Below are 56,886 nucleotides of genomic sequence, written 5' to 3'. Positions count from 1 at the left end.
GGTTGACCAGGAAGTGGCGTTCCCTGTCCGGAAACCTTGATAGGAAGCTCCATTGTAGAGATAGACAATATAATCGGTCGCTCCGGGGACACTTGGCCATGAAACATCCAGGTACCCTGTATCTGTCCCGTCATTGTTGTTGGTCGCCTTTACCGTCGGTGCTGCCGGTGTCGGGTAACTGTACGTGACAGACAGATACGGTTTGTTTGTACTGTTTTCAGACGCATAGAATCGTTTCCAGTAAGTCTGCCCGTTTCCGTTCGTATGCAGCTTGAAGCCGTAATTGGCTTTTGTGCCCGTCGCCCATTGCTGGACCGTGGAAGTTACATTGAAATTGGCCCATTGGCCTTTGTACACATTGGTGCTTGTGATGGCTGTCGAAGCCGGTTTGTTGTTCCATGTCAACGTGGAAGGGGACCACGCAGCACTTACCGCATCAATCCACAAGCCGGTGGCGGTTGTCGGATAATAGGAATGCGACGTGTAGACGCTGAAGGTGGCGGAATCAATCGTTGCCCCTTTCAGGTGCGCTACGTTTTGTTGCAGGTACGAAAACTGCGTTCCGGAAGAAGCATCAAAATAACCGGCACGCAATGAATAATAGCCGCCGTTTGAATCCCAATAGGAATCGTAGTTGGCTGTCGGGTAGGCACTGGAGACGAACGAATCGGCCGAAGTCGGCAAGCTCGTCGTCGGGTCGATGTAGATCGGGTACTCCCGGTCCGGAGAAGAAAGCCATTCCGGATCGGCCGTCAACGTAACCAGATACCCCAGTTCATTCTTTTCCAGTGAAAACGCCAGGTCTTCCGACCGGACCGCTTCTCCCGAAAATTCGTCGACATTGGAGTCTGACATGACCGGGGCCGGGGTAGTAAAGATCTCTTCCTCGTTCTCCGTCCAGGAGATGGAGCCGTCTTCATTCAATTTCCCTTTCAGGCTTGTGTGCACCTGGTAATGGAACGTATGGTAATCGGCCGCTTCCGTCAGGATTAGGTCTTCTTTTAAGGAGGTATCAAACAGAATGCTGCGCAGATCTACTGCCGGAAAGATTTCCCGGTGGAAAATGGTGTTTTCCGTGTAGTCGATGGTGGGGGGCAATGCTTGCACCACTCCGGCTGGACCTTCTGCAGAAAGCAGCTCATATTTCAGTGTATTTCCGTCGTTTTGAATCGTGACGTATGTATCGTCGACCACAGAAGGGAATACCACTTCCAGCTTCGTATTTTCACCGGAAATTTTCTCTTCCTTTGTGTCTTCTTTCAGATCCGTGGAGATGTCCTGCCAGTCGCCCGCCGCATCTTCATTGTGGATGGGTTCCGGGTAGATTTCCTCGGTGAACGTGCCGTCACCGTTGCTGAAAACCTTGGAGTTTTCGGTCCGTTCTTCGACCATTTCCCCTTCCTCCGGATAGACAGGTTCATCCCCATTCGTATAAGTGACTGGGGCCACGTCGGCTTCAGGATCTTCCATTTCGATGGTGTACGGATTGTCGGGACCATTCAGGCCGAGCCGTTCTTCGTACTCGGCCAGTTCGTTTCCTTCTGCCTGCGCCATCTGCTGCCAAGGCAGGCTGGTGAAAATTAAGAGGATACTAAGTAAAATGACCAATAACTTTGTTGCGTTCTTCATATTCCTTCTCCTTTGCTAAGTTAGTTCATTATTGAGCCGTTTCACTTAGTCCTCGCTTCCTCTGTTTATCTTGTTTAATTTTTCTGAAAGTGAAACAATCTTGCTAATAATATGTCAAAAGAGGGGGAGAAAATATAGTAACAAATACTTATTTTCCAATTTAAAGGACTTTTATGAGCATTTTCTCATTCTGTCCTTCCAGTTTCTTTTAAACTTCTTTCGTTGTTCTAGTTTGATTCGATCGAACTCTGACTTTCTAAAAAAACTATGTGCTTAAATAGTTCAGTGTATTAGTAAGAATCGAGAATGCCGCTTGCTCTTTTTGAAATCACTCAGAAAAAATATTCAGTATTAAGAAAGGCGAGAAAAGAAACAGCGGTGCGGTTTCGTAGCTTGTTCAGAGCGAGATTAAAAAACGTTTCTAGCAGGTACTATAGATCTGGTGTTAAATAGATTTTTAGTAAAATAGATATAATGACCTAACAAATAAATACAAATATTGGCTATACATAATGAATTTATGAAGCTATACTAATTTTAGTTTTATATCCAGAAGGAAAGGAGGCGCTACCAAATGAAATGGTTTGTCACAGTACTGAAAAAAGCATTCAACTTTTCCGATCGTTCACGACGGAAAGAATATTGGATGTTCATGTTGATTGCAGCTTTGTTCAGCCTTGTACTAACGATGGTTGATGCATTCGCTGGATTGGAAATAGCTGAAGACGTTGGCATATTAAGCACTTTATTCTCTCTTCTTCTTATCATTCCGAGTCTTTCGGTTACGTTCCGGCGTTTGCATGATACAGGTAAAAGCGGCTGGTGGATACTGATTTCGTTGATTCCGGTCATTGGCTGGATCGTCTTATTGGTCTTTACCGTTCAAGACAGCGAATCGGGCATCAATCGTTTCGGTGCCAATCCGAAGGCGGCAGTGTAGTCAGAGGCAAAGTACGGGGACAGCAATTACCGGTTTCTCTGCATGCAAAACGATATAGTCACAGACGGACGAAGGGGGCAGTTAATCTGTCCTCTTTTTAGCGTTCAAATTTTTTCTGTTCTCCCTTTTAAAAGAAGTTAAACAACCCTCATCAAATGAAGGTTTTTCATTGAATAAAGGGAATGGACTTGTAAAAATTCATGTGAAGGAAAATCAACTGCTCGCCTGTATGTTCGCAGACATACACTTCTGTGAGTGGTTAAAAAATAGATGAAGGTCTTGAAAAAGGAGAAAAGGGAAATTAGTCGAATTAACCAATAAAATCAAGGAACAACTTGCCTGGGAAGCGAATGAATATGGAGGAGGGAGTGGCGTGAAATGTTTTTTGAAATTTTTTAAATCCAAACCGCCTTCTTCTCATAACGCCTATGTCGGGATTCCCGACACAGCCTTTGATGAGGAGTTGAAAAGAGCATTCCAGGAAGTCGAAGCATATGCAGCAGAACTGGCAAAAACGTTGCAAGAGCAATATACGAAGGAATTTGAAAAGAAAAATCGCAAGCACCTGAGAGTGTGTTTGGAGCGCACTATTGACGGGGATGAAGTGGAAGGGATATCAAGCGACCATGTCTTTGAGAAGGAATATTGTTCGTTTATGGCGGTGGAATACGACAACTTCGAGGATGACAATCGATACGAAGACATCGACATGCCGTTGTGGTATTACTTCGGCGGCTATTGGCACGGTACGGGCACACTTTATCAAGCAGCTTACGACAATCTGGAAAAGGAAATGGAAGAAGCCCTTAAAAGGTTATTGAACCGATTCTGAAAGAAGCAAATACATATTTTGAATGTAACAAAAGTGCAGTTAAGTTACATTCAAATCCTCTAAAAAATTGATACAAAATTATAGAATAGAGGTGAGCTATCATCAAGGGAAAATGGGAAAGTAAAGAATATAAAAAGAATCCTATGGCCAACTTTTCTGATTCTATTAATAATACTTTTACTGGAAATTTCAGCAGTTTAGGCAATATTGGTTGTTTCGCTTCCGTTATCTTGATTTTGATATGTATTATTATTCTTTACTTCAACTCCAGATAAGGCTGAAATTAGAAAGAGTTTATATCCGGTGGTGAATGTAACTTATTGTGAATTAAGTTACATTCATGTAGATTCTCCTTGGATTCTCATTAGAGTTGTATTGGAGGTGCATTTGTTTGTCTTTGGAAAGAGAGGCGATGATAGTTTCGTTAAAAAATGTAGTCATTCCTGCATTAAGAGAAAAAGGATTCAAAGGATCATTTCCGCACTTTTATCGAAAAACGGAAGAACGTGCTGATTTATTAATGTTCCAATTTAGTTTGTGGGGAGGCGTCGTATATATCGAAATTTCAAAATGCCCTCCAGAAGGATTCACAAGTATTTCTGGAGAATTTCGTCCACCAAATAAGATGAAAGTTTATAATATTGGAAATCCCTCTTATGGTTGGCATCGTCACCGATTAGGTGGTCATGATAAGGTCATGTTCGAATTCAATGAAGATACCACGAATGAAGTTGCTCTACAGATCAAAGAATCTATGAAAGAGGCAGAAGAGTGGTGGGAGTCTTATCCAAATTGGTGGAAGTAAAATGCAACCTTTTAAGAAGGAAGTGAATGTAACTTAATGGTAATTAAGTTACATTCAGAACCCCTATCCTAAAGAAGTTAGAAGAACTACAAGAGAAAGTGAATTTATTAGAAAAAAGGATACATACGAAAGCTATTCCAACAGGCTTTAAAGTTGGCATTATCGAGGACACAGTTTGAATATCGTATATTAACAGCAGCTAATTGCATTACTTGAGATCAATCTAAATAGAACAAGCAGGAATAAAAAATTCACATTTGAATTCTTGACCTGCTTGTTCTAATTTATTTTTAAGACTATTTAGACAGATTGTTGAAAAGACTAATCCAAAGCGATACTTTCTTGAAATTCTTCACCACGTCCATTTTCCCATTCCACTTCTAAAGTAATGTTCTCTGCAAATTCTTCAATATCGTTTATTGTTCTATCTCGGGAACCCCCGACCGCTGTTATTTTAATATCTTTACCTCTCGAATTACCATAACTTCCTCCTTGTGGATAAGATATGTAATAATTTACTTTATGAGGAATGGTATCGTCTAAGAATTCTAAGTTTCCTTCAATAAATCTCTCATTAGGATCTTCAGTAAATGTAATTTGTAAATCAGCCTCCCAGGAAGAGGAAGTCCCGTGGAGTGAATGGGTTTCATCTGTTAAATTCGCCCTACACCCCGATAGTAATATTCCTATTAATAAAGTCAAAGTTATATACTTGATAGTATCATCCTTTCTAATTTCATTTTATTAGCTCTTACAAATTACACCTTTTATATGCAGTATTCTGAAAACTTATGATATATACCAACTTTAACACCTCTGTCACAAAATGGGAATAATATAAATTACTTCATATTATATACAAGGATTTCGAGTTTTTTTGAATTTTAATGTAGTTTACATATGATCACTTATCGGGAGAAAAGGGGCTCAAGCATGAGTCTCTTCTTTTTTTGTCTATGAAAGTGTACTTTTACGAAAGCTTTATAAACAACTAATTTCTTAATCAATAAAGGAAATATTTAGTAATGTCTCGAATCTATGTAAGTAATATCCCTTGTTTTTGGATAAAAACATGAACTGAACAAAGAATAGGCCGGTTTCAAGGATTGGAGTGAAGCAGATGCAGGAACTGAATGTGGCATTTGATCTTTTCGATAAAGGAGAATTTCAGGAAGCCGAAGAGATCTATCTTTCATGTTTGAGGAGCATACCCGATAAAACCTCAACGTCCTATAAGGCGGCTTTAAATGGACTTGGCTATGTCAAAAGCTTTCAAGGGCAGTTTGGAAAAGCCGCTGCCTACTATCAGGAACTGCTGGAGATCTCTAAGAGAGAATCCAACCTGAAAGAAGAAGCAATGGCTCTGCATCAACTGGGAATGGTCGAGCGAATGGCGGGAAACTATCAACGGGCCACAGACTTTTTTACTGCTGAAGGTGAAATTTGGACTCGTCATTTCCCCGACTTCTATGTTGGCTTTGCTGCTAATTTTTATGAACGGGGTTCCATCGCCATCAAAGAGAAGAAGTACACGGAAGCAACCATCCTATTGAATCAATCGCTGGAATATGCGGTCTTGGCAGAAAGTTTGGTCGCCCAAGGCTGTGCGTATAGAGGGATGGGGGAATTAGGAGTAGCGACATCTAACTTTAATGAAGCAGAAAATGCTTTCCAAAAAGCCCTCTCAGCGTTTAAAGAAGCTGAAGATCGTGTTGCTGTAGAGGAAATTCAACGTTTATTGGAACTTCATGGAGATGCGGTATCGAAAGAGGGGGAAGTATAGAATGATCATTAGAAGCGTTCAGGAAGAAGAGTTCGAGATTATATCGGAGCTGTTAATGAACATGGGAAAAATGGAAACAAAAGGTTTACAAGAACGATTTAAAGAAACTGTGCAGAACCCAAACTATATGTTTATTGGGATATTTCGCGGAGGACAAGCGTTAGGTTATGCGATAGCGCAAGATTATGGCTTCCACCTGCGCCTTGGGAAAAAAACCTGTCGATTGCATGATTTATATATCTTGCCTGAACACAGGAGGGAAGGACTTGCACGTCAGCTGATGGAAGCGACGTTTGATTGGTGCAAATCGGTCAATGCAACGTGGCTCCAATGGAATGCCAGCAAGGAATCGGTTCAATTCTATGAAAGGATTGGATGCAAGAGTTTAGGATACGATGAAGAAATGCCTGAATTTGAGATTGAATTTAATAATACTATATTAGTTAACACATCATGAGGTTATTGTATATGAAGAAAATTTGCATAAAGTTTCTTCTTTAGAAAAATCTATTGTTTTAAAAAGTCTTGAAGTTACCAACATTCCTGTTTATTTGAAAAAATGAAGGAGTGATACAATAAAAAAGTAGTTATGCAAATTTACATGAATGAGGAAAAATGCAATATAAGGAGCTATCGTCATATAATGAGCGTTCAAAAAATCGATTTATTGGTCTTAGATTCCCATCCTCTTTTCCGGGAAGGGCTGAAGCGTATCCTGGAAATGGATCCTTATCTACAAGTCATAGCGGAAGGAGAGACCGGAGAACAACTTATGCCCTTGTACAGGCAGTATCAACCGGATGTCGTGTTGATGGAAATCAATCTACCATCCAAAACCGGTATTGAAGCACTAAGTGAACTCACTCAACATTTCCCACATGCAAAAGTGCTCATTTTTACGGTGGTTGATGACTTCTTCTATGTGTCTCAAGCGATTCAGGCAGGTGCTTCAGGTTACTTATTAAAGGAAATGGATCCGGCAGCCATCGTTCAGGCCATCAAAACGGTCGTCAAAGGTGGCTTTTATTTGCATCCGAAGGTAACAAAGGATTTCATTGGCGCGCTAAATAGGCTGGGGTTGGCAAGCGGTGGACCGTTCCTTCAAACTACAGTCATCCGTCCCTACCACTTGCTTACTGCTAGAGAATGCGGGGTCTTGCAGCTAATGGCCGATGGTCACAGCAATCGTTCCTTAGGCGAAGCTTTGGAAATCAGCGAAAAGACCGTGAAGAATCACGTTTCTTCCATTTTACGAAAGATGGAACTGCAGGACCGGACACAGGCCGTTGTCATTGCGATAAAGAATGGCTGGGTAGCACTTAGTTAATAAATAAGACGAGAGGAAGCCAAGACAGTTTCTTCTCTTTTTCCTTCTGCTTTGGAACAAAAATTTTCTCAAAATCAGAACACTCCTTCAGGTAAGTGGGTATAATAAGAACAATTGTTCTTATTTTTGAGGAGGAATGGATGATGGAAGATAAAAGAAGTAACAGTTCAGAAAATGAGAGAAGGCACACGCAGTGGGAAGGGCTGTTCGTCTCGCAGCATGCGTGGGATTCTGATAATTATGCGAAGAGCGATCCGCAGCCGATGCTCAGTGCCGATGAAAAACAAGCCATATGGGATATGCTGATCGTTGCCCTTCACAGCCAATGTACCGTCTTCATTCAATCCTGGGAAGGCTGTCATTTCAAATTCCATCGGTGCACGATTCGAGAAATAGAAGATACCCAGCGTATTGTCATTTATGAAGATCCATTTGGCGAATGGCAGCTTGCCATTGATACGATTACTTCCATGCAGATGCTGGACTGATTCATCCGGCTGCGGTAGATGCAGAAAATCCATTTCTAGGATTTTGTGTAAGAAAAAATAAGTGAGGCTTTCACTGCTTTAGAAATGATGCTAAAGAATAAGAAAGACCCTTCCCATATAACTGATTGGGAGGTTATAAAATGCAGATAGATTTTTCACAGATTGACACGAGTGTTGTTGACAGAATGGCGTTGTTTATTGGAATATTAGCAGCGGGTTGCCTACTTTTTCCTTTATTCGTAGGGGGACTGCTAAAAATTATCAGAATGCCTTTTTTCATCATAAGAATCGGCGTGGCGGGTACAGGGTTAGGATGGTTTTACTACTGGGCCACACATATTTTGGGTAAATTCTAGAAATGGATAACTGTTTTCTGAAAAGATCGACCTTGGTTTTTGATAGGAGCAGCAATCGTACAAATAAACATCATGCCTGATGCTTACATAGAGTAAGTAAAAGTCGAGAGAGAATAGAGGGGGGATAACCAGGTACTGGTTATCTTTTTCCTTATATCCTATTTGTTCGCAAAATATCAATTTAACGAACATATATTACTCTCTATGATATAATTTAACATATATTACTGTTTACAAGCTTAAACGCAATGATAATACTTAATTAATTCACATTAAAGTAGAGGGTGCTCATGGAAAAATTTTTAAATTATATACCAGTTATTAGTTCTACAGCAATTCTATCATTTCTTTTTTTGCAATTTAAAATAGCTGTTGATTCAATCAACATGAGACCAGTAGAAAGAATTTTCTTTACAAATTCTAAGAAATTTAGAATTTACTTTTCTGCGCTTCTTTCTTCCTCTCTGATAGTAGGTCCTCTTTTATTAATATATATCAATTTTATAGAAAAAGTGCCTTCACTTAATGAAAACACTATAGTTTATTCTATAGCATTTATACTTATGTTTTTTATTATTATAAGTATTATATTTTTCATCCTATTAGCAGTAGTAAGACTCTTAAGTGTGAAACTAGATTTTTACATCTACGATTCTACGAAAAAAGAAAAATGGTATATTGTAAAACCTATATCTAATTCAAAAATATTGCTTTGGAAGGCTGGAGATTTCTATAGGTTTATCGATTCTGAGGGCCTTATGAACGAAGTATTAGTCAAAGAGGTCAACCAAAGTAAACCTATCCTTTTCCAAAATTTCATTTGTAAAAATAAAAAAAATGTTGATATCATACTCTACACTTCTATTGCTATTAGTACCATCATGCTATTTGCCGTCACTAATTTAGATCTCCTATGGCGTGTATTAGTTTTCGGTACTATTGTTATTGAGTATTTAGCAGTCATTTATATTTTAATAGCAAATAATAACGGTAAAATGATAGAAAAAACAAGTAACTCTTAAAATTTGTTCGCTTAAATTACATTTTGCGAACAATAAAAATTCTGAAGAAAAAAGCAGGCTCTAATGGGCTAACTTTTATTAGGAGATCATCAAAATAGTTTGAATTTACATATCAACACTTATCGGAAGTTCCATAGGAAAAGCAGGTACTTTCTATAAAGTATCTGCTCTTTTTAAACAACGTTATTATTTTTTTATATCAATGATATCTGGATTAACATCAGAAATTAAACAACTTAATTTTCAGTTTTGTAAAACACGGTCTTGATATAGAGGACTTCCTGAGTTTGTTTTTAAACGGCTTTATTACTAACAAACAGTTCATTGAATCAGAAATATGCTGCTGCTAAAAATATGAAGTGTAGATTTTCCGGAAAAGGGAATTCCTAAAAAGAAGCTTTTAATTACAATAACGCAATAGGAAGGAATGAAGATAATGGCTCAATCACTGAAAGGGAAGACGGCATTTATTACGGGAGCGGGTAAAGGAATTGGAAAGGCGACGGCAATTGCCCTTGCAGAAGAAGGCGTCAATATCGGAATGATGGCACGAACAGAATCCGATTTGAAGGCGGTTGCGGAAGAATTGAAGATCCGTGGCGTCAAGGCGAGCTATGCGACAGCCGATGTTTCAGACATGGAGCAGGTCAATCAGGCAGTGGATAATTTGACAGGCGAGCTCGGTCCGGCGGATATATTGATCAATAATGCCGGAATCGGCACATTCGGCCCATTTCTCGAAATCGATCCAAGCGAGTGGAAAAAGATGATCGATGTCAATCTGATGGGTATGTATTATGTGACGCGCGCTGTACTGCCGCAATTGATCGAGAAAAACGGCGGGGATATCATTAATATTTCATCAATGTCCGGAGTCAAAGGCACAGAAGGCTCCAGTGCCTATAGTGCTTCGAAGTTTGGCGTGCTCGGCATGACCGAATCGCTTTCCCAGGAAGTCCGTAAACACAATATCCGTGTTTTTGCATTGACACCAAGCCTTGTTATTACTGAATTTTTCGGTGATGGCAATAAACCGGAGAAGAGTGAAGAGAAATTCATGCAGGCAGAAGACCTGGCTGAATATATGGTTGCCCAGCTCAAGCTGCATCCAAGGATTTTTATTCCGAAGTCGAGCTTGTGGGCGACCAATCCATTCTAAAAACAGCTGCGGATAGTATTTTGCTGCTTCCGGATAGTATTATAGATTTGCGGGCAGTATTTTAAAAATGCGGACAGTATTACGTTGATTCCGGAGAGTATATCCATTTATCTGGGAGATCGAGCAGGGAATTCAGAAGGGGAAGTGGTCATTTGGTGAAATGGAAAGAAGAAATGATGATTAAACAACCGATTGAGAAGGTTTGGCAGCTGTTTTTGGACGAAAACGCCAAAATTCTTTATCCTAAACTGGAAGATCACGTGCTGGTGGAGAATGAAAACAATGAAACGGGTGCAAAACATGCGCAAAGTTATATGGAAGGCAAACAGCTGCAGACATATATAGTAGAGACAAAACTCTTTGAAGACACACCTAACAAAAAAGTCCGCCACACCCAATTTGAGATGAACGGGTTATTTGAAATTGATTATATCTTCACATTGGATAAAAAAGGCGAAGATCTAACGCTGTTCACCTATGAGGGGACCCAAAAAGGATTGACAGTTACGGGGAAAGCCATGCTGATGGCCGGCAGCAAAAAAAGACGGAACGAAACAGTCCGTGATTTTATGCAGCGAGTTGAAACCAAAGCGGAAAAAGTTGCAGCTGAATAGGGGATCGCAGAAAGCCTGGACACCAGGCTTTTTTTTATTTTTACTCACGCTATGAATCAGCAGCAGGAAAGCTTCTGTTATTTTTTTGAACAATATGAAAAAAACCCATAATTTACCGGAAACAATAAGTTATAATAAAGAAAAATGAAAATTCTATTAACGAACCGTGAATAGGAAAGAGATAATTTAAGCATCTGGAGGAGTTGAGAGGTATTAAGAAACAAGAGTTATAGGTAAGCTAAACTAGTATATGTAGTAAATTACATAAGGATAACTTAGAAAATATAAAAAACAGTAAACAAGAAGCCGAAAGCACTAAAACTTCCTATAACAACCGTATCAAAGACAGTGGCCGGAATCGATAGTGAATAAACAGGGGATTTTACTAACTATTAATCATAATTAACAAGTTACTGGAAAATAATCAGGAAGCTGTAACTTTTCATTTCAGACAACTAAATAAAAACAAAGTCAGGAGAGATAAGATATGGATTTTCAAATTCGTAATATGAAACCTGAAGACATTAAAGACGTTCAGCACGTTGCTAAAATGAGCTGGAACGATACATATGAAGGGATAATTCCGGCACATATCCAAGAAAACTTTTTAAATTCAGCCTACAGTGACGAAATGATGATGCGGCGCCTGGATGTGTCTTCCTTGTATGTTGCTGAAGCTGAAGCCCAAATTGTGAGCTTCGCCAATTTTTCAACCGTAAAAGAAGAGGGGAAAGTTGAACTGGGTGCTATATATCTGCTTCCTGAGTTTCAGGGGAAGGGAGTGGGCACAGCATTATTGAATGAAGGAATAAAGAACGCACAGAATGCTTCAAAGGTCTTTATAAATGTGGAAAAAGAAAACGAAACGGGAGTTACCTTTTACAAAGCAAAAAATTTCAAAACGCTATCGGAGTTTGAAGACGATCTGGAAGGCCATATAACTATAATGGTTCGGATGGTAAAAGATCTGGTTAATGAAAAGAGGGATTAGGGTTTACTCGATTAGTATATGTAGATAAATACAAAAAGATTTATTATAAATAATAAAAACGTAATAAGAAATCAAAAGACCCAGGAGGCGGAATCATGAGTAACAATTACCCGAAACATATTGTGGCAGTATCCGCGTATGTAACAAACGCAGAGGGAGAGGCATTGCTCATCAAAGCACATTGGCGCAAGGATACATGGGAGCCGCCGGGCGGCCAAGTGGAGCAAGGCGAAGCACTGGATGAGGCAGTGCGCAGGGAAGTACTGGAGGAAACGGGGATAGAGATTGATGTTCACGGTATAACCGGCGTCTATTATAACGCGAGCAGTGAGATATTGTCTGTAGTATTTCGCGCAACGTGCAGCAAACGTGAGATCAAGATGCAACCGGAAGAGATTTTCGATGCGAAATTTGTTTCGTTGACGGAAAAAAATATAGAAGAATACATAACACGCCCGCATATGATCTCCAGAACACTCGATGCCATGCTGGCAGAAGATTTTATCCCTTACGAAACTTGGGAAGTAAGGCCATACAATTTGCTTGGACGTCTGGATAAAACAAAATTTCAGGTGTAACTGGAAGGAGTTGAAAATTTTGGACAGTCGACAAGCAATAAGAATTTATCCAAAACATATTGTTTCAGTTTCTGCCTATATAACGAATAAAAATAACGAAGTATTAATGGTTAAAACTCATTGGCGAAAAGATACATGGGAATTGCCTGGTGGACAGGTGGAGTTGGGAGAAGCGTTGGATAAAGCGGTTTGCAGGGAAGTTTTAGAGGAAACAGGTATTGAGGTAACAGTATTAGGCATCACTGGGGTCTACTATAACAGCTCCAAAGAAGTTCTAACGATTGTATTCAAGGGAATCTCAAACAGTATTGATATCACAAAACAGCCTCAAGAAATCCATAATGCTGAATTTATAGCACTCTCACAGGACAATATAAGTGTTTACATAACCAGACCAAATGGTTTGTCCAGAACACTCGATGCCATGCTGGCAAAAGATTGTGTACCATATGAAACCTGGGAAGCCCGTCCGTATAATCTACTGGGGCGCATGGAAAAGAAAAAACTCTCCGGTAGATGAGAGCCACAAAGGAAGTGTAGTTAATATGCTGGAAGTTTATGAACGTAACAATGTAATTTGTGCTGAAGGTTTGATTGAATCGATTGGACAGAAGGTTTTTCTTTATTTGGTTGATGGCATGCTGATTGATTGTGGTCCTGAAATCTTACAGGAAGAATTGCTGCCTTTTTTCCGCACATACACTTTTAAACAAGTTATTCTCACTCATAATCACGAAGACCACACAGGAAACGCAGCCTGGATCCAAAATAATATGGATAAGCCTATTTATATTCATCCAGCTGGCCTTGCCGTTTGTTTGGTGGACGGTGAATATCCAGCTTATCGGCAATTTACCTGGGGAGGCAGAAAAGCATTTGCACCAGGTGTACTGAAGTCAGAAATTGTTTCTAATACACTTGAATGGAAGACACTATATACACCAGGACATGCAGATGACCATATCGCTCTTTATAATCAGGATAGAAAACTCATGTTTACAGGTGATTTATATGTCTCTTCTAGAACCAAAGTCAGTATGAAAACGGAGTCGATTCCACAAATAATGGCATCGATCGAGTTGGTGCTTCAACACGATTTCGAAGCAATTTACTGCAGCCATGCTGGATATCTTGAAAATGGAAGAGAGTTGCTTGAGAAAAAGCTCAGTTATTTGGCAGGGATCTCCGTCAAAGTACAGGCACTTATGAGCGAAGGGAAGTCTGCCCGTGAAATTGCTGATTTCCTGTTTCCAGGCGACTATCCAATTATACAATTCTCCGAACGGGAATGGGATACGGTGCATATGGTCGCCTCATTCATGAAAAATCCAGCATTCAAATAAATTCCTGTTCTCTTTAGCTATTGTGAAAACCTCCTGATCAGGAGGTTTTTTCTTTCATTAAAATTAAATATCTTTTTTTGGTATACTGAACGAAATGATATTGACGATTTTTTCTGATAATTATCCGAAGGAGTTGCTCCAATGGGATTTTTGAAGTTTTTTCTTGAGTTATTAGTGATTGCTGTCCTTATTTATATTATCAGCGGCCGTTTGATGGGCCCTAAAGTGGATATCCGAAAACGCATACTTTCTGTTTCTTTAGGAATTGTGCTTACCACATTCCTTTACTGGTATTCCTATTTGCGTTTTACAGACTATATGGATTTAGGCGCAATTCAAATTGTTCAAGATGAAACATCCATCCTTTGGATTGGCAGCATGCTGCTGATCTCGATGTTATTGTATTTATTCTTTGAATTATTTGATCCTGTGGAGTTGGGTGAATCGGGAGATCCAAAGACTGGGAAAGCTATCTTTTTTATACGTTGGAGAAATCGGCTGAGAGAGCAGAGGCGTCTCAGCAGAATTCTAGAGATTTCTGTCCGCAACGGATTTTCTCAGGCGCTGGACTTTGCACGCCACCGCGGAGAGAATGACCTTGAACTGGCGCGGGCTTTCCGCGTTACGCTGGAGGAAAGCGGAGGCATATTTATAAAATTCGGCCAGATGCTTTCGACCCACACCGAATTGTTTCCACCTGCATTTATCAGAGAACTGGGTTCATTGCAGCAAAATGTCAAACCCCTGACCAGTGAACAAGTGCAGCGTTTATTAAATGAAAAGCTGCCATACAGAATCCAGGATGTTTTTGCAGAAGTGGACAAGGAACCGATTGCTGCGGGGTCCATCGGGCAAGTTCATAAAGCGCTCTTGAGAAATGGTGATGAAGTGGTCGTGAAACTGCTGCGTCCTGATATTCGAAGCATCATGAGAGATGATTTGAACTTACTGGTGGCGTTTACCGAATGGCTGTCCGTGAAATCTGCTTGGATCAACAGCATCGGCATCCGGGATCTGGCAATCGGTTTTGCCAGCAATATGCGTGAAGAAGTGAACTTCAATATTGAGATACGCAATACAGTTCAGCTCGGTAATATTATTGGAAAAAGCGAATATGACATCAAGGTTCCAAAAGTCTATACGGAATTCAGCAATGACAAAATAATCGTGCTGGAATATCTGGAAGGCAAAAGCATTGCGAAAGGACAGGAATTATTTGACCGATACCAGGTCGATCGCAGTGAATTTGCGCGGACTATTCTTTTCTCTTATCTGGAACAGATGTTTTTCAACGGCATTTTCCATGCAGATCCGCATCCTGGCAATATCTTCATCGATCGTATGGACGGCAGTCCGATCATTCTGGACTTCGGCGCAGTCGGAAGGCTGTCTGATGAACAGCAGAAGGCGCTGAACCTGTTTGTTATCGGTATTCAGCAGAATGATGCAGAAGTTATGGCTGACGCTGTTATGGCGCTTGTACAGGACACCCACAGCATAGACAGAAAGAAATTTGAATACGCCATCGGCCAAAGCCTCATGCGCATCTCTTATATCGATAAGATCCCTACACGGGAACTGATTCATTCCATGTTTGATATCGTTCGGGATTTCGGTTTAAAATTCTATCCGCCTGTGGGTACGGCGTTACGGGCTTTAATCGTTCTCGACAGCACGATCCACACGATGGATCCGAATTTCGATATGTTCAGGGAATCCAAGACATTTGCCAAAAAGTATAAAGCTTCTTATCTGTTTAAACCTTTTACACAGCCTTCAGCAACAAAAGAAAAATTGGAAGAAGAGCTGGCTGTATGGCTTCCGGAGTTAATGAAAGTGCCTAAAAGATTGGACCGGCTTGTCCAGCGTGTGGAGTCTGGCAAAGTGATCTTGCATCACGACGTATTTTCGGACAAACATAATTCCATGTTCGTCACGCAATTATTTTCACGCTTCGTATTGCTGATGACCGGCATCACATTTGGTCTCGTGTCAGCAGCTTTACTGGCAATAGCACAGTTTATTGACACTGCGTATGCGGTATATTTAAATATAGCATCTTATGCAGGCTTGTTTCTAAGTGTAGTATTATTGGTAAGGCTGTCGATACAGGCAATACGTGATATGAAACGTACAAGTGGCCTGTAGGATGTTGCAAGCTCGTGCAGAGACACTGCAGGAGTAAAAGGAGTGATTAGATGGAACGCCCGAGCCCAAGAGAAATTCTCGATCAGAAAATGCGCGAAACCCGTCCGAAGTGGACACGTAATGCTCCAGCAAAACCGCGAAAGTACAAATCCAGTATGAAACGGGTCGATGATTATGTTGTACTCGATTTTGAGACGACCGGCCTGCGTGCCGGAAGTGATAAAATCATTCAAATCGGTGCCGTAAAATACATTAACCATATGCATAAGGACACCATGTATTTAACGATTAATCCTGAACAGCATATCTCGAGCACAATCACACGGATTACTGGCATTACAAATGCTGATGTGCGTGATGCACCGGTTATTGAGGAAGTTGCACATGAATTGATCCAATTCATCGGAGGAATGCCGATCATCGCACATAATGCGCCGTTTGATATGGGATTCCTGTACGCGTTGGAAGAAATAACGCCGATACCGGAGTACACGGTGATCGATACAGTGAAACTGGCGCGTAAAGTGATACCAGAGACACCGAACCATAAGCTGACGACTTTATCAGCATTTCTGGAGCTTGAGCATAATGCCCATGATGCGCTTGGTGACTGTCTGGCAACAGCTGCGATTTATCAGTTTTGTATAGACCGGTTGTAATCCAATAAATAAAGAAGCACGTAAGCCGCTAGTAAATGTGGCTTGCGTGCTTTTAAATTGTTATGAGGCGCAGTAAGATAACATATGTAGCAACTGCAGAGTGAGAAGAGGAGCATCAATGGGTATTAGAGTTAAAAAAATAATTAAGGTTACATAATATAAATTATAGGAAGTTACGTATCAAAACATAAGTATACTTTTGATATTGAGACGAAAGCTGTTTTTTTGATGAAATCACTCGAATTTCAGATTATCACATATAATCACGTTTACAGTTGTTCTAACTGCGTTTCTTTTTAATAACTATCGAAATTGGTGACACCATTTATTTAAGCTCTGATGCTGTCTCAAAATAAAAAAACGAAATCGCCTGTGGAACTGTCAGCAATTTCGTTTTTATTTTTTTACCGGAATCTCTATACCGTATTTAATTTTTATTGTTTGCTGCATTATAATTTCTATCATATCAAGTCTTCCAATTCATCTTTGATCTAATTTTACAGCGTCTCAAAATCAATATCTTCCACGTATGCATCTATTACTGCAGCTTTGTTGCTCACTTTTGCCTTTTCCAGCACATCTTTTAACTCCTGCCGGTTTCTGGCTGTATAGCCTAAACCGCCGCATGCTTCAGCAAACGCCGCAAAATCTATATTCGCCAGCTCAATATTCGTCGGTTTGTTCCCCATTTCTTCCTGTTCGGTTTCTATCAATTGAATTTTCTGGTTGTTCATAATCACAATAATGATTGGCAAATCGTATTTGACCGCTGTTACAAAATCCTGCATACCCATTGAAAAACCGCCATCACCGATTAAAGCAATCACTTGTTTCTCCGGATATGCCAGTTTACCGGCTATAGCACCTGGCAAACCACAACCCATCGTTGCAATCCATGCGGAAACGACCAGTTTTTGATCTGTCAGTTTTAAAAAACGTGCGGACCAGAGCGTCACGCTTCCTACGTCGAGTGATACGACCGCTCCAGGTTCCAAAATGTCCTGCACTTCTGCTATTACTTGCTGCGGCTGCAGCTGTTCAGTTTCCTTCTCCATCCCCTGCTGCAATTGCTGATTCCATTTATCTCGTTTTTCCTGATATTTTTTAAGGAAGTCTTCCTGTTTCGGTTCAATATTCTCTATAAGCCAAGCCATTACAGGGTCGAGTTCACTGGCAATGCCTATAGTTACCGGATAATATTTGCCTATAACAGCCGGATCGATATCTATCTGGATGGCTGGTGCATCATTCGGCAAATAATCCCGATAAGGATAGGCAGTCCCCGCCAATATCAGGAGATCCGCTTCTTTCATCACTTCCTTAGCCGGTTCAGTCCCTAATTGCCCCAGATGGCCCATATGATTGGGATGCTCGTCAGGAATCAATCCTTTTGAAGGAAACGAAGCGATAACCGGTGCTTTGATTTCTTCAGCAAACATCAGAACCTCGGCAACTGATCCTTTTGCCCCTTTGCCAGCTAATATGACCGGTTTTTTTGCTGCTTCAATCAATTCTGCCGCCTTTTTCAGGTCTTCCGCTGCCGCTCTGATTTTCGGTTGTGAATAGGAAGCTGAAGTCATTGGTTTTTCATATTTTATCTTCGTGCTGAACAAATCGTCCGAAACAATCAGCACTGCTGGACCGTTTTCTGCATACGCTGTCCGAATTGCCTGATTCAGCATATCCGGCAGCTGTTCGGCTGTCTGTACACGCCTGTTGTAAACCGCAACCTGTTCAAACATCGATTCCAGTTTCAGTTCCTGGAAATTATCCGTCCCCACCACTTCACTGCTTACCTGTCCGACTATCGCCAGCACCGGCACTTTATCTTTTTTCGCGTCATACAAGCCATTTTGCAGATGAACCGCTCCAGGACCAGCAATAGACATGCAGACGCCGATTTGCCCGGTTAATTTGGAATATGCAGCAGCAGCAAGTGCACCGGTTTCTTCATGACGGATCTGGATAAATCGAATGGCCTCTTCCTTACGCAGTTCTTCCATGAATTCATTGATTGAATCACCCGGCATACCGTATATATGATTGACCTGCCATTGCTTCAATAGATCAATGACGTAAGCTCCTGCTTTTTTTTCGAACATCCCTTCACTCCTTTTGGCTTCTGAATAAAAATAATGGCTATTTACTTCCCTACTAAAATATCCTTCACTTTTTTCAAAGCCTGAACGGCTGCTTTATCGGCAATAGCCATCTTGTCTGTGTCGTATTGTTTGCCAGGCGGAAGTTCGAATTGCAGTGTTTCCGCATAAGGAGCCGGCCGGTTCATGATATACGCCGATATTTCCTTTGCATTGAATTTCCTAGCTTGTTTCACCGTCTTTTTGCCGGTAACAATCTCATGCATCATGTTCAATGCCAGGATGTTCGCTGCTTCCACATCACAGCGGGCCGCCACTTCCCCTTTGGTTCTGTCCACGATGATACTGCCGTCAAAGGCTATAACATCACTGATTTTTTCAGGCGGCACATGGTAATCTATCACCGATTCCAGCATATCTGAATGCGGTTCGGGAAAATCATGTGGAATCTCATCACGGTAAACGACCGTCCGTTTCCATGGGAAGTTATAGTACCAGAACAGGCGGCTTTCTGTTGCTTCATTCGGCGGTCCGTAAAAGCCGATGGTCTGCTCGGCTGCCATACGTGAAGTATCAGGCCACAGCCTGATAATCGCTTCGACCCGCTCCATATCGACACGTTTGACCGAACCTTTATCACCGCCGTGATCTGTGGCATGCAGCCGCTTATTGCTGGCAGCGGCTGTTGCAGCAATTCTCATACGCTTTTCGGGTTTCAATTGTCTGGCAGCTGTTGGAAATCCATTTTGGGTTTTCATTCGATCCACTCCTCCGGTTAAATTGAGCCTCTCTTTGTTCTCCTTCGGTTAAATGCTAAACTGCTATTTCCTGCGTTGTCTGCAATCAAAAAAAGGTTAACCAGTCATGTACGGCTAACCTTAATTCTTTCATTTATTCTTTATTCGGCTTGGCCGGTTCCGATATATCTTCAAGAGCTATTTCCGCATCTTCATCAGATGGATCTTTGACTGCGATATCACCCAGAGAGACGATTCCGACCACTTTATCGTTTTCGACAATCGGCAAACGGCGAATCTGATTTGAAGCCATCAGGCTGGCGGCATCTTCCACATCCATATCCGGTGTACCCGTAATCATATCAGAAGAAAGGATTCGCGATACCGGGGTGTCGAGTGCGAACTGTGCCGCAATTCCTCTAGTGACAATATCCCTGTCTGTAATGATGCCATGCAGTTTATCATCATCGCTGACCGGGATTGAACCTACATCAAGTTCCAGCATTCGGATAGCCACTTCCTGAAGAGTCGCATCAGGTGAACATGTTTCAACATCAGCCGTCATAATTTCTGGGACTTTCATGTTTTTTGCCTCCCTTTCATAACGTATAGTCTTCTTTAACCGCTTTGAAGAAATGAAAACCTTATTTATGTAAATTCGCAGAAAGAGATTAACTTGTATTAGCTTATTATTATTGGATAGTTATCCCCCTTTACAAAGAAACAACATCTGTAACTGCTGTTTACTTTTGATTGAAACTTGTATGTCGATTAGCTAATGTTAAATTTACATACAGGTAGATAAGGAGGAATGAAAATGCCGGATAAAAAACTTCAGCTCCGAACCGAACATCGGAAAGCACGACCTGCTCCAGTGCAGCAAAAACAGATTATACCAACGGGAAAGCTTCTGCTTGTTACAGTAGCTGGATTAACCACAGTGGGCGGTTTTATAGCCGACTGGAACAAGACACATCTGTTCAATCCGAACTGGCCGCCGCACGCAAAATTCCACGATGCGATGTCCATCACAATTGCCACTTTTCTTGGAGGCGCCGGTATGTATTTACTTCTAAGAAAAGGAGAATATCTGCAAAGGGATACACAAATGGCCGCGATGCTTCCTGCTTTCTTTTGGGCTTCTCAGGGAATCAGCTTTGCTTTTCCTGGAGCAAAAGGGCTGGAATCGGAATTTCCCGAACTTGTGCCACGGATCAAAGGCGTGTGGCTGAACGAAAAGTTTGTTGCTATTGCTATGCTTTCTTTGACGGGAATCGGTTATACGCTTGAACGACAGCGACAAAATGACTAAAAAAAAAGCCCATTCACATTTGAATGGGCTTTCCTGTTTAATTAAGACTAATTTCGAATGTCTGCATTTCTGTTTAGAGATTTTACGTTTCATCCTCCGACAGCATTCCTTTATACCTTCTCTTAACATCATCTTCTTTTCCGATAATCATAATTTTATCGCCTTCCTGCAATTCCACTTCAAATAGATCAAAGCGCAGGATTTCATCTCCCCTCCGGATGATGAGCAAAACGATATCGAGGTTCTCTTCGACTAAAGCCCTTCCCGGGGCACCGATGTAGTCGGAATCATGTTTGATTTCAATGATTGCGACCATCTCGTCCTCATCAAGAGCGAGAGCCGTCTTCATGGGCCAGTCTTCCAGGTTGTATTCAGTATCCATTTCATGCTCGAAGCGATTTTCTAAAGTAGTAAAGACCGGTTTATTCTTAAAGATCAATAATATAACGATTAAACCGACTATAACGGCAATTAATAATTCAATCCGAAGATCATTGGAAAGAATTGTGGCAATGGAAGAAATGATTACAGCCAATGAGAAATAACCGAATAAGATCAATCCGCTGCTGATTCTTCTGCGGATCGGATGATCAATGATCAATGCAGATTCCTGTGTTGTAAAGCCAGTACCAGTCAACATGGAGATGACCTGATAGCGTGCAACTTCCCTATTCAGCCCTGTCATCCGGAAAAGCAAAACTCCAATTTCGATGACCAGAGCAATGATTAACGCATAAAGCACAATAAACGAATAATCCCACATAAATATCACCTCGTCTATTCTTAATTTCCTTTCGCAGCTTCTTTCAAACAAGGAGATACTCCTGTAAAAAAATTGAAATATTTATGAAAAGCGATACTTCCCTATTCCCCTTTCGTCTATTCTTATATAAGGAGGCGAACATCGTGAACCAGCAAATTGAAAACTATTACCATGAACACAGTGATCGGGTCTACCGTTATATATTTCTTTTGGTGCGCAATAAGGAAAATGCAGAAGACCTGACACAGGAAACGTTCTATAAAGCACATAAAGGCATGTCTTCATTCAATGGAGAAGCATCCCCTGCGACGTGGCTATTAAAAATTGCACGCAATGTAACGTTTGATTATTTCCGTAAAAAACGGATCATCCAGTTTTTCTCCTGGGGCGATGAACACGATCAGGAGGCTTCCTCAATCGCTCCGGATGCTTCTGCAGAAAAAAAAGAACAAATACTTGAATTGTACGATGCCATCAATCGCCTCAAGAAAGATTACCGGGATGTCATCATCCTCCGGAAAATCCAGGAATTCCCCATCAAAGACACAGCATACATATTGGGATGGACGGAAGCGAAAGTAAAAACGAAATCCGGACGGGCGATGGAAGCGTTGAAACAAGAGTTAGCAGGAAAGGATGGCGTTATTCATGAATCTTTCTAAGAATAAAGATCCACTATTCATAGAACTTGGCAAAATTGAACGATCTGAACAGATGAAATCGGCAACGTTCCAAAAGCTGCAGACACGGATTCAGAAGAAGCGCTCTATTCCTGTAATGCCAGCTGTCATCTCCGTTGCTCTTGCCACAGTCACCTTTTTCCTTGTGTTTTCATTCATGAACGAGAGTCCTGAAACCGCAGGCTCACTAACAGATGCAGAAGCTATTGAAAAGGTGCTGAATATGCAATTAAATAAACCGGAAGATGAATTTTTTGAAGTCGTTTATGCCAAATGGCAGCGGATGGAGGAAGTTTATGCATCAGAAACCGAGTATACCAGCGATCCGATGGAAGGCACTCCGGAATTGATTGCCTATGAAGAATACATTGAGAAGAATTTCAAACCTTATTTCACCACCAACGGCTTTGATAATTTCAAAGTCCAGCCAATGGATTTCCATTATTTCTTCGCTATGGACAATCAGCGGAATTACGAAATGGAATTACTGGATTTGAACATAGAACAAAGCGAAAACACAGCAACCAACTACTCGTTCACTGCAGAAGTTGAATATACAGATCCAGACGGCGAATCGAATGTATATAACCTGACAGGAAGAGCCATTGTCCCTGAGCAAGGCAAAATTGGCCAAATAAATTTCACTGACGCTAATGAATTTCAGCAGAAAATTTCGGATGATGCTACTCCCTGAACTTTAGGCATCTAGCAATTAATCAAATATTTAATATTTTCTTTACTTTACATCAAAAACTGGTTATTGTTTAATTAGAGCTAAAATTTTTAGAAGATGGATGCCCATCACACTTTATGCAACAGCGGCTGCTGGCCGCTCCTATAAATTGAAATGGCTGTGTATCCCGGACACTAGTGCTGCTGATAACGCCGAAAAGGATTTTTATTCTTTTCGGCGTTTTTTAAATGCTGGAAAAGGAGTGAGGAACAATGAAGTACTTTATCGACCATCTGAGAAAAAGTATTCACTCCCAGAAATTTGCGGGAGATTCCTGCGGATTTATCTCCACTCCGGTTAATTACCGGGAATTTACAAACTCCCCTGCCTATGTGAAACGGCTGATTGAAGACGAGAATTATACAAGATGCCCGCATTGCGTTTCCGCTCCGACAAAGCTTGTCAGAAAAACGATCAGTTAGATTAAGGAAGCGGAATCTAATATCTGCTGACCTTGGGTTTCTTTACAAGATTAGCGACTTTCTGTATAGTATAGCTATATAACAAATGAAGCTTTAGCATGCGAACTGCGTGTCTTTCTCACTTCATTCCAGCCACACAAAATATGAATCAGGCAGAGTATTTCAGACAATAGAGCTGATAATAACGCCAAAAAAGAATGATATATTCTTTTTTGGTGTTTTTTTTGTTTGAAAATCTTAATAAGTCCGTCTTATTGCAAGCGGATTTGCCTATTTTTACCCTCTATCTAATGTTAAAGGAGTGTTGCAGATGACTGAGAATCATGCTATTCAGTCACAAATCTCTGCTTATACAGCAAAATTTCTGAAAGACCATTTTGGTGAATCCCCCCGTGATATAGAAGTCAAAATCCATATACCTTTCCTGGTGATCCACTTGCAGGGGTTTTTATTGGCACCTGAAGAGCTGTTGATTAACCGGTGCGAATCAAAGCGTATATTGGAGAGCCGGGATTTGCTGATGAACTCTTTAAAAGAGAAATTTCTTGAGGGTCTAAGCTCTTATGCGGAGTTTCATGGAAGCGACCTCTTTTATGACTGGAATTTAGCGAAACAAAGCGGTTTGCTGCTCGCAGTTGCAGGCAACAGCAAAGACGGAAGGGATTTTTCAATACCTTCAGATATCGATGAAGAACCGATCAAGGAAATTATAGAAATGAACAGCACTTTATCACAAAAGAGACCGGAAGAAACCGATTTGTTTTGGTTGAGCAGCTGCATCCTGCTTATCCGAAGAACCGGAATCCTGGTGGATATCGAGAAGCAATTGATCAAAAACGGTGTGTTGGAAGAATTGCGAATGGCAAAAAGACCATTAGAGTACAGGATTACAAAATTTTTTAATTTGGATTACTTGCTTCCACACCCGGTTGAAGATATTTTTGTCGATTGGGATTTTTGCCAGGATATCAGTTACATGGTGCTGATTATGGAAAGGCCAAAGCCATGAAAATTTAAAAGCACCATTGGTATTATTCACTTCTGATTGTCTGGCAGCTTGTTATACAATCAGCTTGTTGGAAAGGAACTGCATCTCATGCCTAAAGAAAGAAGCATTGAAACAGAAGTAGGCGGCTTTATATCGACTTTACTGCGAAAGCACTTCGGGAAAGGCCCTACTTCTATTTATGTAACGATTAAACGACCATATATTATTATGCACTTCAGGGGTTTCACTACTACGATGGAAAAAATCCTGCTGAAACAGAACGAATGGAAACGTGTATTGGAAACACGCGATTTACTGGTAGATGAACTAAAACCGATCATTAGCCAGCAGCTGAAAGATATCGGGGGATGGACGTTTGAAGAGTTTTATGTGGATTGGAATTTAAATTTGGAAACCGGCACATTCCTCGCCATTACAGATGATAAGCAAGAGCCCAATGATTTTGAATGGCCAACGGACTTCCCAAAAAAAGCTTTTGAAATGAAACTTGAAAACGTAAGTAAATCCCTGCACCGGGACCCGGATCAAACAGCAGCCCATTGGGTCAACGACCGGACATTACTGATCCAGTGGTCAGGAGTCTTAACGGAAATTGAAAAAGCATTAATAAAAGATGGACACAGTGAAATCCTTAAATTCACAAAACGGCCGCTTGAACGGTCAATACTTGAAGAAGCAGGTTTCGAATCTGTATTTGAACGGCGTATCCAGGTAATATTTCTCGATTGGGATTATGATTCAAATATCGGCTATGTTGTTATTGTCCTGGATGCAAAAAAATAAGGTAATACACATTACTCAACTAAAATCCGGTTTGCAGACACTAGCAAACCGGATTTTAAGTGTACGTAAAGATCAATTGACATCCCCTAGATAAACCCTTTCTGTTTTACCGTCAAGCAATTGCTGGACAGGTTCAACAATTGCTTTGGGATAGATTCGGTAATTCGCCAATTCTTCAAGAGGCAGCCACACAATACCTACTTGGTGTGAATCCGGATTGGTCGGCGGCAGAAAGTCAGCTGCTATTGAGTGAGGTTCGCAGCGGAAATAGTATTCGATTTGGTGGACCGCTGAATCGAAGGAGGCGTGTTCATGGTTTTTGCCGATGTATTCACGAATATGGAGCAGTTCTTTTACATCGACATCTGCCCCCGCTTCTTCGAGGCATTCTCTTATCAAGGCTTCTGTTAACGTTTCCCCGTGCTCCTGCCCGCCACCGGGAAATAAATAAAAAAAGCCTTCTCCATCTATATTTTTGGTCAGCAATAACCTGTCATTTTCTATTATGACTGCTTTTGCTGAATTTCTGATATTCATCTTTCATTTCTCCTTTTTCAGCTGCTGCACTATCCACATCGCTGCATCCAGCACGTCTTCTGCAATGTGGTCCGGTTCAATGCCTGGCCAATGATCTTTGAATTTGGTAAGAGATCCTTCGCCTCTCCCCGTTTTTACCAACACCATCCGTGTCCCTGCCCGACTTGCCGCAAGCATATCCGATCCCCCGGTGTCCCCCACTACAAAACTTTTTTCAAGGTCCAGCTGAAGTTCCTGTTTAGCCTGTTCAAGCAAACCAATATTCGGTTTTCGGCAATCACAATCGTCTTTCGGATGGTGAGGACAATAATAAATAGCATCAATATATGCCGAATGGGCAGCCAATTCAGTTTTCATCCGTGTAAATCCTTCGAGCAGCTCTTCTTCTGTAAAATAGCCTCTTCCGATCCGAGACTGGTTAGTAAACAGTACTACTTTCACACCTTCATTATTTAATGCTTTAACAGCTTCAGGCGCAAAATCGAACATCTCAAATTTATCGGGATGAGTGCCATAGCCGTCACCGCCAAGTGTTCCATCACGATCAAGAAATACAGCTTTCATTGTCATCAACTCCGCTACTGAAATATAGTTCAATGATTTTTAACTATTTACAAGGAATCGGCCCAAAACTTCTGCGTACAACTCCGGCTGCTCGTCATGCACCAGATGGGAAGCAAAAGGGACGATGGAAATGTGAACATTTCCTTGCTCCCTTCTGTATTCAATTGCACTAAGGGATTCATTCGTGCTGCTTTCACCGGCAATCACCAGGACAGGAGAAGAAACTTGGCTTAAATCGCCGGTTTCATTAAAAGGATACCAATCTTCAGATTTACCCAAATCGATAAACCTTTTCCAGTCGGGTCCATGAAGATCAGTAAAATAGGAAGCAGCCTCTTCATTGTTCAATAATCCAGCTTGCATTTCGACATCCTGCTGGTGCAGGCTATGCCAATTGTCCGGTTTTTGTTTCGTTACACCTGATATGGTTAAGGTTTTTACTTTGGCCGGAAAACGTTTTGCAAAAACTATGGCAACCAGTGCACCTAATGAAGCCCCGACTATATGTGCTGACTGAAGACCAAGCTTTTCAAAAGTTTCATACAGATCTTGGGCAGAATCCTCAAAGAAATTGCTAATGTCCGCTGCAGTCGATTTTCCATGCCCTCTCAGATCGGGCGATATTACTTGGTAGTGTTCACTGAATACTGCTTGTTGCGCAATAAAATCAGTTGCAGCAGTTTGAAGTCCTGTATGAAGGAAAACAAGTGCCTCGCCGCTCCCTTTTGTTACAGTATGTAAAATCATTTAAGCGTTCTCCTCCATGTCCCATTATTAGCGATTTGAAAGCTGCCGCAATATCGCAAGGGTCACATCTTCTTTGGAACCACTGCCATCGACCATAAAATCCGAATTCGGTTTGATATCCGCCAGCATTTGCAGGTATGCCGCTCTTCCCTCTTTTGCATAAAATTCAATGTCCGAGATTATTTCGGTGCCGGAGCTGCCGGCAAAGTCTCTTGCTATTCGCCTTGAAAGGGCTATGTCCAATGGTGTATCGATGAAAATTGTAAAATCCATATACGGACTGGAATCGTGGTGTAAACGGGCAAAGGGAAAATCCAGGACAATAAAGTCCAGGGGTTCTGCAAGCAGTTTCCTGATGTCCTTGAGCATCGGCTCAAGGTTCCATTCGTTATAATCCGTTCCGCGATGGAGCCATTGCAGTAAATCATCTGGTCCTTGAAAGTCATAATCATCGAAATATAAAGCTTTAGCATTCGGCAATTGGTCTGTTACATTGGCTGCCGCTGTCGTTTTTCCGCCGCCTGACACACTGGCGATCGCTATTATTTTTGGGGAGCTTTTAGTTTTCATTGGCTACCTGCCTCTCCTGCAGTTAAATCTACCTTTTAATCATACCTGAAGATTCGCAATGAAAAAACAAAATGTAGGAATTATCCGAAAATATGATAGAGCAAACAGAATATTAACCAATTAAAAAGAAGATGCCGGGTGGGCATCTTCAAGATGAAAGTAAGCTTTTTGGGTCAATTTTTCTCTTATAAATATTCCTTCTCGATATTGCGCGTGCTGCGGACTGTGTCTATTGGACGCACCATTTTTTCGATCCGCTCACGTTGTGTTTCCAGGAATGGCGGCAAACTGAGTTTTTCGCCTAAAGTTTCATAAGGCTCATCTCCCAAGAATCCAGGGCCGTCAGTTGCCCATTCAAAAAGAATTCCCGGCGCTACTCGTGCATACAGTGACTCGAAGAAGAAACGGTCTACGTAGCCGGAGGTGCCAAAGCCGGCAGCCTGCATATGATCGATCCATTCATTCAGTACCGAAGTATCATGGACGCGGAACGCTGTATGGTGAACAGTACCAAACCCTTGTTGTCCTGCAGGAAGAATTGCATTGTACTCGACGATAACCTGGGCGCCGTTTCCGCCTTCGCCCATTTCAAATAAGTGCAAGGATCCTTCTTTGGCGATTTCACGCATCATCATCACTTTTTCCAGTACTTCTTTCAAGTAATCAAATTGCGCTATCCGGATATGGATCGGCCCTAAACCGGTGATTGCGAATTCCAGGGGCACCGGACCGTTTTGCCACGGCGTACCCGACTCCACTCCTTCGTTCCGTTCATCTGACACAAGCATATATTGCTGATCGTCAAAATCGACAAACGATAGGGTCTTCTTACCGAATAACTCCTTGATGCCTGAATGTTTCACTTCGTACTTGGCAAAACGCTTCACCCAGTAATCCAACGCTGCGTCAGAAGGAACACGGAAAGCAGTCTTGTATATTTCGTTTGTACCGTGCGTTCCTTTTGGAATGCCAGGGAAATCGAAAAATGTCATATCGGTTCCCGCTGAACCTTTGTCATCGGCAAAAAACAGATGATAAGTTTGGATATCGTCCTGATTGACTGTTTTCTTCACGAGCCGCATACCCAATACATAAGTGAAAAACTCATAATTTTTTTCTGCGCTGCTTGTTATTGCCGTAACGTGGTGGATTCCTTTTAATTCATTCATTATAAAATCTCTCCTTCTAATTGGGTTTGTATCTCGAATTACAGACAATATCAAGTTAAAAAAATTTAGCTTTTCAATGCCTGGTAACCCACTTTTTTCAAGTCGCTTATGATTGCCTCTGTTTCATCAGTGTTCAGCTCTTCAAACAAGCGGTTCACCTTTGCCTCATGTTCAGGCCAGATCCGTTCCATTAATGCCTGTCCTTCTTCTGTCAATTCAGCGTACGTGACGCGGCGGTCTTTGGAGCATTCGGATCGCCTTACATATTTTTTTGTTTCCAGTTTATCAATTACATAGGTGATGCTGCTGCTGGCGATCAAGACTTTTTTACCGATGGATTGTATCGGTTGTCTGCCCTGATGATACAGCAATTCGAGAACAGAAAATTCCGTTGGATTCATTCCGTTCGTTGCTGCGTCGCTTTTGATAACTTCCCGTATGGCGTCTGCCGCGCGGATAATAACAGTCACAGCCTTTAAATTACGGTTTGCGACTTCCATGCTCCTCACCTCTTTTATTTATAATTCGTATATCTTTAATTCAAGATAATCATATCATGCTGATTCTAAGACGTCAACCGAACGGCCTGGGTTGACCTCTCTCCTGTGTGGTCATAAGAAAAAAGCAGTTTTGCTTTCACTGACAAAAATTCTTGTGTATAATTTTAAGTAATCAAATAGAAGACAATGTTTTCTAGGGTTCCGCAAGCTTTTGCTTGGACTGGTCCGAGAGAAAACGCACAGCTTGCTGTGACACGGAAGGACAAAAGCCTGGGAGAAACTGTTTAACAGTTGCTCCCGGCTTTTTTATTTTGAGATGGAGGTTTTTATAGTGAATATTGAATGGGTGAAAGTCTATATTGCCGCTTTTTTTGAAGTTTTCTGGGTGATTGGATTAAAGCACGCCGAAGGCTTTTGGCCATGGACGGGTACAGTGATTGCAATCATCATCAGTTTCTATCTGATGATCATGGCCGGACGGAAGCTGCCCGTGGGTACGGTGTACGCTGTTTTTGTTGGAATGGGGACGGCAGGAACAGTGATTGCCGATATCCTCTTATTCGGAGAACCGCTGCAAATGGCTAAACTTCTGCTGATCGGAATTTTACTGGCTGGTGTAGTGGGTCTGAAACTGATTACGGATGACTATCCGGAAAAAGGAGTTGAATCGTAATGGCATGGCTTTCTCTGCTTGCCGCCGGGATATTCGAAATGGCCGGTGTGGCGATGATTAATAAATGGCATAATGATCGAAAGTGGCAATCCTTTTTACTGCTGCTGTTGGGATTCGGTTTAAGTTTCCTATTTTTATCCTTTGCCATGGAAACGCTGCCGATGAGTACGGCGTATGCTGTCTGGACGGGAATCGGTGCATCCGGCGGTGCCATCCTTGGCATGCTTTTCTATAATGAAGCAAAAGATTGGAAACGGATTTTATTTATCGCAATGGTGCTCGGTTCAGCCGTCGGTTTAAAACTCGTTTCATAAACTTAAAATATTTTAAAAGGAAGGTTTCCTGAATATCCAGGGAACCTTCCTTTTATAGTGTTTTAATATTCTCCCGATTGCAATGTTGCATAAAGCTCATCCGGTGTAGCCGCTCCTGCATATTCCAGTGCATTCATACCGTCTGCTCCTGACAGATAAGGATCGGCACCATATTCCATCAGGATCAGCGCTGTTTGAGTGTCTCCGTACATAATGGCATTGGTCAAAGCTGTAGCATAGTCATCAGCCGTATTGACGTCTGCCCCAGCGTCAATGAGATGGGCAACAATATCGGACTGTCCGGAATACACAGCATACATTAAAGCATCTGATCCTTCAGAATCACGAGCGAGGAGATCTTCCCCGTCAGCAAGCGCACGGTCGATGGCAGTGATATCGCCTGCCGAAGCAGCTGACATCAATTCCGTCTGTCCTTCATACGAATAATCTTCACTATAGAAAGAATCTTCTTCTATGGAATAAGGGTCCGGAAATTCGTTGGCGAATTGGGAAAATACCAGCGTGCCGCCTGCCAACAGCAAGATACTGATAAAGTATACAGCCATTCCCGCTCCGCCGATCAGCATCATGCCAAAAACGATCTTGCCATGGTCCGGTGTATAGAGACGTTCCCCACTGCCTTCAAACTGCTGAATTGCCTGTATGCGTTTTGGCAGGCGTGGATGAGAAGAAAGCACTTCACTCAGCCATACAAAACCGTTTGATTCTGTCCGGATCTGTTCTCGGTAGGCATCGTCGTTCACTTCCACATACATTTTTTTGCCGATTCCCAGAAGTGTCAGGGCCCGTTTTGCCGCCGGCGCATTTTGAATAAGATAAGCTGCATGGCGGTCGCAGGTATATTCACATGAACGGCTGTAAGCCTGGCTTAAAAACGGGATAAACCCGGCCGGCATAAGCAGAATGTTTTTCCAGACATGGCGGCGTTTGATGTGTGCCAGCTCATGCGCAATGATAAAATCAAGCTCCTCTTTACCTTGTTCCCGTGCCAATTCAAAAACCTCCGAATACAACACCACCATATCCCTGCCAAAAAAGCGGGTGGCAAAAGCATTCAATGCCCCTTCTGACTGAATGACAAAAACATCGGGAACATTTTTCAAGCCAATTTGTTTAGAGAGTGACTGCACGCTTTCATAGACATCCGGAAATTGTCTTTCGTGTATGCGAACGCCATTGCCGCGGATTGAACCAAGCATCATGGCGTTAGCGAATAGCATTAAAGCAAAAACACCCAATGCAATTGCAATTCCGATAACTGATACAAGAACCAGGATATAGACTGAAATACTGAATACTAAACTGATGATGAAATAAGCTGTCTCTCTGTTTGACTGAATAGCTGTATGATTCATCCCTTTCTCCCCTTCAACATGAAATATCTTACATATAATAGCACAATATGCCTAAAAAGAAACTATAAATTTGATGTATTCAAAAAAGCATCAAAAAAAGCAATATCCCTCCAATATAGTGGAAGAATATTGCTCATGAGTAAAATCGTAACCGCAGGTTTATTTAGTAGTGCAGATCCTCACAGAAGCGGAAGCTGGTGGAATAGATCAATGCTCAACAAACTGTAAATCGGTTTGGTTCACATATAATTCGATTGCTTGTGCCGGTTCCAGTTCTTCTGCCTCTTCGCGGGATAAGGTGCATTCCAACTGCTGGTTCCCTGCTAGTATCTGAGCTATATAAGAACCTTGTTTGAATTTTAATTTGCTGACTTTGCCTTTTAGATGCACTGAATCATTTTGTGGCTTACTGCTCGAAGTTATAGGGCGCAATACTTCCGGCCGCAAAATCAAAAAATGTTTGCCGTCAATTATCGGTTTACCCGTGTGGAATTCTATGCCGCTGTCTTCAGATGCGAAATGACCAGCTCTGATATTGCCCTTGATAATATTTTTCAAGCCCAGAAAAGAAGCGACTTTTGTACTGGCAGGCTGCTCGTATAATTCCGTTGGTGTGCCTACCTGGAGTAACCGGCCATCACTCATGATCCCGATGCGATCGGATATTTCAAAAGCTTCTTCCCGGTCATGGGTAACGAACAGCACTGTCACCTCCAGTTCTCTTTGGATCCCGCTAAGCAGTTCTCTCATGTCTTCCCGAAGGCCCGGATCAAGCGCGCTGAAAGGTTCATCCATCAGCAAAACCCGCGGCTTGGCGACAAGCGCCCTTGCCAGCGCTGCACGCTGTTGCTGGCCGCCGCTCAGTTCCTCGGGGAAACGGCCTTCATATCCTGCAAGTCCTACCATCTCCAGCATCCGGGTCGCTTCGAATTGGCGTTCTTTTTTGGCGACTTTTTGCATTTTCAGTCCGAATGACACATTATCACCGATTGTCATATGGGGAAACAGCAAAGGCTCCTGGAATACCATGGAAAAGCGTCGCGATTCGGGTGGTATCAGTGTAATATCTATGTTCCCGAAGCGAATTTTCCCTGCATCCGGCTGCAATAAACCTGCCGTAAGTTTGAGAAGCGTGGTTTTGCCGCAGCCGGAAGGTCCCAGCAGTGAAACAAACTCACCTTCATGAATAGCAAGATCAATCGGTTCAAGGGCGAAAGACTCTTTTTGGCCAGTTTCAGCTGTCATATACTTTTTCTCGATTTGTTCGATGCGTAAACCGTTCATCTCTTCACTCCCTTAACCTTTAGAACTGACGGATTCTTTGTTTGATAGTATTTCTTTAAGACTGCATCCATTGCCAATAAAGCCAGAATGGCCATACCGGCGAACAGCAGCGAATAGGCCGATGCAACCGCGGGATCACCGCCGCTGATAAACGGAAACAAAAGAATGGGCAAGGTTACGACCTGGCCAGAACCGATGATAAAAGTTATCAGGTATTGGCTTAAGGAAATAAGGATGCTCAAACTTGCGCCAGCAGCGATTCCTGGCAGCAAATGCGGCAAAACAACGTAATAGAAACGAAGAAACGGCCCCGCTCCCAGCATGCGCGCCTGGTTTTCCCAGTCCACCGATAAAGTGTTGTAACTGATCATCACAGCACGCACCATATAAGGAAGTGTCGGTGAGAGATGCGCCAGCACGACGCCAAGAATTGTTTCCGTCAAGCCGAGCCTCAGGAAAGTCAGATGGATTCCCATAACAGCGACAAATGGCGGAATGATGATAGGGGCAAAAAGAATAGCTTCCGCAAACCACTTCCCCTTGAATTGAAAGCGCACCAAAGCGTTGGCTGCCGGCACCGCAAGCAGAACATTGATAACCGTCACAATCACTGCAATCAGTAAACTGGTGCCAATTGATTGCCATGTCCTCGAACTGCCGAAAAGCACATACTCCCAGGCTCGAAAACTGTATGACTCAGGAAATAATACGGGCCATTGCCAACCGGTGGCTACGCTCGACAGCAGTAGAGCGATAAAAGGAATGCCGATGAATAAGAATAATAAAAGAGAGAGAATAATTTTCAGGGGCGAAAACACCTGTTTCATCATTGCCACCCCTTCGTTACATTCCAGCGCTTGCTGAAGTAATAGGCGATCAGGCCGAGAACAATGGTCATCAACGCCAGAATGATATTTACAGCCAAAGCTTCCGGCCGGTCAGCCAATGTTCCGCTTGTATAGAGCTGAAAAGAGTAGACCGGCAGCATACTTGGATAAGTGACGCCAAGCAAAAATGGAATTTCAAAAGCTGAGAATGTAAAGACGAAAACGATGAAGACAGCTATGATCCATGACGGCATCATAATCGGCAAGGCAATTTCGCGTATAAAACTTAAATTCCCTGCACCGTAGACACGGGATACATCCCGCCACGAATCCCGAATCCTCGCCAACACAGGATAAACCATCAGCAAGACAAAAGGGACTTCTTTCCACGTATAAGCAAGTATGATGCCCCAGCCGAATGGGTCGTTGACGAGAACCGGAAAATCAGTGATTTGATCAATTATGCCGACTGTTGCCAGCAATTTGGAGAAGAGGCCGCTTTGCATGAATAACAGTACGATTACATAGCCGGCCACCAGATGCGGTATAGTCAGCGGCAGCTGAAATAACCGCTGCCACAGCCGAGATTCCTTCGCTTTCGTTGATTGGTTCATCATGAATAGCGCTATAGCAAGCATGCCGCCTAATATTCCCGCTAATAAGGAAGAAATTGCTGCAACCCTTAAAGTGAGGCTGAGTGATTCCCAAAAGCTGTCAGAACTTAATAACTCAGTATACGCAGTGAGATGCAATTGTCGTTCTCCGATTGCTGGAAAATATCCTAAGCTTTTCAGCATTCCGTCAAAAAGCCCTCCGAAAAAAAGGAGGACTATCGCGCCGGTGGCTGGCAGCAGCAAAAGATAGGGCTTACTCTTTTGCCACATTTTCCATCCACCCTTTTTCTATGATTTCTATATAATCCGAAGACAGTTCAGGCAAGCGATTGCTTTCCAATTCCTCCAAAGGAAGCGTCGCTCCTCCAAGATCCACCTCGTTCATCGCCTGTTGTTGCTCTGGTGATAATTTTTCCAGGTCCAGCGCTGATAAATCGCCCCAATTTTCCGGTGACAATTTAGCAGTCTGTGCTTCCGGTGACAACATTTCATTGATGGCCACCATGGCTCCTGCTTTATCGGACGAATTGAACGGGATAGAAAGGAAATGCGTATTGGCAAGCGTTCCTGCGTCTAACAGGAAGGTGCGTGTAGACTCGGGAAACCGCCCTTGCAGCACTTCACTGGCGGCAAGAGCCGGGTCGTAGCTCATCGTCATCGCCACTTCCCCGCTCGCATAAAGCTGATCGAGTTTTGACAGGCTTTCCGGGTATGTCTCCCCTTCACGCCATAAATATGGTTCAATGTCATTCAAGTAATCCCACATCGGTTCCAGTCGGGATTCAAGGTCGTCGATTTCAGCAGCCGGTTGTTCGTATTGTTCGTAACCGCCTGTTGTTTCGTAGAGGACGTGTCGGATAAAAGCGCTGCCGGTAAAGTCAGGCAAGGCGGGATACGTAAACTGCCCAGGGTTTTCATGAACCCATTCGGCCAGTTCATCCATGGAGCCTGGAGGATTTTCCACTTTGTTTTCATCCCGGACAAGTACAAATTGCGCTTTGCCCCACGGTGCTTCAAGCCCTTCAACCGGTTCCCCGAAATCATGTGAGATTTCAGGAGCATCCTGATCTATGTACTCATTGAAATTGGGCAATTGACCGGCAAAGTCGCCAAAAAGCAAACCGTTGTCTTTTGCGGCTTTAAAATTTTCGCCATTGATCCAGATGATGTCCATGCTGCCAGCCGTCTTGCCAGCTGATTTTTCATCCAGCAATTGGCTGATAAAATCCTGCGCATCGCTCACCGGGACACGGGTAAGCTCAATATCATGCAGTTCTTTCAAGCGCGGTGCCACCCATTCATCCAGGTAACGGTTGATATTGTCATTGCCGCCCCACATATACATATTCACTTCCTGCCCTTTGGCCGTATCGGTGATTTCCTGCCAGTCGGATGCAAGAAGTTCGCCTGCTCCCTGTGCAGCATCCTTGTCAGATTGCGCGGAACAGGCCGCCAGCATAAAAGCCAGCAGCACAGGCGCGGTTAAAGTTTTGATTTTCATTGTGTTCACTTCCTAAGTCCATTATAAATTTCTTATTCAAGATCTTCTTTCCGCTTGTTTATCCAGCGTTTACGAAAATAGACTGGAAGAATGGTAAGCAGAATAAACACACTGCTGGCCAAAAGGATCATTTTCGGATTGCCGCTGGCGGCACTGCTCCCTAAAAAGTTATAGGCGAAAGTGCCCGGGATGATGCCGATCAGCGTTGCTGATGTGAATGAGCCGAAACGGACCTTGGCAAAAGCAGCCAGGTAGCTGATCAAATCAAAATTGATGATGGGGATCAATCGGAAAATCAAAACATATAAAAAACCGTTTTGTTCCATTTGCTGTTGGATCTTTGCTGCATTGCCGTCCCAATCTTTCTTAATGATTTTTTTCCCGAGCCATCTGGCAACTGCGTATGAAAGTATCGCTCCACTGACAGCACCGATTATAGTGTAAAAAGTACCCAGCCAGACACCAAAAACCAGACCTCCGGCAAGCGATAACAGCGATGCCGGGAAAAAGATCAAAGGCCTGACCGTGTAGAAGATGATGTAGACCACCGGCGCCCATATGCCGTAAGATTCAATCCAAGTGCGCAAGTCGTCTATGCTCACATCAAATACGGCACGTCCGAGCCAGACGGCAAGACCCAATACTGCCAGTACCAGCAGCCATTTTAAGACTAGAAAAATGGTCGCTCTGCTCACTGGCTGCGATTATGTGAAGCAATGCTCAAATATCTTTTCCGCATCTCTTCATAACGCTTAAGGTTAACTCCGGCATCAGACGTACCAACGCGTGAAGCTGAACGAAACTCAATTTGCTGCGCCGCATCGTTAAAATAGAATTCCAGGTCATCCTTGAACTTGAACGTCTTCGATTTAGCAATGGCATGCAGATAATTTTCCTCTTCCTGAACAATCTCAACACCCCGATAACCTTTGAGCATGCCAATCAGGCATTTTTTGGCTTGTTGGCGACTGCCCGTATATGGCATAGCTGGAACGTATTTATCTTTTGATTTGGTCTGAGAGGAAACTGCATTTGGAGTAATCGGAACTTCTTTAAGCCGGCCATTCTCTACTCCAAGTTTAGGTTTGACATTGTTCTTGATGGCCATATTGGCAATTCCGATTCCCGCAGCAGCCGCTGCTCCATATATTCCGATTTTTTCTGCAGGCAATTCACCGGATCTGGCTTTATTGAAAGTTTTGACTACCGGTTGATTCAATAAATTGTCTACATACACCTTCTTGCCGATTTTCACAAGGACTTCGCTGTAGGTCGGATATGGATGGATGACACCGGATAGTTTCCCCATATTTATGTGGAGGGATTTGATGGTCTGAATCTGGCTGATTATTTCTCCGGCACGGTCACCAAGAATGCTCGCTCCCAGGATATAGCCTTTTTTATCAAGAATCATTTTCACGGTACCGATACTGCCTTTTTTTGTATTGGCACGGTCGATATCAGCATATTCATGTTCATAAACGCGGATCTCATCACCGTATTTCTGGCGGGCTTCCTCTTCCGATAAGCCGGATCTGCCAAGTTCCGGATCCGTATAAGTGCACCAAGTTACATGTTCATAATCGATTTTTTTATTGATTGGCAGAATGGCGTTCTGTGTCGCCGTTATGCCCTGGTAGTTTGCCATATGCGACAATTGATAAGGACCGACAACATCACCGATAGCATAAACGCCTTTAGCAGTTGTTTCTAAATGATCATCTACATGAATACTCTTCGAATCATATTTCACGCCTGCTTTTTCAAGGTCATAGCCTTCCACATTCGCTTTGCGTCCGAGAGCAACCAGGAGGGCATCATTGGTAAGTGTCGTCTCTTTGCCATCTTTTTCAATGACCAAATCGATTTTGTCTCCCTGCGGTGCCGCTTTTACCGCAGTGGCAGACGTATGGATCACTACGCCTTCATCGAGCAGACGCTGTTGAATCATGAGAACTTGGTCTTTCTCATCTTTTGGCAGGATCCGCTCGAATTTTTCCACAAGCGTCACTTTTACGCCGAGTCGGTTCAATGCCTGACTCAGCTCAACGCCGATTGCACCGCCGCCGAGGATTGTCATCGTTTTTGGAAAAGATTTCAGGTCGAAAATGGTTTCATTCGTTAAATAAGATGTTTTCTCCAATCCGTCAATCGGAGGAACGAGTGGAGAAGATCCGGTGGAAAGGATGATTTTTTTAGCTTCAATACGTTCGCCTTCAACTTCCACGGCATGCGGTTCTACGAATTTTGCGTAGCCATTGACGAAGTCGATGCCGGACTCCTGTAAAACTTCAGGGGATTCACCCGCATATACTTTTTGGATGACATCCTGAATATCTTTCAGTACAACTGACGTATCGACCTGAAGATTTGGGGTGTATTTTTTTGCATGATGAACTTCTTCAGCAATATTAATCAAAGACTTGCTTGGAATACAGCCTGACCACGTACACTCCCCGCCCGGCAGGCTTTTATCAATTAAAACCACTTTTTTCGAAAATCCGGCGGCTGTAAATGCTGCAGTCAGTCCAGCTGCTCCTGCTCCGATTACGGCAATGTCGTATTTTTTTACCAATTCTACCAATTCCTTTCATCAGTAAGTTGCTTCTAGTTTATACATAAAAATTAAAAAAATTCGCTTATTTACACTTGGGCACAATACCTATAGCTTTAAGGGATTCACTTTTTCAGAGTATAATTGTGGGATTGGCAAACAAAGATATACTATACTGAGGACAACTTGAAAACGAAAAGGTGATTTTATGCTTGATACACATGCGCGAAAACATGTTCAGCCTGTTATCGAAAAGACCGCAGATTTTTTACTGCGACTCGGTTTGACGGCTGATGCCGTAACGAAGATCGCTTTTGTGACCGGCCTTTCTTCCGGTGTTTTCATCTATCTGGATCATCCTTTCTGGGCGATATTCGCTCTTTGGTTTTCCGGCTATCTTGATGTGGTTGACGGAACGATGGCACGGAAAACAAAGCCTTCATCATGGGGCACTTTACTGGACATCAGCTTCGACAGGATGGTTGAAATCAGCGTTATTCTGGGGCTGGCTTTCCGTTTCCCGGAATCGATGTGGGCGCTGCTGCTGTTAAGTGTCTCCATCATAATTGCCATGACCGTATTTCTGACTGTTGGTGCCTTGTCGGATAAACAAGGGATGAAATCTTTCTATTACCAAGCAGGATTGGCTGAAAGAACAGAAGGTTTTATTCTCTTTACCCTAATGATTGCTTTTTCAACATATTTAACTGCCATTACTTTGATTTTTTTGGCGATGCAAGTCATCACTATTTATCAGCGAATGGCTGAAGCCAGAAAGATATTGAAATAACTTGGAGGCGATAGTATGAGGACGCTCATTTTGGTTGGAGGCGGACATGCACACCTGCATTGTCTCTCCCAGATTGCTGCTGATCTGCCTTCAGACTGCCGTGCCGTGTTGATCTCCCCTTCCGAATATCAATATTATTCCGGAATGTTTTCTGGGTTTACAGAGGATAACTATGATCTGGAAGATATCCGGATTGACTTGAAACGGCTCTGTAAAAATATCGGAGCGGACTTTATAACCGGTCAAGTTATTGCGGTGGACGCAAAAAATAGACGGCTTACCTGTGCTGATGGATCTGTTTATGATTATGATTTGCTATCGTTTGATATTGGTTCCACTACAGGAATACCACAAGAAATGAAACCACAGATTTCTTCCATTAAACCGAATTATCTTTTCCCAGAACAGTTAAAACGGATCCGGGAGACTCCGAATCCGGTGGTCGTGGGCGGCGGCGCATCAGGTGTTGAACTGGCATTTTCCATTCATGCCTGGAGGAAACAGCATCAGCTTCCATTAAATTTAACTCTAATAAGTTCATCCCCCCTCCTCTCTGGGTTACATAACAGGATTGCAAACAGCATCGAATCGATCGCCAGCGAAAAAGGGTTGCTTTTTTTCACCGGTGAATCCGTTGAGGAAATTTCAACTGATGCTGTTACCACAAGTTCCGGGCAATCGTTTCCGCAATCCGAAGTGCTCTGGCTCACAGGCCCAAAAAGTTTCAGCCTCTTCCAGGATTCCGGTATCAAGACGGATGGCAGCGGCTTTCTTCTTGTTAATAAGTATTTGCAAAGTGTGATGCATCCTGAAATTTTCGGTGCCGGAGACTGCATTGCAATCGAGCACTACCCATCCATACCCAAAAATGGCGTTTACGCGGTCAGACAAGGACCGGTCCTTTGGGAAAACTTGAGGAACCGATTGGATGCCGGGGAGCTGAAATCTTTTACTCCCCAAAAACGGTATATTTCCATTCTTTCTACAGGCGGTGGAGAAGCTTTTTTGACTTATGGACGGTTTTCGATGCACGGCAAACTCCCTTGGCGGCTCAAACAGTGCATTGACCGGAAATTCATGAAGCAATATAAAAGTATTTATGAATAATTTGGCAAATACCTCATGCTGTTTATGTTAATTTGCATAGAATTAGGGGTATAGAAAGAGCAATACGCGAACATAATGGAGGAGGAAACAGAATGGACTCAACAATATGGTGGTGGATTGCACTTGGTATCCTAGTGCTGGGATTGATTATTGCAATAATCGGCGTGGTATTGTTCATCAAAGGTATGAAAGAACCGATGAAGAAGATTAAAGGATCAGCTGATAATCTGAAAGAACGCGTCGATGGTTTGAATTTGGAAGTTACCACCCTTACCCATACGGCTACTGAACTGCAAGAGGAAATTGCAGTGAAATCCGAAAAAGTTAGCGTCCTGGTGGACGCAGCAAAAGGAACCATGAATTCAGTTGTCGATATGAACGCGGCTGTGCGGGCAATTACCGACAGAATCATTACCCGGTCAGAAAACGATCCGCAGAACAAACGTCAGGTGAAACGCCTAACCAATACAGCTGACAGCATCATCCATTTGCCGCAAAATCTGCAGACCATCAATCCTGATGCAGAAAATGAAAACTACGATACACTGTATTTCGGGAAAGTACGTTAAGACATTAAAGCAAGGCAGCCTTTTACGGCTGCTTTTTTCATGCCGAAATTCAAGGGTAGAATCTCCTGTCCCTCCCTTGCTCTACCGTCTTTTAATCTGCCTCTACATACTGTGACCATTAATCAAATAATATTGATTTATTAGTTGCCAACCTTAGAAAGATGACATACAATTAATTCATCAAATAAATTTGATTTATCAGAAAGGACGTAGTGGTTATGGCAGCTGTATCCGAGTCAACCAAAAATAAAAAAGACGAATTGGAAGAATTGGCCCTGAAATACAAGGCATTGGCCGATCCAAAACGCCTCGAAATACTAAATAAAATTTGCCTGAAAAGTTCTGCCTGTGTCTGTGATCTGACGGAAGAAATGGATCTTCCCCAGTCAAAATTATCGTATCACCTAAAGATTTTATTGAATGCCGGCTTACTGGATAAAGAAGCACGAGGAACCTGGAGCTTCTATTCAATCAACCAGCGTGAAATGGACCGATTGATCTCCAACCAAATCTGTAACGTAATTACTCCATCCTGTTAAAGGATGGATCAGTTTTTAGTTTATTAATCAAAAAAAATTGATTAAGGAGTGAGTATCATGAAAAAAGAACTTTTACCGGTAGCAATCATCGGTGGTGGCCCGGTCGGGTTGGCTGCAGCGGCCCAGCTGTCTTTAAAAAGAAGGCCTTTTATATTGTTTGAAGCCGGTACAGCGTTGGGGACAAATTTTCTGGACTATGAACATGTCCGTCTGTTTTCAACATGGCGTTATAATATGGATTCAGCAGCGAAAAAACTTCTCGAAATGCATGGCAAAAAACTGCCCGATGAAGAACTTCTTCCTTTAGCTGCCGAAATAGTGGCTGATTACCTTAAGCCACTTGGTGAACTTCCTGAAATCGCACCTTATGTACACCTGAACAGTAAGGTCATCCATATCTCCCGAAGCGGATTGGATAAGATGAAAGACTATAACCGCGAAAACAAGCCATTCCTGTTGATTGTCGAAAATGAAGGCCTATACAAAGAATACGAAGCGGGAGCTGTCATAGATGCTACTGGTACATGGCAAAACCCGAATCCCTTGGTTTCCGGTGGCATGCAGCAAAAAGAATATACATTCCATTCCCGGCTCCCTGACATCTTAAATAAGGATCGCGCCACTTTTTCAGGTAAGAATATTGCAGTAGCCGGGAGCGGCCATTCCGCATTCAATACGATACTGGACTTGCTCGAACTTCAAAAATCTTCACCCGAAACAGAAATCACTTGGCTCGTACGAGGAAAAGTACAGCAATCCTTATTTGGCGGCGGCCACACAGACCAGCTGGCAGCCAGAGGAGAACTCGGCAATAGAATGAAAGAAAGTGTGGATGCCGGCATGCTTAGAGTAGAAGAAGAATGTTTCATCCGGCAAATTGAGCGAGATGAAAATAATCGGATGCTGCTTACAACCAGCCAGAAAGATAAAAGTAAAACCCTTGGTCCCTATGATGAAGTGATTGCCAATACAGGATCCCGTCCGGATTTCTCTTTTCTCCGTGAAATTCGCTACCAGTCAGATCCATCGCTTGAAAGTGTCCCTGCGCTGGCTCCACTCATCGACCCGAATGTTCACAGCTGCGGAACAGTACGGCCACATGGCGAAGAGGAATTGCGCCAGCCTGAAAAGGATTTTTACATTGTCGGAGCGAAAAGCTATGGGCGGGCACCCACTTTTCTGCTTGCCACCGGCTATGAACAGATCCGTTCAGTTGTGGCTTATCTGACTGGGGATCTTGAGGCATCGAAAAAAGTGGAATTATCATTGCCTGAAACAGGCGTATGCAGCTCTCGCCCTATCAAGCTGCAACAACTTGCAGCTAATTCCGGCAAAGCATGTTGTTGAAGGTTAGAAGGAGCTCTTAAGCGAGAGCTGCTTTACAAAATATCGAATGCTTAAAACTGCAGTTCAACTTATATAGTTGTTTAACAGCTGCGATTTATGTGTAAAAGAACAAACATAAGAAACAATAATATTAGCTGCAGAGAGAAGGTCCTAACTGATCAGCAGTGCCCAACATCCTGACTCCGAATCTTCCGAATGCAGAGAAGCGGTTTGAGAAAGGGGAGGACTCTTTTGATATACAAAGCCCATGACGGCCAAGCCAATTACGGAGAGTCGATCGGCATATTATTGCTTGACACATTTGTCCCTTTTATCCCTGGGGATGTGGGAAATGCATCCACCTTCCCTTTTCCTGTCCGTTATCAGAAGATTGATGGATTAACTTATCGGAAATTACAGGAGCAAAAAGAAAAAGCTCTCCCTCAACTCATTGAAGCTGGACGGCAATTAGAAAGAGCGGGAGTAAAAGCGGTAACTGCAGACTGCGGTTTTATGATTCCCTACCAAGCCGAAATAGCCATGGCTTTACGCATTCCTGTGTTCACTTCAAGTCTTTTGCAAGTGACTTTTATCGAAAAAATCATCAGCAGGCAAAATAAAGTGGGGATAATCACCGCTGAATCTGATCAGCTCGATGATTCTTTGTTAATTGCCGCCGGTGCCTCGGCGGAAAGAGTTGAAATCATCGGTATGGAAAATAAATTGCATTTCTCACAGGCAATTCTGGATGAGGCAGGAACCCTTAACAGTGAACAAGTGGAAAAAGAAACAGTGGAAGCAGCACGTGAACTGGTACTTCGGGAACCAACCGTCTCCACAATTTTACTGGAATGCAGTTCCCTCGCTCCATATGCCAAAGCCGTGCAAAATGCGGTCCAGCTGCCGGTTTTCGATTATATTACCATGATTGAATTTGTTCATCGGAGTCTGGTGAAATTGGATATTCAAGGCTTCATGTAAAGAATATTGCCCGCAGTTATCTTTATCATATTTTGCCAAGCTGCCAGTTGCCGGTATCTCATCGGTGACTGGTTATTTATTTTGCAACGAAACAATACATAATAGTTAAACCTCCCCATTAAAGGAAGCGATTAATAGTTTACATAATAATAATATATATACATAAGAACTTGCTTATGTATTATAAATTAAACAAAAAAACGGTAAAAAAATACCCCCCAGCCGGGAGGTATTAGAGACTACTCTTTCACTTGTTTCAGGTAAACATCCAGCACTTTGCCATCAGAAGATTCATCAAGCACAAATGAACCATTTGAATAACGGTCTACAGGTTTAAGGTTAGCAGCTGGAAGAGTCAAACGAATATTTTTCGCTGTTTCCAGGATGATCTCCTCACCGCCTGTTACCCCATGAACCGAGATGACGCGATGCGGATTTGACTTCAGCTCACGCAGCATGACTACCCCTCGCTTGGCTCGGCTGCCTGTTTCAAATTCGGTTATACGCATTTTCTTGGCTGCCCCTCGCTGTGTTACGAGGATAAGATCCTGTTTAATTTCAGCGTCGAGCAAGACCGCTGATACAGCGAAATCTTTATCTTTCAAGTTAACACCTTTTACTCCAGCTGTCCGCAAGCCGGTCAAAGGAATTTCTTCAATCGGAAAACGTACACCATAAGCATGGTTTGTACCAATGAACAATTCGGTTTCCTTTGTAACCAGTCCTGCAAAAATCATCGAATCATCTTTTTTCAGATTCATCGTTTTGATTGCCCGCGAATATCGCTGCACCTGATAATCCTTAAGCGCTGAACGCTTGACTTGGCCATATTGGGAAACGGTTAGTATGCTGGCATCTGCATCAAAGTTTTCAAAAGGATAAACCGCAAGAATCGATTCGTCAGATTCCAGCTGGACGATACTGGACAAATGCTGTCCAAGGTCCTTCCATTTGATATCCGGCAATTCATTGATCGGCTGATAGACGAAATTGCCTTTTGTTGTGAAGATCAAAATGGTGTGCTGCGTATTGAGGTTTCCTTCAAACAACAGATGATCGGATTCCTTCATTGCGAAATCGCGTCCATTGGAAGCAGCATGTGACCTTGTGCTCGTGCGTTTCACATAGCCCTCTTTTGTAACAGTTACGACTACTTCTTCACTTGGAATCATCACTTCACGTGTAATCGTGATTTCTTCGATTTTCTCTTCAATCACTGACCTGCGTGGTTCAGCAAATTGTTTACGCACGCCGGCAAGCTCTTTTTTGATGACATTTTTCAATTTGGTGGCGCTTGTCAAAATGCCTGTCAATTCTTCGATCAGTTTTTTTAGAGAAGCTTCTTCTTTTTGAAGCTCCGTAATATCGGTATTGGTTAATCTGTAAAGCTGTAAGGAAACGATGGCTTCAGCCTGTGCTTCAGAAAACGAGAAGGACTCGATCAAATTGTTTTTGGCATCCCGCTTATCTTTTGAAGCCCGGATTGTTTTGATGACTTTATCCAGTATGGACAAAGCCTTCATCAAACCTTCAACAATATGCATGCGGTCTTTTGCTTTATGCAGATCGAATTCAGAGCGTTTCGTTACAATTTCTTTTTGGTGCGCAATATAGGCATCCAGCAATGTCTGCAAAGTCATCATCGTCGGACGGCGTTTGTAGATGGCGACCATATTGAAGTTATAGCTCACCTGCAGATCCGTATTTTTATAAAGATAGTTTAGGATGCCTGCTGCCTGGACGTCTTTCTTCAGTTCTATGACAATGCGCAAGCCGCTTCTGTCGGATTCATCCCGGACCTCCGAAATTCCATCAAGTTTACGGTCGAAGCGCTGGTCATCGATTTTTTTAATCATCGTCGCTTTATTGACTTCGAACGGAATTTCAGTGATGACAATCTGTTCTTTTCCGCCTTTCAACGGTTCAATGTCAGCTTTTGAACGGACGATAATTTTTCCTTTACCGGTTTCATAAGCTTTTTTGATTCCGTCAACACCCTGGATAATTCCGCCTGTCGGGAAATCCGGACCTTTGATGACTTTCATCAATTCATCGACTGTCGCGTCTGGATTGTCCATCCGCATTAATACTGCGTCCAGCACTTCATGCAGGGCATGTGGCGGAATGTCGGTAGCATATCCAGCAGAGATACCGGTAGAGCCGTTCACCAATAAATTCGGGAAACGGGCTGGCAGAACAGTGGGTTCCATATCCGAATCATCGAAGTTCGGAATGAAATCAACTGTCCGCTTATCGATATCACGCAGCAATTCGCCCGAAATTGCGGATAGGCGGGCTTCTGTATAACGCATAGCGGCTGGTGAATCACCGTCCATGGAACCGTTATTGCCGTGCATTTCAACAAGCATATGCCGTATTTTCCAGTCCTGGCTCAAACGTACCATGGCTTCGTATACAGAGCTGTCACCATGCGGATGATAATTTCCGATAACGTTTCCGACAGTTTTAGCGGATTTACGGAAAGCTTTTTCATTGGTGTTGCCTTCGTGGTACATCGCGTAAAGAATTCGGCGCTGTACGGGTTTTAACCCATCACGGGCATCCGGCAATGCACGGTCCTGAATGATGTATTTACTGTAACGCCCAAACCGATCGCCGATGACTTCTTCTAATGGCAGATCCTGAAAACGTTCGATTTGCGTCATACGAGTTCCTCCTCAGCGTGGATCAGGTCGTTCTCCAGAATATTGCTGTCTTCTTCCAAACCGAAGTCGACATTATTCTCGATCCACTTTCTTCTTGGTTCGACTTTATCACCCATCAACGTGGTAATGCGGCGTTCGGCACGAGCCCCGTCTTCAATGGTTACACGGATTAATGTCCGTGTTTCCGGGTTCATTGTCGTTTCCCATAATTGATCGGCATTCATCTCGCCGAGACCTTTATAGCGTTGCAGCATATAGCCTTTGCCAACTTTTTTCGTCGATGCCTCCAGATCAGCTTCCGTCCAGGCATAATCGACAACTTCTTTTTTACCGATGCCCTTAGAAACTTTATAGAGCGGCGGCAAGGCAATAAACACTTTGCCTGCTTCAATGAGCGGTTTCATGTAGCGGTAGAAGAATGTCAGCAAAAGAACCTGAATATGCGCACCATCCGTATCGGCATCGGTCATTATGATGACTTTGTTATAAGCAATATCGTCAATTGAAAAATCAGAAGAGACTCCCCCGCCAATTGCATGGATGATCGTCGAGATTTCTTCGTTTTTCATAATTTCCTCTAGTTTCGCTTTTTCTGTGTTGACCACTTTACCCCGAAGAGGCAATATGGCCTGGAATGTGCGGTCGCGCCCTTGTTTGGCTGAACCGCCGGCAGAGTCACCCTCCACCAGATACAGCTCGTTCTTAGCAGCATTGCGTGATTGTGCAGGCGTCAATTTACCGGACAACAGCATGTCAGATTTCTTGCGTTTTTTGCCGTTCCGCGCATCTTCACGAGCTTTCCGGGCGGCTAAACGGGCTTGTGATGCACGAATCGCTTTTCGGACCAATGATGCGCTGAGGTCTGCGTTTTCTTCCAGGAAGTACATCAATTTCTGCGATACGACTGAATCTACAATGCTGCGTGCTTCGCTTGTACCAAGTTTACTTTTTGTCTGGCCCTCGAATTGCAGCAAAGCCTCCGGAATCCGGACAGAAACAATCGCCGCTATCCCTTCACGGATATCGGAACCTTCGAGATTTTTATCTTTATCTTTCAATAGATTGATTTTCCGCGCATAATCATTGAAAACGCGGGTCATCGCAGCTTTTGCCCCTGTTTCATGTGTGCCGCCGTCCCGGGTGCGGACGTTATTGACAAATGACAGGATGGTTTCCGAGTAACCATCATTGAACTGGAACGAAAATTCGACTTCCAATTCATCTTGCTTGCCTTCGATATAAGCCACTTTATGCAGTGTATCTTTTTCTTCGTTCAAGTATTCAACAAAGGCTTCGATCCCAGTTTCGTAAAAGAATTCCTCAAAACGCTCTTCTTCAGCACGTTTATCGGTAAGTTCAATTTTTAATCCTTTTAATAAAAACGCAGATTCACGTAAACGTTCACTCAACGTTTCGTAATTGTATTTTGTAGCAGAAAAAATAGCCGGATCCGGACGGAAATGGAGATTTGTGCCGCTCTCCTTTGTCGTGCCGATTTCTTCCAGTGTAGTGGCGGGCTTGCCGCCATTTTCGAAAAGCTGACGGTATTTCTTGCCGTCTCGGTGAATGGTAACTTCCAGGTATTCTGACAGGGCGTTGACAACTGAAGCACCAACACCGTGCAGTCCTCCACTGGTTTTATAGCCTCCCTGCCCGAATTTCCCGCCGGCATGGAGAACAGTCAAAATAACCTCAGGCGTCGGTTTTCCGCTGCGGTGCATGCCAGTCGGCATACCGCGGCCGTAATCACGGACGCTGATGCTGTTATCTTCGTGTATGGTCACGCTGATTTTGTCACCAAATCCAGCCAATGCTTCATCAACCGAGTTATCAACTATTTCATAGACCAAATGATGAAGGCCCCGTGTATCCGTTGAACCGATATACATACCAGGGCGCTTTCTTACGGCATCTAAGCCTTCAAGTACCTGGATCGCTTCTTCGTTGTATGCCGTATTCTTCGTTTTTGCCATCTAATTCCCTCCAACAAACATCTGTTCGCATGTCTCTATCTTTTAATCGTATCGATAACTCCGGCATCTGTCAATAACCATAGAAAAAGAGCGCCAGGCGCCCTTTTCCTCTATCTTGCTTATTTAAGGATGGCGTGTTCGACTTTGATGCAGCGGTCCATAATGACCGTGTATCCCTGTTCAGTCAGGCTTTTGAATACATTATCATCCACGACGTTCAATTGCGTCCAGAAAACGGGGCAATCGATTTCAATAAACTCTTCTGCCAGGTCTGTTAAAAACTCACTACGCCTGAAGACATTGACGATATCAACCGGCTCCGGAATCTCTTTCAATGAAGCGTAGCTTTTTTCACCCAATACTTCATCAGCAACAGGGTTGACCGGAATGATCCGGTATCCAGCTTTTTGCATCGCCTCGGAAACCATATAGGATGTTCTGTTCGTGTTCGGACTGAGACCGACAACAGCGATGGTTTTGGCATTGTCCAAAACTTCCTTGATTTCTTCTCTGCTTGGATTGTTCATTGGGATCACCTGTCCTTTTTATTCTATCATTCTATCATACATGATATTCTCGCTGTTTCATAAAAATCCTGCAACTATTGTTTATAGATCTTTTTGCGTGTTAAACTGAGATTACTAAATAGAGAGATAAAAAGGAGTCTACAATGGATATATTGATACCCGTGTTACTGGCTTATTTACTTGGTTCGATCCCTTCCGCATTATGGATCGGCAAAATTTTCTACAATACCGATGTCCGTACCAAAGGCAGCGGCAACCTTGGGGCCACCAATACTTTCCGGGTCCTCGGTTCGACGGCCGGGCTGATCGTCACCATTCTTGATATTTTAAAAGGGACAGCGGCTACGCTTATTCCCTTGTTCATCGCCACTGACATTCATCCGCTTCTATTGGGACTGATTGCGGTTGTCGGTCATATGTATCCTGTATTCGCTAAATTCAAAGGCGGTAAAGCTGTAGCAACATCCGGAGGCATTCTGCTCGGCTATCAATGGCCGCTGTTTCTTGTAGCGGTTGCAGTGCTGCTCATCGGCCTGAAAATCACCAAGATGGTGTCGCTGTCTTCAATGATCCTCGCTGTAGTTGCTGTTATTTATGCCATCATATATGCTGTTAACACAGGAGATTATCCGTTTCTTGCCGTGATTCTTGTGCTGGCGTCCTTTATCTTCTATCGCCACCGAGCCAATATCGCTCGCATACGTACGGGCACGGAGCCGAAGATCAAGTGGTAGTTCTGCCTGGCAACCGTTAAGTTGAAAGGACGTGAAGCAAGATGGAAATAAAGATCAGTGAAGATGCTTTCAAATGGTTCCATGACGAAATGGAAGTTGCTACAGGCGAATCCGTCCGATTTTTTGTGCGTTACGGCGGTTCTGGATTGCAGCCGGGGTTTTCGCTTGGCGTGACGAAAGACCAGCCAAATGAAGCTGCTGCCGAAGTTGAGGACGGCGGCGTGATTTATTTTATCGAACAGAACGACCTCTGGTATTTTGACGGTCATGACCTCGCCGTAAGTGTCAATGACGATCTCCAGGAATTGGATTATTCATACGAAACAACTAAGAAAGCCGGAAAGGAAGAATAAATCTTCCTTTCCGGCTTTTCTATTTTTTCTCCAAGCGTTCCACTTGCTCCAGGAGTTTTTCCGCTTTCAAAATTGATTTTTGACGTTCTCCAAAAAGATCGAAATGCGGATAATTACCCCGCAGATCCAGCCATTCCGGCCGCAGACCGTACTGCTTGCCCCAAAGTTTCAGCTTCTCTAAATCACTGCAGCCGACTTTTGTTACCGTGCTGCATCCGGGAAAACGTTCATCAATCCAATAATGGGTCAAAAAAGCAATATTTCCCTCTTCCACTTCCCGTTTCCACCTGTCGAGTTCTGCCCGCTTAATTCCGAACGCCATGGTCTTCCCTCTTTTTTATTTCCTCATATTTTTCGTGCCATTCCGGATAGATTTTCTTTAAAGAAACCGGTCGGAAAGTGTCTTTTTTCACGACGACATGTTCTGATGTGGCTTTTGCTGCCAACGTCCCGTCTTCATGAAGCACTTCGTATCCATAGGTTGTGCGCAGGCGTCCATGTTCTTCCACCCACGTTTTCACAATCGCTTTTTGCCCATAGCGCAGGGCAGCTTTATATTGGATGGATATATCGGTGACAGGAGACAAATATCCCTGGCTTTCCATTTCCGCATATGTAAATCCGACATCTTCAATCAGTTTTGTGCGTCCGATTTCCAGCCACACCAAATAATTGGCGTGGTAGACGACGCCCATCTGATCCGTTTCCGCGTAGCGGATTTCTATTTCTTTTTCACTGATGTGCATTCATTTTCACCTCTATGTAAGTATACAGAATATCATATGGCTTCGGAAAGCTGCTGCTTTAAAATTCCAAGCTTTCAGTTATGAATAAAAAAAGGGCTGCCCGGGGGCAGCCCACTTATTTGATCTTACGCTTCTACCAATTTTCTGCGGAGTACCATTTGCAGGATACCACCATGGCGATAGTAATCCACTTCAACTTCAGAATCGAAACGCACAAGCGCTTTGAATTCTGTCACTGAACCATCTTCTGCAACAGCAGTTACAGTCAGAAGGTCACGTGGTTTTACATCATCCGTCAAGTTGACAGAAATTGTTTCGCGCCCTGTCAAACCAAGTGATTCAGCGTTTTCTCCATTGATGAATTGCAATGGCAATACGCCCATCATTACAAGGTTTGAACGATGAATACGCTCATAGCTTTCTGCAATGACAGTTTTGATGCCAAGAAGGAATGTGCCTTTAGCAGCCCAGTCACGGGATGAACCCATACCGTAATCTTTGCCGGCCAGAACAACCAATCCAGTACCTTGTTCCTGATACTTCATAGCTGCATCATAAATTGCCATAGTTTCGCCAGTCGGCCAGTAAGTAGTATAACCGCCTGTCGTGCCTGGTGCCACCTGGTTACGGATGCGGATGTTTGCGAAAGTTCCGCGCATCATAACTTCGTGGTTACCGCGACGGGAGCCATAAGAGTTAAAGTTGCGTGGTTCTACGCCGTTTTCACGCAAGTATTTACCTGCCGGAGTATCTTTCCCGATTGCTCCTGCCGGTGAAATGTGGTCAGTTGTAATTGAATCTGCAAATTTAGCGACTACACGCAAATCTGCAAGAGTTTCAATCGCTTTCGGTTCTCTTGACAAACCTTGGAAGAATGGCGGGTTTTGAATATAAGTTGAATTCTCATCAAAGTTGTAAAGAGAATCGTCGTTAGTTTCAATCGCATTCCAAGTTTCGTTTTCGTCAAAGACACGTGCATATTCTTTGCGGAATAGTTCTGGAGTAACTGTGCTCTTCACAACTTCATTCACTTCCTCAGTTGTAGGCCAGATATCGCTAAGATATACATCGTTTCCTTCTTGGTCTTGTCCGATTGGATCGTTTTGCAGATCGATATCCACTGTTCCAGCAAGTGCATAGGCAACAACTAACGGCGGTGATGCCAGGTAGTTGGCTTTTACAAGCGGATGGATACGGCCTTCAAAGTTACGGTTACCGGAAAGAACTGAAGTTACCAGCAAATCGTTATCCAGGATTGCATCTTCAATTTCCGGAAGCATTGGACCGGAGTTGCCGATGCAAGTAGTACAGCCGTAACCAACAAGGTTAAAGCGGATTTGCTCAAGGTAATCAAGCAGTCCAGCATCCTGAAGATAGCCTGTTACAACTTTTGAACCAGGAGCCAAAGATGTTTTTACATAAGCTGGTGGCATAAGCCCTTTTTCAACCGCTTTTTTAGCGACAAGTCCGGCACCGAGCATAACATATGGATTAGATGTATTCGTACAAGAAGTGATAGCCGCAATACCGATTGCGCCAGTCTTCATTTCGGCAGTTGAGCCGTCTTTGAAGTTGACAGTAGCAGTCTTGTTGATCTCTTCCTGATCCAAAGCAAAACCATGTGGTCCTTCAGGAGCCGTTACAGCTTTGTTGAATTCCGTTTTCATTCCTGACAACGGGATCAAATCCTGCGGACGTTTTGGTCCTGAAAGGTTTGGCATTACTGTAGAAAGATCTAACTCCACAGTGTCTGTGTAAATCGGATCTTTGTCAGCATCAAAGAACATATCGTTGGCTTTCAAATAAGCTTCTACGACTTCGATGTGGTCGTTTTCACGGCCAGTCAGGCGAAGGTAGTCAAGTGCTTCTTCATCAACCGGGAAGAATCCGCAAGTTGCGCCGTATTCTGGAGCCATATTGGCAATTGTTGAACGGTCTGCAAGCGGCAATGTTGTTACACCTGTACCATAAAATTCAACGAATTTGCCCACTACGCCTTTTTGGCGAAGCAATTGTGTAATTTTCAATGCCAAATCAGTAGCGGTTGCACCGTTTGGCAATGCATTCGTCAATTTAACGCCGATAACTTCTGGAATCGGGAAGAACGAAGGCTGTCCAAGCATTCCTGCTTCTGCTTCGATACCGCCAACACCCCAGCCCAATACGCCAAGACCGTTGATCATTGTCGTGTGGGAGTCAGTTCCTACCAATGTATCCGGATATGATTCGAATGTGCCGTCTTCGTTTTTAACAGCATGGACAACGTTAGCCAGATATTCAAGGTTAACCTGGTGAACGATACCTGTTTCCGGCGGCACTGCGCGGTAGTTATCATAAGCTTTTTGTGCCCAGCTTAAGAACTGATAACGTTCTGCATTGCGTTCGAATTCAAGTTTTGTATTGATTTTCAAAGCATCATTAGTACCGTAGCTGTCTACCTGTACAGAGTGGTCAACTACAAGGTCAACCGGAACATCCGGATTGATTTTGTTTGGATCTCCACCCATTTCAGCCATTGCTGAACGAAGTGCAGCCAAATCAACTACTACTGGTACACCCGTGAAATCCTGCAAAATTACGCGGGAAGGTTTAAATGGAACCTCTGCTTCTTCGTTGGAATTTTTACCCCATTTTGCTAATTCTTCTACGTGCTCATCTTTAATCACATAGCCATCATGCTGACGCAAAACGGATTCCAAAAGAACTTTTATTGAGTAAGGAAGGCGTGATACTTTCGCGATTCCTGCTTCTTCGAGTGCAGCAAGACGGTAATAGTTATACGTATTACCATTCAGCTCAAAAGAAGTGCGGCTGTTGTGCAAACTGCTTTTTGCCATGTCGTGTTCCTCCTTTGAATCTTCTGAAAAGGCCTTGAAAAGCTTCTTTTCTCCTATACCATCATAACGAAATCCCAAGCATAAGTAAATTACATTAAAATTATGGAATGTGATAAGTTTTTCTAATTACTGTTTCTATTGTTTATTAATTTCACTTAAGGTGTTTTCGAGCTGTTTCAAATGCCTTTTTTCATGCAGTCCTACAAACGGAAACCACTGGAACAAAGGCACTTTGCCGAATACAGGATGCGGCATGGATTTAGTTTTCAGCAACTCCTTCGGAGCATTGTCATAAACTGCATTCAAGTTTGCCCGGGAGGAAGCCAGTTTTTCCGTCATCTCCACAAGTGTGATAAAACCTTCCGATGGTTCTGTATAGGATGGAGCATCCACTTTGATAGTTCTGCTGACTGTCAGCTGGATCGGCTTTTTCATTGCTTTATTGCTGTTTCCGCGCTCCAGCTCTTTTGATACATTTCTGGCAATGACATTTTCCATTAACTGAAGATGGTCCAGTATTTGCATAGGCGACCATTTTCCCTCTGCTGGCTTTTTGTTCAGCTTCTCGTCGGATAGCCCCTCTACCGCTTTAAAAATACGCTGCCGAATTACTTCATTCTCCTCTTTAAACATTTTTTCTCCCCTTTCAGCTTTTATAGCCAGCCTTACTACCTGCATACCCTATTAGTAACTTTACAACTCTATCTTTTTCTTACTTCTTATTCCTATAATTATGATGGACTTCTTTTTTCTTGTCGACTTCTTTTGATTTTTATGATAAACCCTTATGTATCTAATTATTCGAGGAAAATTAACATTTAAATAATTTCCTGCGAACTTTTACTTCACCTGCTCCACAATTACTCCTTTTTTGCATTACGGGAAAGTACGTTCTATTTTTACTTTAATATGGTATAATTTTCAGTAAATATAGATGCAGAGGTGAGATGAAATGCCCTACGGCTATGAGAAATATCGCCTGGAAAATGGCATCAGCCCGAATACGGTTGTACATGAAGTCCAATTGATCCACTCCCTTCTCGCTTTCCTTGCCAGGTATTACAAAAAATCAGTGGAACCGCATGAAATCAGACCGGTTGATATACAAAATTTTTTGCATGAGCAGCGTGCAACCGGCATCAAGGACAGTACATTGAACCGGAAGATCATTTTTATACGCCAATGGTTTGATTATATGTGGCGCATCGGCCGGATACCGGTCGATTTCATGCCCAAATTCAAATATTCAGAAAAACTCGATCTCACTCCGCCCGATATTCATTTGGATTACAGTCAATTACTGGCCAAAAAAGATGCGGTGCTCGACACGGACCAGCTTTCACTCAATGCCAAAATTCTTTATATCCTTTATCTTCGGGGACTTAGGCTTCGGGATATGGCAACAATCGATATCGCCAATTTCGAAGATAAAGGCCATAAGCTGACGCTTGCTTTTGAAAAAAAAGACGGTTACATGAGCCGGATTGATTTTACCGGCAAGGAGATTGCTGTCCTGCTCGAAGGAATCGAACGTGCTGTATTCAGGGGGACACCTTATTTGCTTTCTTCAAAAGTTAACAATGAATTTACGATGTTCCAGATGGGATCACTTTCTGACTACACTGAAGCCCTGTCTTCTTTTATCGGGCTGCCGATGCGTTCAGGAGATATCCGTTTCGCTTATGTCCATTACCTCTATTCCGAGGAACAGAAAAACCTGGAAGAGATCCAGGAAATTCTTGGTGTATCACTGGATTCCGCTTCACGTATCCTGAAAGACTCACTTCAACGATTAAAGAAATAATCATTCGTAACACAAAAAAGAATAAGCCGGCGAAGGATGTTCCCTTTGCCGGCTTATTCTTTTGGAGAAATTTGTATAACCTGCCTGTCAACCTAAGAAAAGAACCCGAAATTCAGCGCCAAATTGAATACGATAATCGTGTGGATGATCACAAACCACATTCCCTGCCTATTCAAACGTTCCACGTTTTCGTATTGCATGCGGTTTCACCCTTCCTTTTCTTTTATTATACCGAATATTCAGTCTACTTTCAACCAGCTGCTCTTTATATTTTCACTTCAATATGATTAGATTAAGAAAAAAGACAGGAGGAATAATCATGAATAAAGCATTATTAGTGGTTGATTATACGGTTGATTTCGTGGCAGATGAGGGACGCTTGACTTGCGGCAAACCTGGACAGGCTATCGAGGGAGCTATCTGCGCAATAACCGAACAGTTTTTAGAAACGGGCGATTTTATTGTTTTTCCAGTTGATTTGCATGAAGAAGGAGATACGCTACATCCCGAACATGAACTGTTCCCTTCGCATAACATCAGAGGGACTGAAGGCAGGAATTTATACGGCAAATTGGATTCGCTGTATAACGGCCATAAAGAAAAAATAGTATGGATGGATAAAACCCGTTACAGCGCTTTTGCTGGAACCAGCCTGGAACTCCTGCTCCGGGAAAGGGATATTGATGAGATTCATATTGCAGGCGTCTGCACCGATATCTGCGTCCTCCATACAGCCGTAGATGCATACAATAAAGGCTTTAAAATAGCGGTCCATCAGGATGCGGTGGCAAGCTTTGATCCGGAAGGACATACATGGGCTTTGCGCCATTTCACCAATACCTTGGGCGCAAAGGTTTTATAAATATTTCCTAGTCGATGTTTTAAACTTCCCGAATCAGGTTATATCAGTAGTGTAGCAATAATAACTACTAAAAAAGGAGATGGAACACGATGGGATTTATTTTATTTCTAATCATGGGTGGTATCATCGGATGGTTAGCAGGACTTATTTTAGGTAAAGATATTCCAGGTGGTATCATCGGCAATATCATCGCAGGTATTATCGGCGCATGGCTAGGAAGCCTGCTGCTTGGAGACTGGGGTCCTGAAATCTGGGGCGTCTATATCATCCCTGCATTAATCGGTGCTTTGGTTCTGGTTTTCGTATTGAGCCTGATTCTTGGATCAATGGGCAAAAACAGACGAAACCGTGCATAATTAAATCAAATAAAAAAGGAGCGGACATCTTGTCCGCTCTCTTTTTTATGTTTTATTCCGGGAATTGCTCGTTATAGAGACCGTAGAAATGCATAACGTCCTCAACATATTCGTCGCTATGATTGTATTGAAATATCGCTTTCTCCAATTCCCCGTCAGCTGCCCCGTTTTTCGCCAAATAATTTGCAGCGCTGTATAATGCGTCCGTCAGGTTGTAAGGATCGGCAACTCCATCACCATTGCCATCGGTGCCATACCCTCCATAAGCCTGAAT

General features: G+C 43.0%; 64 protein-coding genes and 1 riboswitch (2 of these 65 cut by a window edge). Of the genes, 37 read left to right on the top strand and 27 right to left on the bottom strand.

All coding sequences use genetic code 11. The annotated features are described in order from the left end of the window. Positions 1-1,629, bottom strand: the start of a protein-coding gene (locus DP120_RS12265; protein WP_112223962.1) for a DNRLRE domain-containing protein. Its footprint begins 5,160 nt before the window's first position; only the first 1,629 of its 6,789 coding nucleotides appear in the window; its start codon is at positions 1,627-1,629; its stop codon lies beyond the left edge, outside the window. A gap of 574 nt (positions 1,630-2,203) precedes the next feature. On the opposite strand from DP120_RS12265, the gene DP120_RS12260 reads away from it, so the two are divergent. The 4 genes from DP120_RS12260 to DP120_RS12250 all read left to right on the top strand — a co-directional run bounded on the left by DP120_RS12260 (position 2,204) and on the right by DP120_RS12250 (position 4,206). Further along, the gene (locus DP120_RS12260; protein ID WP_112223961.1) at positions 2,204-2,569 is read left to right on the top strand and encodes a DUF805 domain-containing protein; all 366 of its coding nucleotides are present in this window, start codon (positions 2,204-2,206) and stop codon (positions 2,567-2,569) included. A 385-nt stretch (positions 2,570-2,954) separates the two neighbouring features. Then, positions 2,955-3,401 (top strand): hypothetical protein, encoded by a 447-nt coding sequence (locus DP120_RS12255; RefSeq protein ID WP_165843790.1) that lies wholly within the window; start codon positions 2,955-2,957, stop codon positions 3,399-3,401. A 98-nt stretch (positions 3,402-3,499) separates the two neighbouring features. Further along, complete coding sequence (locus tag DP120_RS18835; protein WP_420812439.1) at positions 3,500-3,676, top strand: DUF6366 family protein; 177 nt, start codon at positions 3,500-3,502, stop codon at positions 3,674-3,676. Positions 3,677-3,792: 116 nt separating this feature from the next. Next, complete coding sequence (locus DP120_RS12250) at positions 3,793-4,206, top strand: DUF4304 domain-containing protein (RefSeq protein WP_112223959.1); 414 nt, start codon at positions 3,793-3,795, stop codon at positions 4,204-4,206. A 321-nt stretch (positions 4,207-4,527) separates the two neighbouring features. On the opposite strand, the gene DP120_RS12245 is transcribed toward DP120_RS12250, so the two are convergent. Next, positions 4,528-4,908, bottom strand: a complete 381-nt coding sequence (locus tag DP120_RS12245; protein ID WP_112223958.1) for a hypothetical protein — start codon at positions 4,906-4,908, stop codon at positions 4,528-4,530. Between the two features lie 418 nt (positions 4,909-5,326). Here DP120_RS12245 and DP120_RS12240 point away from each other — a divergent pair, with 418 nt between their 5' ends. The 14 genes from DP120_RS12240 to DP120_RS12175 all read left to right on the top strand — a co-directional run bounded on the left by DP120_RS12240 (position 5,327) and on the right by DP120_RS12175 (position 16,674). Beyond that, positions 5,327-5,989 carry a tetratricopeptide repeat protein gene (locus tag DP120_RS12240; RefSeq protein ID WP_112223957.1) on the top strand — a complete coding sequence of 221 codons (663 nt, stop codon included), beginning with the start codon at positions 5,327-5,329 and terminating at the stop codon, positions 5,987-5,989. 1 nt (position 5,990) lies between these two features. Then, on the top strand, positions 5,991-6,446 hold the full coding sequence (locus DP120_RS12235; protein WP_165843789.1) for a GNAT family N-acetyltransferase: 456 nt from the start codon (positions 5,991-5,993) through the stop codon (positions 6,444-6,446). Between the two features lie 186 nt (positions 6,447-6,632). Then, complete coding sequence (locus DP120_RS12230) at positions 6,633-7,316, top strand: response regulator (RefSeq protein WP_112223955.1); 684 nt, start codon at positions 6,633-6,635, stop codon at positions 7,314-7,316. A 143-nt stretch (positions 7,317-7,459) separates the two neighbouring features. Next, positions 7,460-7,804, top strand: coding sequence for a YolD-like family protein (locus DP120_RS12225; protein WP_165843788.1), 345 nt, complete (start codon positions 7,460-7,462; stop codon positions 7,802-7,804). Positions 7,805-7,944: 140 nt separating this feature from the next. After that, on the top strand, positions 7,945-8,160 hold the full coding sequence (locus tag DP120_RS12220; RefSeq protein ID WP_112223953.1) for a hypothetical protein: 216 nt from the start codon (positions 7,945-7,947) through the stop codon (positions 8,158-8,160). A gap of 290 nt (positions 8,161-8,450) precedes the next feature. Next, positions 8,451-9,182 carry a hypothetical protein gene (locus DP120_RS12215; protein WP_112223952.1) on the top strand — a complete coding sequence of 244 codons (732 nt, stop codon included), beginning with the start codon at positions 8,451-8,453 and terminating at the stop codon, positions 9,180-9,182. 436 nt (positions 9,183-9,618) lie between these two features. Continuing rightward, on the top strand, positions 9,619-10,341 hold the full coding sequence (locus DP120_RS12210; RefSeq protein ID WP_112223951.1) for a 3-ketoacyl-ACP reductase: 723 nt from the start codon (positions 9,619-9,621) through the stop codon (positions 10,339-10,341). A gap of 155 nt (positions 10,342-10,496) precedes the next feature. After that, positions 10,497-10,955: an SRPBCC family protein gene (locus DP120_RS12205; protein ID WP_240612015.1), complete on the top strand. Its 459-nt coding sequence runs from the start codon at positions 10,497-10,499 to the stop codon at positions 10,953-10,955. A gap of 487 nt (positions 10,956-11,442) precedes the next feature. Next, entirely contained in the window at positions 11,443-11,946 is a 504-nt protein-coding gene (locus DP120_RS12200) for a GNAT family N-acetyltransferase (RefSeq protein WP_112223949.1), read from the top strand. Positions 11,947-12,041: 95 nt separating this feature from the next. Next, positions 12,042-12,524, top strand: coding sequence for an NUDIX domain-containing protein (locus DP120_RS12195; protein WP_112223948.1), 483 nt, complete (start codon positions 12,042-12,044; stop codon positions 12,522-12,524). A 19-nt stretch (positions 12,525-12,543) separates the two neighbouring features. After that, positions 12,544-13,044, top strand: coding sequence for an NUDIX hydrolase (locus DP120_RS12190; RefSeq protein WP_233785899.1), 501 nt, complete (start codon positions 12,544-12,546; stop codon positions 13,042-13,044). Between the two features lie 25 nt (positions 13,045-13,069). Continuing rightward, positions 13,070-13,867 carry an MBL fold metallo-hydrolase gene (locus tag DP120_RS12185; protein ID WP_165843787.1) on the top strand — a complete coding sequence of 266 codons (798 nt, stop codon included), beginning with the start codon at positions 13,070-13,072 and terminating at the stop codon, positions 13,865-13,867. 141 nt (positions 13,868-14,008) lie between these two features. Further along, positions 14,009-16,015, top strand: a complete 2,007-nt coding sequence (locus DP120_RS12180) for an ABC1 kinase family protein (protein WP_112223945.1) — start codon at positions 14,009-14,011, stop codon at positions 16,013-16,015. Between the two features lie 50 nt (positions 16,016-16,065). Continuing rightward, positions 16,066-16,674, top strand: coding sequence for a 3'-5' exonuclease (locus tag DP120_RS12175; RefSeq protein ID WP_112223944.1), 609 nt, complete (start codon positions 16,066-16,068; stop codon positions 16,672-16,674). A gap of 497 nt (positions 16,675-17,171) precedes the next feature. Here DP120_RS12175 and DP120_RS12170 read toward each other — a convergent pair whose 3' ends face one another. The 3 genes from DP120_RS12170 to DP120_RS12160 all read right to left on the bottom strand — a co-directional run bounded on the left by DP120_RS12170 (position 17,172) and on the right by DP120_RS12160 (position 20,093). Beyond that, the gene (locus DP120_RS12170) at positions 17,172-18,776 is read right to left on the bottom strand and encodes a pyruvate oxidase (RefSeq protein ID WP_112223943.1); all 1,605 of its coding nucleotides are present in this window, start codon (positions 18,774-18,776) and stop codon (positions 17,172-17,174) included. 41 nt (positions 18,777-18,817) lie between these two features. Continuing rightward, positions 18,818-19,531 carry a hypothetical protein gene (locus DP120_RS18625; protein ID WP_205854538.1) on the bottom strand — a complete coding sequence of 238 codons (714 nt, stop codon included), beginning with the start codon at positions 19,529-19,531 and terminating at the stop codon, positions 18,818-18,820. Positions 19,532-19,664: 133 nt separating this feature from the next. After that, complete coding sequence (locus tag DP120_RS12160; RefSeq protein ID WP_112223942.1) at positions 19,665-20,093, bottom strand: CBS domain-containing protein; 429 nt, start codon at positions 20,091-20,093, stop codon at positions 19,665-19,667. A gap of 234 nt (positions 20,094-20,327) precedes the next feature. Here DP120_RS12160 and DP120_RS12155 point away from each other — a divergent pair, with 234 nt between their 5' ends. Continuing rightward, positions 20,328-20,822, top strand: a complete 495-nt coding sequence (locus DP120_RS12155) for a DUF6640 family protein (RefSeq protein ID WP_112223941.1) — start codon at positions 20,328-20,330, stop codon at positions 20,820-20,822. An 82-nt stretch (positions 20,823-20,904) separates the two neighbouring features. Here DP120_RS12155 and DP120_RS12150 read toward each other — a convergent pair whose 3' ends face one another. Continuing rightward, positions 20,905-21,585 (bottom strand): TrkA C-terminal domain-containing protein, encoded by a 681-nt coding sequence (locus DP120_RS12150; protein WP_112223940.1) that lies wholly within the window; start codon positions 21,583-21,585, stop codon positions 20,905-20,907. Between the two features lie 143 nt (positions 21,586-21,728). Here DP120_RS12150 and DP120_RS12145 point away from each other — a divergent pair, with 143 nt between their 5' ends. The 5 genes from DP120_RS12145 (at position 21,729) to DP120_RS12125 (ending at position 25,212) form a co-directional block, all read left to right on the top strand. Then, on the top strand, positions 21,729-22,247 hold the full coding sequence (locus DP120_RS12145; protein WP_205854537.1) for an RNA polymerase sigma factor: 519 nt from the start codon (positions 21,729-21,731) through the stop codon (positions 22,245-22,247). Continuing rightward, a complete protein-coding gene (locus DP120_RS12140; protein WP_112223938.1) occupies positions 22,234-22,959 on the top strand; it encodes a hypothetical protein in 726 nt (241 codons plus the stop codon). The genes DP120_RS12145 and DP120_RS12140 overlap by 14 nt, the downstream gene beginning before the upstream one ends. A gap of 251 nt (positions 22,960-23,210) precedes the next feature. Beyond that, a complete protein-coding gene (locus DP120_RS12135) occupies positions 23,211-23,420 on the top strand; it encodes a hypothetical protein (protein WP_112223937.1) in 210 nt (69 codons plus the stop codon). Between the two features lie 310 nt (positions 23,421-23,730). Further along, complete coding sequence (locus DP120_RS12130; protein ID WP_112223936.1) at positions 23,731-24,429, top strand: Na-translocating system protein MpsC family protein; 699 nt, start codon at positions 23,731-23,733, stop codon at positions 24,427-24,429. Between the two features lie 87 nt (positions 24,430-24,516). Then, complete coding sequence (locus DP120_RS12125; RefSeq protein WP_112223935.1) at positions 24,517-25,212, top strand: Na-translocating system protein MpsC family protein; 696 nt, start codon at positions 24,517-24,519, stop codon at positions 25,210-25,212. A gap of 72 nt (positions 25,213-25,284) precedes the next feature. Here the strand turns inward: DP120_RS12125 and DP120_RS12120 are convergent, their stop codons facing one another. The 6 genes from DP120_RS12120 to DP120_RS12095 form a co-directional block, all read right to left on the bottom strand. Next, positions 25,285-25,749, bottom strand: a complete 465-nt coding sequence (locus DP120_RS12120) for an NUDIX domain-containing protein (protein WP_112223934.1) — start codon at positions 25,747-25,749, stop codon at positions 25,285-25,287. A gap of 3 nt (positions 25,750-25,752) precedes the next feature. Then, positions 25,753-26,313 carry a D-glycero-alpha-D-manno-heptose-1,7-bisphosphate 7-phosphatase gene (locus DP120_RS12115; RefSeq protein ID WP_112223933.1) on the bottom strand — a complete coding sequence of 187 codons (561 nt, stop codon included), beginning with the start codon at positions 26,311-26,313 and terminating at the stop codon, positions 25,753-25,755. 39 nt (positions 26,314-26,352) lie between these two features. Beyond that, entirely contained in the window at positions 26,353-27,060 is a 708-nt protein-coding gene (locus DP120_RS12110; protein WP_112223932.1) for an alpha/beta fold hydrolase, read from the bottom strand. Between the two features lie 27 nt (positions 27,061-27,087). Beyond that, positions 27,088-27,630, bottom strand: a complete 543-nt coding sequence (locus DP120_RS12105; protein WP_112223931.1) for a nucleoside/nucleotide kinase family protein — start codon at positions 27,628-27,630, stop codon at positions 27,088-27,090. A gap of 185 nt (positions 27,631-27,815) precedes the next feature. Further along, the gene (locus tag DP120_RS12100) at positions 27,816-28,799 is read right to left on the bottom strand and encodes a ring-cleaving dioxygenase (protein WP_112223930.1); all 984 of its coding nucleotides are present in this window, start codon (positions 28,797-28,799) and stop codon (positions 27,816-27,818) included. Between the two features lie 65 nt (positions 28,800-28,864). After that, positions 28,865-29,299, bottom strand: coding sequence for a MarR family winged helix-turn-helix transcriptional regulator (locus DP120_RS12095; RefSeq protein ID WP_112223929.1), 435 nt, complete (start codon positions 29,297-29,299; stop codon positions 28,865-28,867). A gap of 182 nt (positions 29,300-29,481) precedes the next feature. Then, positions 29,482-29,578: riboswitch (guanidine-I (ykkC/yxkD leader) on the top strand. A gap of 52 nt (positions 29,579-29,630) precedes the next feature. Here DP120_RS12095 and DP120_RS12090 point away from each other — a divergent pair. Both DP120_RS12090 and DP120_RS12085 read left to right on the top strand, forming a co-directional pair. After that, complete coding sequence (locus DP120_RS12090; RefSeq protein WP_112223928.1) at positions 29,631-29,972, top strand: DMT family transporter; 342 nt, start codon at positions 29,631-29,633, stop codon at positions 29,970-29,972. Then, positions 29,972-30,286 (top strand): DMT family transporter, encoded by a 315-nt coding sequence (locus tag DP120_RS12085; protein WP_112223927.1) that lies wholly within the window; start codon positions 29,972-29,974, stop codon positions 30,284-30,286. Before DP120_RS12090 ends, DP120_RS12085 begins: the two co-directional genes overlap by 1 nt. A gap of 62 nt (positions 30,287-30,348) precedes the next feature. On the opposite strand, the gene DP120_RS12080 is transcribed toward DP120_RS12085, so the two are convergent. The 7 genes from DP120_RS12080 to DP120_RS12050 all read right to left on the bottom strand — a co-directional run bounded on the left by DP120_RS12080 (position 30,349) and on the right by DP120_RS12050 (position 38,472). Further along, a complete protein-coding gene (locus tag DP120_RS12080; protein WP_112223926.1) occupies positions 30,349-31,662 on the bottom strand; it encodes a M48 family metallopeptidase in 1,314 nt (437 codons plus the stop codon). A 207-nt stretch (positions 31,663-31,869) separates the two neighbouring features. Next, positions 31,870-32,946 (bottom strand): ABC transporter ATP-binding protein, encoded by a 1,077-nt coding sequence (locus DP120_RS12075; RefSeq protein ID WP_112223925.1) that lies wholly within the window; start codon positions 32,944-32,946, stop codon positions 31,870-31,872. After that, positions 32,943-33,773, bottom strand: a complete 831-nt coding sequence (locus DP120_RS12070; RefSeq protein ID WP_112223924.1) for an ABC transporter permease — start codon at positions 33,771-33,773, stop codon at positions 32,943-32,945. Before DP120_RS12070 ends, DP120_RS12075 begins: the two co-directional genes overlap by 4 nt. Continuing rightward, entirely contained in the window at positions 33,773-34,570 is a 798-nt protein-coding gene (locus DP120_RS12065; RefSeq protein WP_233785903.1) for an ABC transporter permease, read from the bottom strand. Before DP120_RS12065 ends, DP120_RS12070 begins: the two co-directional genes overlap by 1 nt. Positions 34,571-34,640: 70 nt before the next feature. Next, a complete protein-coding gene (locus tag DP120_RS12060; RefSeq protein WP_112223922.1) occupies positions 34,641-35,888 on the bottom strand; it encodes an ABC transporter substrate-binding protein in 1,248 nt (415 codons plus the stop codon). 32 nt (positions 35,889-35,920) lie between these two features. Then, positions 35,921-36,583, bottom strand: coding sequence for a TVP38/TMEM64 family protein (locus tag DP120_RS12055; protein ID WP_165843786.1), 663 nt, complete (start codon positions 36,581-36,583; stop codon positions 35,921-35,923). After that, on the bottom strand, positions 36,580-38,472 hold the full coding sequence (locus DP120_RS12050; protein ID WP_240612014.1) for an FAD-dependent oxidoreductase: 1,893 nt from the start codon (positions 38,470-38,472) through the stop codon (positions 36,580-36,582). The genes DP120_RS12055 and DP120_RS12050 overlap by 4 nt, the downstream gene beginning before the upstream one ends. Positions 38,473-38,650: 178 nt before the next feature. Between DP120_RS12050 and DP120_RS12045 the strand changes: the two genes are divergently transcribed. From DP120_RS12045 to DP120_RS12020, 6 genes are all read left to right on the top strand, one after another. Beyond that, positions 38,651-39,232, top strand: coding sequence for a CDP-alcohol phosphatidyltransferase family protein (locus DP120_RS12045; protein ID WP_112223920.1), 582 nt, complete (start codon positions 38,651-38,653; stop codon positions 39,230-39,232). A gap of 15 nt (positions 39,233-39,247) precedes the next feature. Beyond that, positions 39,248-40,339 carry an FAD-dependent oxidoreductase gene (locus DP120_RS12040; RefSeq protein WP_112223919.1) on the top strand — a complete coding sequence of 364 codons (1,092 nt, stop codon included), beginning with the start codon at positions 39,248-39,250 and terminating at the stop codon, positions 40,337-40,339. A 92-nt stretch (positions 40,340-40,431) separates the two neighbouring features. Further along, positions 40,432-40,908 carry a DUF948 domain-containing protein gene (locus DP120_RS12035; RefSeq protein ID WP_112223918.1) on the top strand — a complete coding sequence of 159 codons (477 nt, stop codon included), beginning with the start codon at positions 40,432-40,434 and terminating at the stop codon, positions 40,906-40,908. 218 nt (positions 40,909-41,126) lie between these two features. Further along, positions 41,127-41,447, top strand: coding sequence for an ArsR/SmtB family transcription factor (locus tag DP120_RS12030; protein WP_112223917.1), 321 nt, complete (start codon positions 41,127-41,129; stop codon positions 41,445-41,447). 57 nt (positions 41,448-41,504) lie between these two features. Further along, positions 41,505-42,794 carry an NAD(P)-binding domain-containing protein gene (locus DP120_RS12025; protein WP_112223916.1) on the top strand — a complete coding sequence of 430 codons (1,290 nt, stop codon included), beginning with the start codon at positions 41,505-41,507 and terminating at the stop codon, positions 42,792-42,794. Between the two features lie 231 nt (positions 42,795-43,025). After that, positions 43,026-43,754: an aspartate/glutamate racemase family protein gene (locus DP120_RS12020; protein WP_112223915.1), complete on the top strand. Its 729-nt coding sequence runs from the start codon at positions 43,026-43,028 to the stop codon at positions 43,752-43,754. A 239-nt stretch (positions 43,755-43,993) separates the two neighbouring features. Here DP120_RS12020 and parC read toward each other — a convergent pair whose 3' ends face one another. The 3 genes from parC to DP120_RS12005 all read right to left on the bottom strand — a co-directional run bounded on the left by parC (position 43,994) and on the right by DP120_RS12005 (position 48,920). Beyond that, positions 43,994-46,420 carry a DNA topoisomerase IV subunit A gene (gene parC / locus DP120_RS12015; RefSeq protein WP_112223914.1) on the bottom strand — a complete coding sequence of 809 codons (2,427 nt, stop codon included), beginning with the start codon at positions 46,418-46,420 and terminating at the stop codon, positions 43,994-43,996. Further along, a complete protein-coding gene (gene parE, locus DP120_RS12010; protein ID WP_112223913.1) occupies positions 46,417-48,393 on the bottom strand; it encodes a DNA topoisomerase IV subunit B in 1,977 nt (658 codons plus the stop codon). The genes parC and parE overlap by 4 nt, the downstream gene beginning before the upstream one ends. Before the next feature lie 119 nt (positions 48,394-48,512). After that, positions 48,513-48,920: a CoA-binding protein gene (locus DP120_RS12005; RefSeq protein WP_112223912.1), complete on the bottom strand. Its 408-nt coding sequence runs from the start codon at positions 48,918-48,920 to the stop codon at positions 48,513-48,515. 143 nt (positions 48,921-49,063) lie between these two features. On the opposite strand from DP120_RS12005, the gene plsY reads away from it, so the two are divergent. Together plsY and DP120_RS11995 are read left to right on the top strand one after the other, a co-directional pair. Continuing rightward, entirely contained in the window at positions 49,064-49,654 is a 591-nt protein-coding gene (gene plsY, locus DP120_RS12000; protein ID WP_112223911.1) for a glycerol-3-phosphate 1-O-acyltransferase PlsY, read from the top strand. 41 nt (positions 49,655-49,695) lie between these two features. Continuing rightward, the gene (locus DP120_RS11995; RefSeq protein WP_112223910.1) at positions 49,696-50,007 is read left to right on the top strand and encodes a HesB/YadR/YfhF family protein; all 312 of its coding nucleotides are present in this window, start codon (positions 49,696-49,698) and stop codon (positions 50,005-50,007) included. 19 nt (positions 50,008-50,026) lie between these two features. Here DP120_RS11995 and DP120_RS11990 read toward each other — a convergent pair whose 3' ends face one another. The 4 genes from DP120_RS11990 to DP120_RS11975 form a co-directional block, all read right to left on the bottom strand. Continuing rightward, a complete protein-coding gene (locus DP120_RS11990) occupies positions 50,027-50,329 on the bottom strand; it encodes a hypothetical protein (RefSeq protein WP_112223909.1) in 303 nt (100 codons plus the stop codon). After that, the gene (locus tag DP120_RS11985; protein WP_112223908.1) at positions 50,313-50,753 is read right to left on the bottom strand and encodes an acyl-CoA thioesterase; all 441 of its coding nucleotides are present in this window, start codon (positions 50,751-50,753) and stop codon (positions 50,313-50,315) included. Before DP120_RS11985 ends, DP120_RS11990 begins: the two co-directional genes overlap by 17 nt. 125 nt (positions 50,754-50,878) lie before the next feature. Further along, positions 50,879-53,590 carry an aconitate hydratase AcnA gene (gene acnA, locus DP120_RS11980; RefSeq protein WP_112223907.1) on the bottom strand — a complete coding sequence of 904 codons (2,712 nt, stop codon included), beginning with the start codon at positions 53,588-53,590 and terminating at the stop codon, positions 50,879-50,881. A gap of 135 nt (positions 53,591-53,725) precedes the next feature. Beyond that, positions 53,726-54,223 carry a DinB family protein gene (locus DP120_RS11975; RefSeq protein WP_112223906.1) on the bottom strand — a complete coding sequence of 166 codons (498 nt, stop codon included), beginning with the start codon at positions 54,221-54,223 and terminating at the stop codon, positions 53,726-53,728. 319 nt (positions 54,224-54,542) lie between these two features. On the opposite strand from DP120_RS11975, the gene DP120_RS11970 reads away from it, so the two are divergent. From DP120_RS11970 to DP120_RS11960, 3 genes are all read left to right on the top strand, one after another. After that, positions 54,543-55,394 (top strand): site-specific integrase, encoded by an 852-nt coding sequence (locus tag DP120_RS11970; RefSeq protein ID WP_112223905.1) that lies wholly within the window; start codon positions 54,543-54,545, stop codon positions 55,392-55,394. A gap of 319 nt (positions 55,395-55,713) precedes the next feature. Next, positions 55,714-56,256 carry a cysteine hydrolase family protein gene (locus DP120_RS11965; protein WP_112223904.1) on the top strand — a complete coding sequence of 181 codons (543 nt, stop codon included), beginning with the start codon at positions 55,714-55,716 and terminating at the stop codon, positions 56,254-56,256. An 89-nt stretch (positions 56,257-56,345) separates the two neighbouring features. Then, positions 56,346-56,612: a GlsB/YeaQ/YmgE family stress response membrane protein gene (locus DP120_RS11960; RefSeq protein ID WP_033541557.1), complete on the top strand. Its 267-nt coding sequence runs from the start codon at positions 56,346-56,348 to the stop codon at positions 56,610-56,612. Positions 56,613-56,664: 52 nt separating this feature from the next. On the opposite strand, the gene DP120_RS11955 is transcribed toward DP120_RS11960, so the two are convergent. Next, positions 56,665-56,886, bottom strand: partial view of a lytic transglycosylase domain-containing protein gene (locus DP120_RS11955; protein WP_112223903.1) — the 3' portion only. Its footprint extends 426 nt past the window's final position; the window shows 222 of its 648 coding nt (coding positions 427-648); its start codon lies off the right edge, out of view; the stop codon is at positions 56,665-56,667.

The sequence above is a fragment of the Planococcus halotolerans genome, from assembly GCF_003289955.1.
Taxonomy (GTDB): domain Bacteria; phylum Bacillota; class Bacilli; order Bacillales_A; family Planococcaceae; genus Planococcus; species Planococcus halotolerans.
The sequence above is the reverse complement of the archived record's forward strand: the minus strand, read 5'-3'. Positions and strand labels throughout refer to the sequence as shown.

Bases quoted from the DNA above. Each gene is read 5' to 3' on its own strand.
- DP120_RS12085 (WP_112223927.1), top strand. From the start codon at position 29,972: ATGGCATGGCTTTCTCTGCTTGCCGCCGGGATATTCGAAATGGCCGGT.
- DP120_RS11970 (WP_112223905.1), top strand. From the start codon at position 54,543: ATGCCCTACGGCTATGAGAAATATCGCCTGGAAAATGGCATCAGCCCG.
- parE (WP_112223913.1), bottom strand. From the start codon at position 48,393: ATGGCAAAAACGAAGAATACGGCATACAACGAAGAAGCGATCCAGGTA.
- DP120_RS12230 (WP_112223955.1), top strand. From the start codon at position 6,633: ATGAGCGTTCAAAAAATCGATTTATTGGTCTTAGATTCCCATCCTCTT.
- parC (WP_112223914.1), bottom strand. From the start codon at position 46,420: ATGACGCAAATCGAACGTTTTCAGGATCTGCCATTAGAAGAAGTCATC.
- plsY (WP_112223911.1), top strand. From the start codon at position 49,064: ATGGATATATTGATACCCGTGTTACTGGCTTATTTACTTGGTTCGATC.
- DP120_RS12065 (WP_233785903.1), bottom strand. From the start codon at position 34,570: ATGCTGAAAAGCTTAGGATATTTTCCAGCAATCGGAGAACGACAATTG.
- DP120_RS12040 (WP_112223919.1), top strand. From the start codon at position 39,248: ATGAGGACGCTCATTTTGGTTGGAGGCGGACATGCACACCTGCATTGT.
- DP120_RS12025 (WP_112223916.1), top strand. From the start codon at position 41,505: ATGAAAAAAGAACTTTTACCGGTAGCAATCATCGGTGGTGGCCCGGTC.
- DP120_RS11990 (WP_112223909.1), bottom strand. From the start codon at position 50,329: ATGGCGTTCGGAATTAAGCGGGCAGAACTCGACAGGTGGAAACGGGAA.
- DP120_RS12220 (WP_112223953.1), top strand. From the start codon at position 7,945: ATGCAGATAGATTTTTCACAGATTGACACGAGTGTTGTTGACAGAATG.
- DP120_RS11985 (WP_112223908.1), bottom strand. From the start codon at position 50,753: ATGCACATCAGTGAAAAAGAAATAGAAATCCGCTACGCGGAAACGGAT.
- acnA (WP_112223907.1), bottom strand. From the start codon at position 53,590: ATGGCAAAAAGCAGTTTGCACAACAGCCGCACTTCTTTTGAGCTGAAT.
- DP120_RS12030 (WP_112223917.1), top strand. From the start codon at position 41,127: ATGGCAGCTGTATCCGAGTCAACCAAAAATAAAAAAGACGAATTGGAA.
- DP120_RS12105 (WP_112223931.1), bottom strand. From the start codon at position 27,630: ATGAAAACTAAAAGCTCCCCAAAAATAATAGCGATCGCCAGTGTGTCA.
- DP120_RS18625 (WP_205854538.1), bottom strand. From the start codon at position 19,531: ATGAAAACCCAAAATGGATTTCCAACAGCTGCCAGACAATTGAAACCC.
- DP120_RS12150 (WP_112223940.1), bottom strand. From the start codon at position 21,585: ATGTGGGATTATTCGTTTATTGTGCTTTATGCGTTAATCATTGCTCTG.
- DP120_RS12170 (WP_112223943.1), bottom strand. From the start codon at position 18,776: ATGTTCGAAAAAAAAGCAGGAGCTTACGTCATTGATCTATTGAAGCAA.
- DP120_RS12080 (WP_112223926.1), bottom strand. From the start codon at position 31,662: ATGAATCATACAGCTATTCAGTCAAACAGAGAGACAGCTTATTTCATC.
- DP120_RS12125 (WP_112223935.1), top strand. From the start codon at position 24,517: ATGCCTAAAGAAAGAAGCATTGAAACAGAAGTAGGCGGCTTTATATCG.
- DP120_RS12210 (WP_112223951.1), top strand. From the start codon at position 9,619: ATGGCTCAATCACTGAAAGGGAAGACGGCATTTATTACGGGAGCGGGT.
- DP120_RS12060 (WP_112223922.1), bottom strand. From the start codon at position 35,888: ATGAAAATCAAAACTTTAACCGCGCCTGTGCTGCTGGCTTTTATGCTG.
- DP120_RS12070 (WP_112223924.1), bottom strand. From the start codon at position 33,773: ATGAAACAGGTGTTTTCGCCCCTGAAAATTATTCTCTCTCTTTTATTA.
- DP120_RS12045 (WP_112223920.1), top strand. From the start codon at position 38,651: ATGCTTGATACACATGCGCGAAAACATGTTCAGCCTGTTATCGAAAAG.
- DP120_RS12120 (WP_112223934.1), bottom strand. From the start codon at position 25,749: ATGAATATCAGAAATTCAGCAAAAGCAGTCATAATAGAAAATGACAGG.
- DP120_RS12005 (WP_112223912.1), bottom strand. From the start codon at position 48,920: ATGAACAATCCAAGCAGAGAAGAAATCAAGGAAGTTTTGGACAATGCC.
- DP120_RS12075 (WP_112223925.1), bottom strand. From the start codon at position 32,946: ATGAACGGTTTACGCATCGAACAAATCGAGAAAAAGTATATGACAGCT.
- DP120_RS11965 (WP_112223904.1), top strand. From the start codon at position 55,714: ATGAATAAAGCATTATTAGTGGTTGATTATACGGTTGATTTCGTGGCA.
- DP120_RS12180 (WP_112223945.1), top strand. From the start codon at position 14,009: ATGGGATTTTTGAAGTTTTTTCTTGAGTTATTAGTGATTGCTGTCCTT.
- DP120_RS12110 (WP_112223932.1), bottom strand. From the start codon at position 27,060: ATGATTTTACATACTGTAACAAAAGGGAGCGGCGAGGCACTTGTTTTC.
- DP120_RS11975 (WP_112223906.1), bottom strand. From the start codon at position 54,223: ATGTTTAAAGAGGAGAATGAAGTAATTCGGCAGCGTATTTTTAAAGCG.
- DP120_RS12115 (WP_112223933.1), bottom strand. From the start codon at position 26,313: ATGAAAGCTGTATTTCTTGATCGTGATGGAACACTTGGCGGTGACGGC.
- DP120_RS12155 (WP_112223941.1), top strand. From the start codon at position 20,328: ATGCCGGATAAAAAACTTCAGCTCCGAACCGAACATCGGAAAGCACGA.
- DP120_RS12235 (WP_165843789.1), top strand. From the start codon at position 5,991: ATGATCATTAGAAGCGTTCAGGAAGAAGAGTTCGAGATTATATCGGAG.
- DP120_RS12215 (WP_112223952.1), top strand. From the start codon at position 8,451: ATGGAAAAATTTTTAAATTATATACCAGTTATTAGTTCTACAGCAATT.
- DP120_RS12160 (WP_112223942.1), bottom strand. From the start codon at position 20,093: ATGAAAGTCCCAGAAATTATGACGGCTGATGTTGAAACATGTTCACCT.
- DP120_RS11995 (WP_112223910.1), top strand. From the start codon at position 49,696: ATGGAAATAAAGATCAGTGAAGATGCTTTCAAATGGTTCCATGACGAA.
- DP120_RS12035 (WP_112223918.1), top strand. From the start codon at position 40,432: ATGGACTCAACAATATGGTGGTGGATTGCACTTGGTATCCTAGTGCTG.
- DP120_RS12225 (WP_165843788.1), top strand. From the start codon at position 7,460: ATGGAAGATAAAAGAAGTAACAGTTCAGAAAATGAGAGAAGGCACACG.
- DP120_RS11960 (WP_033541557.1), top strand. From the start codon at position 56,346: ATGGGATTTATTTTATTTCTAATCATGGGTGGTATCATCGGATGGTTA.
- DP120_RS12100 (WP_112223930.1), bottom strand. From the start codon at position 28,799: ATGAATGAATTAAAAGGAATCCACCACGTTACGGCAATAACAAGCAGC.
- DP120_RS12195 (WP_112223948.1), top strand. From the start codon at position 12,042: ATGAGTAACAATTACCCGAAACATATTGTGGCAGTATCCGCGTATGTA.
- DP120_RS12200 (WP_112223949.1), top strand. From the start codon at position 11,443: ATGGATTTTCAAATTCGTAATATGAAACCTGAAGACATTAAAGACGTT.
- DP120_RS12135 (WP_112223937.1), top strand. From the start codon at position 23,211: ATGAAGTACTTTATCGACCATCTGAGAAAAAGTATTCACTCCCAGAAA.
- DP120_RS12130 (WP_112223936.1), top strand. From the start codon at position 23,731: ATGACTGAGAATCATGCTATTCAGTCACAAATCTCTGCTTATACAGCA.
- DP120_RS12185 (WP_165843787.1), top strand. From the start codon at position 13,070: ATGCTGGAAGTTTATGAACGTAACAATGTAATTTGTGCTGAAGGTTTG.
- DP120_RS12240 (WP_112223957.1), top strand. From the start codon at position 5,327: ATGCAGGAACTGAATGTGGCATTTGATCTTTTCGATAAAGGAGAATTT.
- DP120_RS12260 (WP_112223961.1), top strand. From the start codon at position 2,204: ATGAAATGGTTTGTCACAGTACTGAAAAAAGCATTCAACTTTTCCGAT.
- DP120_RS12140 (WP_112223938.1), top strand. From the start codon at position 22,234: ATGAATCTTTCTAAGAATAAAGATCCACTATTCATAGAACTTGGCAAA.
- DP120_RS12175 (WP_112223944.1), top strand. From the start codon at position 16,066: ATGGAACGCCCGAGCCCAAGAGAAATTCTCGATCAGAAAATGCGCGAA.
- DP120_RS12095 (WP_112223929.1), bottom strand. From the start codon at position 29,299: ATGGAAGTCGCAAACCGTAATTTAAAGGCTGTGACTGTTATTATCCGC.